Origin of the sequence: Mycobacterium sherrisii, from assembly GCF_002102355.1 — a bacterium.
Taxonomy (GTDB): domain Bacteria; phylum Actinomycetota; class Actinomycetes; order Mycobacteriales; family Mycobacteriaceae; genus Mycobacterium; species Mycobacterium sherrisii.
Map to the genome: position 1 here is coordinate 172153 of NZ_LQPT01000081.1, position 57671 is coordinate 229823.

General features: G+C 65.7%; 51 protein-coding genes, 1 tRNA gene, 3 rRNA genes and 2 pseudogenes (2 of these 57 only partly in view). 17 read left to right on the forward strand and 40 right to left on the reverse strand.

Annotated elements, in window-relative coordinates; all coding sequences use genetic code 11:
- Positions 1-2106 carry the 3' portion of a 1,4-alpha-glucan branching protein GlgB gene (glgB, locus tag AWC25_RS15495; RefSeq protein ID WP_069398735.1) on the forward strand. The gene continues 90 nt to the left of window position 1, outside the view, so only the last 2106 of its 2196 coding nucleotides appear in the window; its start codon lies beyond the left edge, outside the window; it ends in the stop codon at positions 2104-2106.
- Positions 2107-2128: 22 nt separating this feature from the next.
- Here the strand turns inward: glgB and AWC25_RS15500 are convergent, their stop codons facing one another.
- Together AWC25_RS15500 and AWC25_RS15505 are read right to left on the reverse strand one after the other, a co-directional pair.
- The gene (locus tag AWC25_RS15500; RefSeq protein ID WP_069398734.1) at positions 2129-3034 is read right to left on the reverse strand and encodes a thioredoxin family protein; all 906 of its coding nucleotides are present in this window, start codon (positions 3032-3034) and stop codon (positions 2129-2131) included.
- 175 nt (positions 3035-3209) lie between these two features.
- Positions 3210-4403 carry an acetyl-CoA C-acetyltransferase gene (locus AWC25_RS15505; protein ID WP_069398733.1) on the reverse strand — a complete coding sequence of 398 codons (1194 nt, stop codon included), beginning with the start codon at positions 4401-4403 and terminating at the stop codon, positions 3210-3212.
- Positions 4404-4481: 78 nt separating this feature from the next.
- Between AWC25_RS15505 and mce the strand changes: the two genes are divergently transcribed.
- Positions 4482-4949 carry a methylmalonyl-CoA epimerase gene (gene mce, locus AWC25_RS15510; RefSeq protein WP_142278862.1) on the forward strand — a complete coding sequence of 156 codons (468 nt, stop codon included), beginning with the start codon at positions 4482-4484 and terminating at the stop codon, positions 4947-4949.
- A 9-nt stretch (positions 4950-4958) separates the two neighbouring features.
- Here the strand turns inward: mce and AWC25_RS15515 are convergent, their stop codons facing one another.
- A complete protein-coding gene (locus AWC25_RS15515) occupies positions 4959-5267 on the reverse strand; it encodes a hypothetical protein (RefSeq protein ID WP_069398731.1) in 309 nt (102 codons plus the stop codon).
- 22 nt (positions 5268-5289) lie between these two features.
- Positions 5290-5961 carry an endonuclease NucS gene (nucS, locus tag AWC25_RS15520; protein WP_069398730.1) on the reverse strand — a complete coding sequence of 224 codons (672 nt, stop codon included), beginning with the start codon at positions 5959-5961 and terminating at the stop codon, positions 5290-5292.
- A gap of 45 nt (positions 5962-6006) precedes the next feature.
- On the opposite strand from nucS, the gene AWC25_RS15525 reads away from it, so the two are divergent.
- Positions 6007-7665 (forward strand): adenylate/guanylate cyclase domain-containing protein, encoded by a 1659-nt coding sequence (locus AWC25_RS15525; RefSeq protein ID WP_069398729.1) that lies wholly within the window; start codon positions 6007-6009, stop codon positions 7663-7665.
- A 34-nt stretch (positions 7666-7699) separates the two neighbouring features.
- On the opposite strand, the gene AWC25_RS15530 is transcribed toward AWC25_RS15525, so the two are convergent.
- On the reverse strand, positions 7700-8938 hold the full coding sequence (locus AWC25_RS15530) for an MFS transporter (RefSeq protein WP_412033693.1): 1239 nt from the start codon (positions 8936-8938) through the stop codon (positions 7700-7702).
- Positions 8939-9019: 81 nt separating this feature from the next.
- On the opposite strand from AWC25_RS15530, the gene AWC25_RS15535 reads away from it, so the two are divergent.
- From AWC25_RS15535 to AWC25_RS15550, 4 genes are all read left to right on the forward strand, one after another.
- Positions 9020-9937 carry a LysR family transcriptional regulator gene (locus AWC25_RS15535; RefSeq protein ID WP_069398871.1) on the forward strand — a complete coding sequence of 306 codons (918 nt, stop codon included), beginning with the start codon at positions 9020-9022 and terminating at the stop codon, positions 9935-9937.
- A gap of 356 nt (positions 9938-10293) precedes the next feature.
- A complete protein-coding gene (locus AWC25_RS15540) occupies positions 10294-10581 on the forward strand; it encodes a hypothetical protein (RefSeq protein ID WP_069398727.1) in 288 nt (95 codons plus the stop codon).
- A 10-nt stretch (positions 10582-10591) separates the two neighbouring features.
- Entirely contained in the window at positions 10592-12079 is a 1488-nt protein-coding gene (locus AWC25_RS15545; protein ID WP_069398726.1) for a DNA-3-methyladenine glycosylase 2 family protein, read from the forward strand.
- Positions 12076-12567, forward strand: coding sequence for a methylated-DNA--[protein]-cysteine S-methyltransferase (locus tag AWC25_RS15550; RefSeq protein WP_069398725.1), 492 nt, complete (start codon positions 12076-12078; stop codon positions 12565-12567). The genes AWC25_RS15545 and AWC25_RS15550 overlap by 4 nt, the downstream gene beginning before the upstream one ends.
- A 48-nt stretch (positions 12568-12615) precedes the next feature.
- Here the strand turns inward: AWC25_RS15550 and rrf are convergent.
- The 4 genes from rrf to murA form a co-directional block, all read right to left on the reverse strand.
- Positions 12616-12727: ribosomal RNA gene (rrf, locus tag AWC25_RS15555) — 5S ribosomal RNA — on the reverse strand.
- A 94-nt stretch (positions 12728-12821) separates the two neighbouring features.
- Positions 12822-15908 (reverse strand): 23S ribosomal RNA (locus AWC25_RS15560).
- Positions 15909-16192: 284 nt separating this feature from the next.
- Positions 16193-17711: ribosomal RNA gene (locus AWC25_RS15565) — 16S ribosomal RNA — on the reverse strand.
- Together the 16S, 23S and 5S rRNA genes form the textbook arrangement of a ribosomal RNA operon.
- A 376-nt stretch (positions 17712-18087) precedes the next feature.
- Positions 18088-19341, reverse strand: coding sequence for a UDP-N-acetylglucosamine 1-carboxyvinyltransferase (gene murA / locus AWC25_RS15570; protein ID WP_085167050.1), 1254 nt, complete (start codon positions 19339-19341; stop codon positions 18088-18090).
- Positions 19342-19410: 69 nt separating this feature from the next.
- Here murA and AWC25_RS15575 point away from each other — a divergent pair, with 69 nt between their 5' ends.
- Complete coding sequence (locus tag AWC25_RS15575; protein ID WP_069398870.1) at positions 19411-20001, forward strand: cob(I)yrinic acid a,c-diamide adenosyltransferase; 591 nt, start codon at positions 19411-19413, stop codon at positions 19999-20001.
- Positions 20002-20031: 30 nt separating this feature from the next.
- Here the strand turns inward: AWC25_RS15575 and AWC25_RS15580 are convergent, their stop codons facing one another.
- From AWC25_RS15580 to argS, 21 genes are all read right to left on the reverse strand, one after another.
- Complete coding sequence (locus tag AWC25_RS15580) at positions 20032-20475, reverse strand: DUF2550 domain-containing protein (RefSeq protein WP_044512161.1); 444 nt, start codon at positions 20473-20475, stop codon at positions 20032-20034.
- A gap of 17 nt (positions 20476-20492) precedes the next feature.
- Complete coding sequence (locus tag AWC25_RS15585) at positions 20493-20858, reverse strand: F0F1 ATP synthase subunit epsilon (RefSeq protein ID WP_069399300.1); 366 nt, start codon at positions 20856-20858, stop codon at positions 20493-20495.
- A gap of 50 nt (positions 20859-20908) precedes the next feature.
- Positions 20909-22360 carry a F0F1 ATP synthase subunit beta gene (gene atpD, locus AWC25_RS15590; RefSeq protein WP_069399299.1) on the reverse strand — a complete coding sequence of 484 codons (1452 nt, stop codon included), beginning with the start codon at positions 22358-22360 and terminating at the stop codon, positions 20909-20911.
- A 22-nt stretch (positions 22361-22382) separates the two neighbouring features.
- Positions 22383-23300, reverse strand: a complete 918-nt coding sequence (locus AWC25_RS15595; RefSeq protein ID WP_085167051.1) for a F0F1 ATP synthase subunit gamma — start codon at positions 23298-23300, stop codon at positions 22383-22385.
- A 6-nt stretch (positions 23301-23306) separates the two neighbouring features.
- The gene (gene atpA / locus AWC25_RS15600) at positions 23307-24971 is read right to left on the reverse strand and encodes a F0F1 ATP synthase subunit alpha (RefSeq protein ID WP_069399297.1); all 1665 of its coding nucleotides are present in this window, start codon (positions 24969-24971) and stop codon (positions 23307-23309) included.
- A 52-nt stretch (positions 24972-25023) separates the two neighbouring features.
- Positions 25024-26364, reverse strand: a complete 1341-nt coding sequence (locus AWC25_RS15605) for a F0F1 ATP synthase subunit B/delta (protein WP_069399296.1) — start codon at positions 26362-26364, stop codon at positions 25024-25026.
- Between the two features lie 6 nt (positions 26365-26370).
- Positions 26371-26880 (reverse strand): F0F1 ATP synthase subunit B, encoded by a 510-nt coding sequence (locus AWC25_RS15610; protein ID WP_069399295.1) that lies wholly within the window; start codon positions 26878-26880, stop codon positions 26371-26373.
- A gap of 9 nt (positions 26881-26889) precedes the next feature.
- Positions 26890-27135, reverse strand: a complete 246-nt coding sequence (locus AWC25_RS15615; protein ID WP_090609504.1) for a F0F1 ATP synthase subunit C — start codon at positions 27133-27135, stop codon at positions 26890-26892.
- A 95-nt stretch (positions 27136-27230) separates the two neighbouring features.
- Positions 27231-27989 carry a F0F1 ATP synthase subunit A gene (atpB, locus tag AWC25_RS15620; RefSeq protein ID WP_069399294.1) on the reverse strand — a complete coding sequence of 253 codons (759 nt, stop codon included), beginning with the start codon at positions 27987-27989 and terminating at the stop codon, positions 27231-27233.
- The gene (locus AWC25_RS15625) at positions 27982-28458 is read right to left on the reverse strand and encodes an ATP synthase subunit I (protein WP_069399293.1); all 477 of its coding nucleotides are present in this window, start codon (positions 28456-28458) and stop codon (positions 27982-27984) included. Before AWC25_RS15625 ends, atpB begins: the two co-directional genes overlap by 8 nt.
- 223 nt (positions 28459-28681) lie before the next feature.
- Complete coding sequence (locus AWC25_RS15630; protein ID WP_069399292.1) at positions 28682-29899, reverse strand: glycosyltransferase family 4 protein; 1218 nt, start codon at positions 29897-29899, stop codon at positions 28682-28684.
- 34 nt (positions 29900-29933) lie between these two features.
- Positions 29934-30587, reverse strand: a complete 654-nt coding sequence (locus AWC25_RS15635) for an L-threonylcarbamoyladenylate synthase (RefSeq protein ID WP_069399328.1) — start codon at positions 30585-30587, stop codon at positions 29934-29936.
- A complete protein-coding gene (gene prmC / locus AWC25_RS15640; RefSeq protein ID WP_069399291.1) occupies positions 30580-31428 on the reverse strand; it encodes a peptide chain release factor N(5)-glutamine methyltransferase in 849 nt (282 codons plus the stop codon). The genes AWC25_RS15635 and prmC overlap by 8 nt, the downstream gene beginning before the upstream one ends.
- Positions 31425-32498, reverse strand: a complete 1074-nt coding sequence (prfA, locus tag AWC25_RS15645) for a peptide chain release factor 1 (RefSeq protein WP_069399290.1) — start codon at positions 32496-32498, stop codon at positions 31425-31427. Before prfA ends, prmC begins: the two co-directional genes overlap by 4 nt.
- Positions 32499-32608: 110 nt before the next feature.
- The gene (gene rpmE, locus AWC25_RS15650; protein WP_069399289.1) at positions 32609-32851 is read right to left on the reverse strand and encodes a 50S ribosomal protein L31; all 243 of its coding nucleotides are present in this window, start codon (positions 32849-32851) and stop codon (positions 32609-32611) included.
- A gap of 176 nt (positions 32852-33027) precedes the next feature.
- A complete protein-coding gene (gene rho, locus AWC25_RS15655; RefSeq protein WP_069399288.1) occupies positions 33028-34875 on the reverse strand; it encodes a transcription termination factor Rho in 1848 nt (615 codons plus the stop codon).
- Between the two features lie 261 nt (positions 34876-35136).
- Positions 35137-36081 (reverse strand): homoserine kinase, encoded by a 945-nt coding sequence (thrB, locus tag AWC25_RS15665; protein ID WP_142278865.1) that lies wholly within the window; start codon positions 36079-36081, stop codon positions 35137-35139.
- A 37-nt stretch (positions 36082-36118) separates the two neighbouring features.
- Positions 36119-37201 (reverse strand): threonine synthase, encoded by a 1083-nt coding sequence (gene thrC / locus AWC25_RS15670; RefSeq protein ID WP_069399287.1) that lies wholly within the window; start codon positions 37199-37201, stop codon positions 36119-36121.
- Positions 37198-38523: a homoserine dehydrogenase gene (locus tag AWC25_RS15675; RefSeq protein WP_085167052.1), complete on the reverse strand. Its 1326-nt coding sequence runs from the start codon at positions 38521-38523 to the stop codon at positions 37198-37200. Before AWC25_RS15675 ends, thrC begins: the two co-directional genes overlap by 4 nt.
- A gap of 3 nt (positions 38524-38526) precedes the next feature.
- Positions 38527-39945 carry a diaminopimelate decarboxylase gene (lysA, locus tag AWC25_RS15680; RefSeq protein ID WP_069399285.1) on the reverse strand — a complete coding sequence of 473 codons (1419 nt, stop codon included), beginning with the start codon at positions 39943-39945 and terminating at the stop codon, positions 38527-38529.
- Positions 39942-41594 (reverse strand): arginine--tRNA ligase, encoded by a 1653-nt coding sequence (argS, locus tag AWC25_RS15685; protein WP_069399284.1) that lies wholly within the window; start codon positions 41592-41594, stop codon positions 39942-39944. The genes lysA and argS overlap by 4 nt, the downstream gene beginning before the upstream one ends.
- A 124-nt stretch (positions 41595-41718) precedes the next feature.
- On the opposite strand from argS, the gene AWC25_RS15690 reads away from it, so the two are divergent.
- The 3 genes from AWC25_RS15690 (at position 41719) to AWC25_RS15700 (ending at position 44020) form a co-directional block, all read left to right on the forward strand.
- A tRNA-Arg gene (locus tag AWC25_RS15690) sits at positions 41719-41794 on the forward strand.
- A gap of 363 nt (positions 41795-42157) precedes the next feature.
- Positions 42158-43348, forward strand: a complete 1191-nt coding sequence (locus AWC25_RS15695) for an alpha/beta fold hydrolase (RefSeq protein WP_085167053.1) — start codon at positions 42158-42160, stop codon at positions 43346-43348.
- Between the two features lie 237 nt (positions 43349-43585).
- The gene (locus tag AWC25_RS15700; RefSeq protein ID WP_085167054.1) at positions 43586-44020 is read left to right on the forward strand and encodes a hypothetical protein; all 435 of its coding nucleotides are present in this window, start codon (positions 43586-43588) and stop codon (positions 44018-44020) included.
- 6 nt (positions 44021-44026) lie between these two features.
- Here AWC25_RS15700 and AWC25_RS15705 read toward each other — a convergent pair whose 3' ends face one another.
- Positions 44027-44677, reverse strand: coding sequence for a DUF1345 domain-containing protein (locus tag AWC25_RS15705; RefSeq protein WP_372513489.1), 651 nt, complete (start codon positions 44675-44677; stop codon positions 44027-44029).
- Between the two features lie 270 nt (positions 44678-44947).
- On the opposite strand from AWC25_RS15705, the gene AWC25_RS15710 reads away from it, so the two are divergent.
- Positions 44948-45247 (forward strand): DUF732 domain-containing protein, encoded by a 300-nt coding sequence (locus tag AWC25_RS15710; RefSeq protein WP_232326913.1) that lies wholly within the window; start codon positions 44948-44950, stop codon positions 45245-45247.
- 28 nt (positions 45248-45275) lie between these two features.
- Here AWC25_RS15710 and AWC25_RS15715 read toward each other — a convergent pair whose 3' ends face one another.
- Complete coding sequence (locus tag AWC25_RS15715; protein ID WP_085167079.1) at positions 45276-45812, reverse strand: NUDIX domain-containing protein; 537 nt, start codon at positions 45810-45812, stop codon at positions 45276-45278.
- 59 nt (positions 45813-45871) lie between these two features.
- On the opposite strand from AWC25_RS15715, the gene AWC25_RS15720 reads away from it, so the two are divergent.
- Both AWC25_RS15720 and AWC25_RS15725 read left to right on the forward strand, forming a co-directional pair.
- Complete coding sequence (locus tag AWC25_RS15720; RefSeq protein WP_085167055.1) at positions 45872-46243, forward strand: nuclear transport factor 2 family protein; 372 nt, start codon at positions 45872-45874, stop codon at positions 46241-46243.
- 103 nt (positions 46244-46346) lie between these two features.
- Positions 46347-48082: pseudogene (locus AWC25_RS15725) on the forward strand (NAD-binding protein).
- A gap of 2 nt (positions 48083-48084) precedes the next feature.
- On the opposite strand, the gene AWC25_RS15730 reads toward AWC25_RS15725, so the two are convergent.
- Positions 48085-48963 (reverse strand): LLM class flavin-dependent oxidoreductase, encoded by an 879-nt coding sequence (locus AWC25_RS15730; RefSeq protein WP_085167056.1) that lies wholly within the window; start codon positions 48961-48963, stop codon positions 48085-48087.
- A 68-nt stretch (positions 48964-49031) separates the two neighbouring features.
- Between AWC25_RS15730 and AWC25_RS15735 the strand changes: the two genes are divergently transcribed.
- Both AWC25_RS15735 and AWC25_RS15740 read left to right on the forward strand, forming a co-directional pair.
- Positions 49032-49445, forward strand: a complete 414-nt coding sequence (locus tag AWC25_RS15735; protein WP_069399279.1) for a VOC family protein — start codon at positions 49032-49034, stop codon at positions 49443-49445.
- A 49-nt stretch (positions 49446-49494) separates the two neighbouring features.
- Positions 49495-49884 (forward strand): VOC family protein, encoded by a 390-nt coding sequence (locus tag AWC25_RS15740; RefSeq protein ID WP_069399278.1) that lies wholly within the window; start codon positions 49495-49497, stop codon positions 49882-49884.
- Here AWC25_RS15740 and AWC25_RS15745 read toward each other — a convergent pair.
- From AWC25_RS15745 to cysD, 3 genes and pseudogenes are all read right to left on the reverse strand, one after another.
- Complete coding sequence (locus AWC25_RS15745) at positions 49881-50363, reverse strand: Rrf2 family transcriptional regulator (RefSeq protein WP_085167057.1); 483 nt, start codon at positions 50361-50363, stop codon at positions 49881-49883. The genes AWC25_RS15740 and AWC25_RS15745 overlap by 4 nt on opposite strands.
- A 54-nt stretch (positions 50364-50417) precedes the next feature.
- A complete protein-coding gene (gene cysC / locus AWC25_RS15750; protein WP_085167058.1) occupies positions 50418-52271 on the reverse strand; it encodes an adenylyl-sulfate kinase in 1854 nt (617 codons plus the stop codon).
- Positions 52271-53252, reverse strand: a pseudogene (cysD, locus tag AWC25_RS15755) (sulfate adenylyltransferase subunit CysD). Before cysD ends, cysC begins: the two are co-directional and overlap by 1 nt.
- 130 nt (positions 53253-53382) lie before the next feature.
- On the opposite strand from cysD, the gene AWC25_RS15760 reads away from it, so the two are divergent.
- Entirely contained in the window at positions 53383-53808 is a 426-nt protein-coding gene (locus AWC25_RS15760; RefSeq protein ID WP_069399274.1) for a PaaI family thioesterase, read from the forward strand.
- Here the strand turns inward: AWC25_RS15760 and AWC25_RS15765 are convergent.
- The 4 genes in view from AWC25_RS15765 to AWC25_RS15780 are tightly spaced (at most 10 nt apart) and all read right to left on the reverse strand, a layout consistent with a single transcriptional unit that may run on beyond the window.
- Entirely contained in the window at positions 53805-55283 is a 1479-nt protein-coding gene (locus tag AWC25_RS15765) for a hydrogenase large subunit (RefSeq protein WP_085167059.1), read from the reverse strand. The two genes, AWC25_RS15760 and AWC25_RS15765, sit on opposite strands and share 4 nt — an antisense overlap.
- The gene (locus AWC25_RS15770; RefSeq protein WP_085167060.1) at positions 55280-56749 is read right to left on the reverse strand and encodes a proton-conducting transporter transmembrane domain-containing protein; all 1470 of its coding nucleotides are present in this window, start codon (positions 56747-56749) and stop codon (positions 55280-55282) included. Before AWC25_RS15770 ends, AWC25_RS15765 begins: the two co-directional genes overlap by 4 nt.
- The gene (locus AWC25_RS15775; protein ID WP_069399272.1) at positions 56749-57411 is read right to left on the reverse strand and encodes a hypothetical protein; all 663 of its coding nucleotides are present in this window, start codon (positions 57409-57411) and stop codon (positions 56749-56751) included. Before AWC25_RS15775 ends, AWC25_RS15770 begins: the two co-directional genes overlap by 1 nt.
- Positions 57412-57421: 10 nt before the next feature.
- Positions 57422-57671, reverse strand: the end of a protein-coding gene (locus tag AWC25_RS15780; RefSeq protein ID WP_069399322.1) for a respiratory chain complex I subunit 1 family protein. It continues 701 nt past the right edge of the window; 250 of the gene's 951 nt are visible here — the last part of the coding sequence; its start codon lies beyond the right edge, outside the window; it ends in the stop codon at positions 57422-57424.

The following is a 57671-nucleotide window of genomic DNA, read 5'->3' on the forward strand; positions in this document are numbered from 1 at the left end:
CCACACAGCATGCTGGGCGCGCACGAGTATGACGACCACACGGTCATCCGCGTCTACCGCCCGCACGCGCGAGAGGTGGTCGCCGTCGTCGGCGACGACGAATTCCCGTTGCAGCATGTCGAGTCGGGGTTGTTCGCCGTCGCGCTGCCGTTCACGAATCTGATCGACTACCGACTCCGACTGGACTACGGCTCCGGCGCCCACGTCACCGCGGACCCGTACCGCTTCCTGCCCACGCTGGGCGAGATCGACCTGCATCTGTTCTCCGAGGGCCGCCACGAACGCCTCTGGGAAGTTCTTGGCGCTCATCATCGTTCGTTCACCACGGCCGACGGCGTGGTCAACGGCGTGTCGTTCGCGGTCTGGGCACCCAACGCCAAAGGCGTCAGCCTGATCGGCGAGTTCAACGGCTGGACCGGCAACGAGGCGCCGATGCGGGTGTTGGGGTCGACCGGGGTGTGGGAGCTGTTTTGGCCCGGATTCCCCGAGGACGGCCTCTATAAGTTCCGCGTGCACGGCGCCGACGACGTCGTCACCGAACGCGCCGACCCGATGGCCTTCGCCACCGAGGTGCCGCCCCACACCGCATCACGCGTGACGAAAAGTTCCTATAGCTGGACCGACGACGAGTGGATGAGTCGGCGCGCCCAGACCAACCCGGTGTTCGAGCCGATGAGCACCTACGAGGTCCATCTCGGTTCGTGGCGCCCCGGCCTCAACTATCGCCAGCTCGCCGAGGAACTGACGAATTACGTTGTCGAGCAGGGCTTCACCCACGTGGAACTACTGCCGGTCGCCGAGCATCCCTTCGCCGGCTCGTGGGGTTACCAGGTCACGTCGTACTACGCGCCGACGTCGCGGTTCGGCACCCCCGACGAATTCCGGGCCTTCGTCGACGCGCTGCACCAGGCGGGCATCGGCGTCATCGTCGACTGGGTGCCCGCACATTTCCCCAAGGACGCGTGGGCGCTGGGCCGATTCGACGGCACCCCGCTGTACGAACACTCCGACCCCAAGCGCGGCGAGCAACTCGACTGGGGCACCTATGTTTTCGACTTCGGCCGACGGGAGGTCCGCAACTTCTTGGTGGCCAACGCGTTGTTCTGGCTCGAGGAGTTCCACGTCGACGGTCTACGGGTGGACGCGGTGGCGTCGATGCTGTACCTGGACTATTCGCGCCCCGAGGGCGGCTGGACGCCGAACATCTACGGCAGCCGCGAAAACCTCGAGGCGGTGCAGTTCCTGCAGGAGTTGAACGCCACTGCGCACAAGGCCGCGCCGGGCATCGTCACCATCGCCGAAGAGTCGACCTCATGGCCCGGCGTGACGCGGCCGACAAACCTTGGCGGCCTAGGTTTTTCGATGAAATGGAACATGGGCTGGATGCACGACACACTCGACTACATCAGTCGCGATCCGATCTACCGCAGCTACCACCACCACGAGATGACGTTCTCCATGCTCTATGCGTTCAGCGAGAACTACGTGCTGCCGATCAGCCACGACGAAGTGGTGCACGGCAAGGGCACGCTTTGGGGCCGGATGCCGGGCAACAATCACGTGAAGGCGGCCGGACTACGCAGCCTGCTCGCCTACCAGTGGGCTCATCCCGGCAAGCAATTGCTGTTCATGGGACAGGAATTCGGGCAGCGCGCCGAGTGGTCGGAGGAACGCGGCCTGGATTGGTGGCAGCTCGACGAGCAAGGCTTTTCCAACGGGGTGCTGCGCTTCGTGCGCGACATCAACGCCATCTATCGCAGCCGCCCGGCGCTGTGGAGCCAGGACACCACGCCCGACGGCTACTCCTGGATCGACGCGAACGACTCGGGCAACAACGTGCTGAGCTTCCTGCGGTACGGCAAGGACGGCTCGGTGCTGGCCTGCGTGTTCAACTTCGCGGGAGCCGAACACAGCGGATACCGACTCGGCCTGCCCAGTGCGGGCCGCTGGCGCGAGGTGCTCAACACCGACGCGACCGATTACAACGGTTCTGGGATCGGCAATCTCGGCGGGGTGGATGCCACCGAGGACCCGTGGCACGGGCGTCCCGCGTCGGCGCTGCTGGTCTTGCCGCCCAACTCGGCCCTGTGGCTGGAGCCCGAGTAAGCCAGCCGGGCCCGGCGCGACTTCAGTAGAGCGCGTTGGCGAGATTGCGCCGACCCGCGACGACCTCGGGATCGCTGGGATCGAACAACTCGAACAACTCGATCAAACGGGTCCGCACCCGGGTGCGCTCATCCCCGGATGTGCTGCGCACCAAGGCGATCAGCCGGTCGAACGCCGCGCTGACATCCTGGTTGAGGATCTGCACGTCGGCGGCCGCGAAGGCCGCGTCGATGTCGCCGGGAGCCGCATCCGCGACGGCGATGGCGTCACGGGGATGAGTGGTGGCGCGGGTCAAAAAGTCGATCTGCCGGATGGCGGCCTTGGCCTCGACGCTGTCCGGATTGGTGGTCAGCCACGCCTGGTAGGACTGCTTGGCCGCGTCGAAGTCTCCGGCCTCGAGCTGCTGACGTGCTTGCGCCAACTCGGGCGCCACCTCCGCGTCGTCCTCGGAACCCGTTGTGCCTTTGAGCTTTCCGGCCGTCGCCGACAACAGTTGGTCCAGCCAGCGACGCAGCTGGTCGGCTGGCTGCACGCCCTGGAAGCTGGCCAGCGGCTGACCGGCGGCCAACGCCACCACGGTGGGCACCGCCTCGACCCCGAAAATCTGTGCCACCCTGGGCGCGACGTCGACGTTGACCGTCGCCAACGACCACTTGCCACCGTCCTGGGCGGCGAGGGTGGACAGCGTGTCGACCAGCTGCACGCAGGCCTCGCTGCGCGGCGACCACAAGGCAACCACCACGGGCACCTCGTCGGAGCGAATCAGCACTTCGGCTTCGAAGTTGGCCTCGTTGACCTCTGTGGTGCCCGGCCTCGGCGCGCCCGAGGCGGCGCCGGCCGAGGGGCTCTGCTGGGCACGCTGCTTAAGACCGGACAGGTCGACCGCTCCGGCCAGCGCAGGACCAATCGAAGATCTCGGACGCGTCACAGCGACAAGTCTGTCATGCGCGGCAACCGGGCAGCCACCCCGCTCCGGCATTTCCGGAAGCGGAAATCAGCCCCCGAAGAGGCATCGCAAGGCCCACGAGAGGGCTCATGAGAGCAAAATCACAACCCGCCCCGCAGGCACCGCTCCAGCAACGCTGACCGGTGGTCAGAATCGGTTAGCCGGCCCGCAGTATCAGGGCGTCGCCTTGGCCGCCGGCGCCGCACAGCGCCGCGACCCCGTAACCCGTGCCGCGGCGCGCCAGTTCCAGGGCCACGTGCAGCGCGATCCGGGCACCCGACATGCCGATCGGGTGGCCGACCGCGATCGCACCGCCGTTGACGTTGACGATTCCCGGGTCGACGCCGAGTTCGCGCGTCGAGGCCAAGGCCACCGCCGCGAACGCCTCGTTGATCTCCACCACATCGAGCTGGTCGACCGAGATGCCCTCACGCCCGAGGGCCTTCTTGATCGCGTTGGCCGGCTGCGACTGCAGGGTTGAATCCGGCCCGGCGACGACGCCGTGCGCACCGATTTCGGCGAGCCAGGACAGCCCCAGCTCCTGGGCCTTGGCCTTGTTCATCACCACGACCGCGGCGGCCCCGTCGGAGATCTGCGACGCGGAGCCCGCGGTAATGGTGCCGTCCTTGCGGAACGCCGGTTTCAGGCCCGCCAACGACTCGGCGGTGGTGTTTGCCCGGATGCCCTCGTCCTCGGTGAACTGCAACGGATCGCCTTTGCGCTGCGGGATGTTCACCGGCACCACCTCGTCGGCGAAGACGCCGTCCTTCCACGCCGCGGCCGCCTTCTGATGCGATTGGGCGGCGTACTCGTCCTGCTCGGCGCGGCTGAACTGATCGACGTCGTTGCGCTGCTCGGTCAGGGCGCCCATCGGCTGGTCGGTAAACACGTCGTGCAGACCGTCGTAGGCCATGTGGTCCAGTACCGTCACATCCCCGTACTTGTAGCCGGCCCGGCTGTCCATCAGCAAATGGGGCGCCTTGGTCATGGACTCCTGGCCTCCGGCCACCACGACGTCGAATTCCCCCGCCCGGATCAGCTGGTCAGCAAGCGCGATCGAGTCGATGCCGGACAAACACATCTTGTTGATGGTCAACGCCGGAACGTCCCAGCCGATGCCGGCCGCGACCGCTGCCTGGCGAGCGGGCATCTGGCCCGCCCCGGCGGTCAGCACCTGACCCATGATCACGTACTCCACCAGCGACGCCGGCGACTCCATGTTCGGGAAGGCCTTTTCCAGGGCGCCCTTGATGGCGATGGCACCCAGATCGGTGGCGCTGAAATCCTTCAGCGAACCCATGAGCTTGCCTATCGGCGTCCGGGCTCCAGCAACGATCACCGATGTCGTCATAACAACCTCCTAGCGACGGATGGACGGCCGTTGCGGCCTCCCGGGGAAGCGCGATCTTTGCCGTCAGGTTACCGTTATGTGATGACGACCGATCAAGTTGACGCCCGTCAGATCCTGGCCACCTCGCTCGTGACTGCGGTCGATCACGTCGGCATCGCGGTCGCCGACCTCGATGCGGCCATCGCCTGGTATCACGACACTCTGGGGATGGTGCTGGTGCACGAAGAGGTCAACGAGGACCAGGGAATCCGCGAAGCCATGATTGCCGTGCAGGACGGCGAGCCGGGCACCGCGCAGATCCAATTGATGGCGCCGATCGACGAGTCCTCCGCGATCGCGAAGTTCCTGGACAAGCGGGGCCCGGGCATCCAGCAGATGGCGGTTCGGGTCAGCGACCTCGACGCCCTGTGCGAGCAGCTACGCGACAAGGGCGTTCGGCTCGTCTACCCGGCACCGCGGCGCGGCACAGCGAACTCCCGGATCAACTTCATCCACCCCAAGGACGCTGGCGGCGTGCTGATGGAGCTGGTGGAGCCGGCCCGCTAGCGCACCCTGTCACGACCATTTTCTGGTCGGGCTCCGGTTTGCCCGATTCGTCCAGCACGGCGTGTGCCAGTGCCGACGGTCGGCTTCCCGGGTCTGCGCCGCACCCCCGGCCGAATCCGCCGGCCACACCACCAAATGTGCAGTGCCGGAACGAATTTCGTGGTCACACCCGGGACAACGGTAGGTTTTGACGGCCCGCGCCGCGGCGACCGGGCGCACTTCGTACTCGTGGCCGTCGGGCCCCATCTCGATCCGATGAAACAGCGGCGACAGCGCGGACGGTTGCTGCCGACGGGGCGGTGTGCGGCGCCGGGCCATGCCACGAGTCTAATCGGGCCGGTCAGAACAACCGGTATTCGTCGTTGTCCATTCCCCGCATCTTGTCGTAATCCAATGTCAGACAACGAATTCCACGGTCGGTGGCCAAAGTTCGGGCCTGCGGTTTGATCTGCTGGGCCGCAAACACCCCCTTGACCGGGGCCAGCACGCTGTCGCGGTTCAGCAGTTCGAGGTAGCGGGTGAGCTGCTCCACGCCGTCGATCTCGCCGCGCCGCTTGATCTCGACCGCGACGGAATTGCCCCGTTCGTCGCGGCACAACAGGTCGACGGGACCGATGGCGGTCATGTACTCGCGCCGCACCAGCGTGTACCCCTCCCCCAACAACTGGACGTGTTCGGCGAGCAACGCCTGCAGGTGCGCCTCGACGCCGTCCTTGACCAGCCCGGGGTCGACGCCCAGTTCGTGGCTGGAGTCGTGCTCGATCTCCTCGACCGCGATGCGCAGCTGTTCGCCCGCCTTGTTCTCCACCACCCACACCGGCGTCTCGCCGCTGAGCTCCTCGCTGAGCCAGCACGGTGGGCTCATCCAGTTCAGAGGCTTGTAGGCACGGTCGTCGGCATGGACGCTGACCGACCCGTCGGCCTTGAAAAGCAGCAATCTGCGGGCCGACGGCAGATGCGCGGTGAGGCGGCCGACGTAGTCGACGGTGCACTGAGCGATCACTAAACGCACCCGACTCACCTTAGAGCGTGGCCGACAAATTAGGCTGACGCCACCATGTCGGCGAAAACGACGGCGTCGGCCACCACGAGGACGTCGGCCAACAAGACTCTGGCGCAGCGCTTGGGCCGGGTGCTCGAGACGGTGACTCGTCAAAGTGGCCGGCTGCCGGAGACGCCCGCGTACGGTTCGTTTTTGCTGGGCCGGGTCACCGAGAGCCAGGCCCGCCGCCGCGTGCGCATCCAAATCATCCTCACCGTCTTCATCCTCGGCGCGAACCTGATCGGCATCGGGGTGGCGGTGCTGCTGCTGGCGGTCGCGCTGCCTTCGCCCAGTGTCTTCAGCGACGCCCCGGGGTGGATCACGTTCGCCGTGTCGCCGGCCTACATCGCGATCGCGTTGGCGCTCGGTACCTACTGGATCACGCACCGGACCATCAAGGCGTTGCGGTGGGCGATCGAAGAGCGCGAGCCCACCCTGGACGACGAACGCAACACCTTCCTGGTGCCGTTCTGGCTCGCCATCGGCGTGCTGGTGCTGTGGGGGGTGGGGACGGCGTTACTGACCACCCTCTACGGCCTGGTCAACACGCTGTTCATCCCGATCGTGGGGTTCTCGGTGAGCATCTGCGGCATCCTGGTCGCCACCGCGTGCTACCTGTTCACCGAGTTCGCCTTGCGACCGGTGGCGGCCCAGGCCCTCGAGGCCGGACGAGCCCCGCGGCGGCTGGCGCCGGGCATCATGGGCCGCACCCTGACGGTCTGGCTACTGGGTTCGGGCGTGCCGGTGTTCGGCATCGCGATGATCGCCTTCTTCGCCCTGGTGCTGGGCAATCTGACCGAGACCCAACTCAGCGTGGCGGTGCTGATCGTGTCCTGCGTGACGCTGATCTTCGGCTTCGTGCTGATGTGGATCCTGTCCTGGCTGACGGCCACCCCGGTGCGCGTGGTGCGGGCGGCGCTCAAACGCGTCGAGCAGGGCGATTTACGCGGCGACCTGGTGGTGTTCGACGGCACCGAGCTGGGCGAGCTGCAACGCGGCTTCAACGCGATGGTCGACGGCCTGCGCGAGCGCGAACGCGTGCGCGATCTCTTCGGCCGGCACGTCGGGCGCGAAGTGGCCCTGGCTGCCGAACGCGAACGCCCGAAGCTGGGTGGAGAAGAACGCCACGTCGCCGTCGTCTTCATCGACATCGTCGGTTCCACGCAACTGGTCACCAGCCAGCGCCCGACCGAGGTGGTGCAGGTGCTCAATCGGTTCTTCGCGATCGTCGTCGAAGAAGTCGACCGACACCACGGGCTGGTCAACAAGTTCGAGGGGGATGCCTCGCTGGCCATCTTCGGCGCCCCGAATCACCTCGACACCCCCGAGGACGAGGCGCTGGCCGCGGGGCGCTCTATCTGTAAACGGTTGGCCGGCGAAATGCCGGACCTCGACGCCGGAATCGGCGTCGCGGCCGGGCAGGTCGTCGCCGGCAATGTCGGTGCCAAGGAACGGTTCGAGTACACCGTGATCGGCGGCCCGGTCAACGAGGCGGCGCGGCTGTGTGAGCTGGCGAAGTCGCACCCGGGCCGGTTGCTGACGACTGCCGACACCATTCGGGGTGCCAGCGAAAGCGAGCGCGCCCGTTGGTCTTTGGGCGAGACCGCGACGCTGCGCGGGCACGAGCATCCGACCCGGCTGGCCGCGCCGGTCGGCGACACCGAGCGGCAGTGAGCGCGTCTGGGAGCGACGCGGCGAGGAGCACGCCCTAGGACGGGACGCTGCGAACCCTAATGCGCACAGGCATTTTCATCATTGACACCACGATCAGCACGGCCAGGATCAGCAGTACGGCCACGAACCATACCGTGTCCGACCAGCCGCCCACGCCGTAGGCCAGCCCACCGAACGCGCCGGCCGACGAGCCGCCGAGGTAATAGCTGAACAGATACAGTGCGGAGGCCTCGGCGCGGTCGCGGTCGGCCACCGCCCCCACCCAGCCGCTGGCCACGGTGTAGGCGGCGAAGAACCCGCCGGCGAAAACCCCGGCGCCCAGGACGATCAGGGGCAACTGTGCGGGCAGCGTCATCAGCAGCCCCGCCGCGGTGATCGGCAACGACGCGCCCAACACCAGCATGCGTCCGCGCCGGTCGGCCAGCCGTCCGGCCATCACCGAGGTCCAGGTGCCCACCAGGTACAGCAGGAACAACAACCCCACGGCCGACGGCGCCAACCCGAAGGGCGCGGCGGCCAACCGGTAACCGAGATAGTTGTAGACAGTGACGAATCCGCCCATCAGCATGAACCCGAGCGCGAACAGCTTGAGCAGCAACGGGGTTCGCAAATGCGCAAGCAGACTTCGCACGGTCGCGCGCATGCTCACCGACTTCGGCGTGAAAAACTGGGACCGGGGCACCAGCAGCGCGAACACGACGGTGGCCACCAGCGTCGCAGCCGAGCACACCAACAACGCGATCCGCCAATTGCTCACTCCCAGGACCGAGGCCGGCACGATCCGGCCCAAGCAACCGCCGACCGTGGCCCCGGCGATGTAGCGCCCCATCGCCGACCCCAGCGCGGAGGCGTGCACCTCTTCGGACAGGAAAGCCATTGCGACGGCGGGGATTCCGGCGAGCGCAACTCCTTGCAACGCTCGTCCGACCAGCAGCACACCGAGCGTGGGACTGAACGGCAGCAGCAACCCGATCACGCTCGACGCGATGCCGGAAATCAGCATCACCCGAACCCGCCCGTAGCGCTCGGAGAGCACGCTGGCCGGAACGATCGACACCGCCAACATGCCGGTGGTGAGCGAGATCGTCAGGGCCGCGGCGGCGGGGCTGATGCGGTAATACGACGACAGCGAGGGAAGAAGTGCCTGCGTGCAATACATCGCGGCGAAACTCGCCACGCCGGCGCAACACAACGCGGCGGTCACTCGCCGGTATCCCCTGCTGCCGACCTGATAAGCGGTAGGAGGCGCGGCGAGCACTGACACAGCGACAATCGTCCGCGCGCCCCGGCTGATTCGGAAATGAATTATTGCCGACTGTACGATGCAAGAAGTACATAAGCAGAGGTGGCGACGGTGGCTGACGGGGATTACGAGTGGTTCCTCACACTCGCCGAGCTGCAACACGTCACCGCGGCCGCCCAGCAGCTGCACATCGCCCAGCCCACGCTGACTCGAATGCTGGCGCGCCTGGAACGCCGGCTGGGGGTGACGTTGTTCGATCGGCATGGCCGGCGACTGTCGCTGAGTACCTACGGCCGCATCTTCTACGAACATGCGCGGCGCGCCCAGCTGGAACTCGACTCGGCACGCCGCGAAATCGAGGACCTGGACAACCCCGCCGCTGGGGAGATTCGGCTGGGTTTTCTGGGGTCGTTCGGGTCGGTCGTCGTGCCGCGCTTGATCGCGGGATTCGCGCAGAGCTCGCCGCGGGTGACCTTCACGCTCGAGGAAGGGGCCGCGGAACTGATGAGCGAACGCGTCCTGGACGGCGCGCTTGATGTGGCGGTGGTCTCACCCCGTCCGCACCAACCAAACCTGGCCTGGCGCAGCCTGTTTCGTCAACGTCTCGGCATCGCGGTGCCACGCGGACACCGGCTCGCGGACGTCTCGGCGGTGTCGATGACGGAGCTTGCCGACGAGCCGTTCGTCAGCATGCATCCGGGATTCGGCATGCGACAGCTGCTCGACGAGCTTTGTGCGGCAGCACAATTCCAGCCGCGCATCGCTTTGGAATCGCCGAACCTGACCACCACCGCCGGGCTGGTCGCCGCGGGACTGGGCATCAGCCTGACACCGATCGACGGCAGCGAGTATGCGCCCGGGGTCGCCGTGGTGCGCCTGGCCGACTCCGACGCCTACCGCGATATCGGGTTGATCTGGGATTCGGGACGACCGCTGTCGCGGGCCGCACGCGACTTCGTCGCGTCGGCCATGTCCGTGCGAGACCGCGGCGAGTGGGCGCCAACCCTCGCGCAACAGCGGGCGCCCTGATACTGGTCGAGGCGGCGGGAACGCAATGCAGCCAAAACCCACCCCGAGCTCGCCTGACAGTGCGCCCCCATCGGCGCAAGAGCTCGTCATGGTGTACCTACCGCTGACACCCGGCAGCCAGCTCAGCTACGGGTTGCCGTACTTGCCAGTGCCATTCAACCTGTGGGGAACCACGTCCGATCCCGGATGCAAATGGCTGTGGTGGCAATACGGGCCAGCCGATACGCGCTACCGCAGCGACGACAATTTCTTCGGTCTGGGTTCGGCGCCGTCCTCGCCGGATCATGCTGTTTGTGGTGTGGACCCGGATGCTGCGCCGCAACCAGTCCGACGAGTCATGAATTCGCAGTCTGTGGTTGAGCTTCTTCGGCATCGCCGTGCTGATCACCGGCACGACCGCGTACTACGTCGCCGAGGTGCGCGCGGGGTTCCATGACATCGGACAGGGAGCATTCGGCGTCGGGTTCAAATTCATCGGGGCGTACCTGATCCTGCCCTACTTCGTGCTCTACGCCACCTCCTGCCCGGTGAATCATCGACGTGCGAAGCGGGCGCTCAGCGGTGCAGCGGCACCAGCGGGTTGCCGCCTCCGCCCGCCACCATCATGTCGGTTTTCCGCCAGTCTTGTCGGCGCTCAGGTGTAACTGTGGAGGGGTGCACGACGATTTCGAACGCTGCTACCGGGCGGTCCAATCCAAGGACGCCCGGTTCGACGGCTGGTTCGTCACCGCCGTGCTCACCACCCGGATCTACTGCCGGCCCAGCTGTCCGGTGCACCCGCCGTTCGCCCGGAACGTGCGGTTCTACCCGACCGCGGCCGCCGCGCAGCGGGCCGGCTTCCGGGCCTGCAAACGGTGCCGGCCCGACGCGTCGCCGGGTTCACCCGAGTGGAACGTCCGCGGCGACGTCGTCGCGCGGGCCATGCGGCTCATCGCCGACGGCACTGTGGACCGCGAGGGTGTCGGCGGCTTGGCCGGCCACCTCGGCTATACCACCCGACAGCTAGAGCGGCTGCTGCAGGCCGAGGTCGGCGCCGGGCCGCTCGCACTGGCCCGGGCCCAACGAAGCCAGACCGCCCGGCTGCTGATCGAGACGACCGACCTGCCGTTCGGTGACGTCGCCTTCGCCGCAGGCTTTTCCAGCATTCGCCAATTCAACGACACCGTGCGCCTGGTGTTCGAAAGCACGCCGACCGAATTACGCCGGCGCGCCGCCTCGCGATCCGGATCGGACGCGGCTTCGCCTGGGACCGTGTGTCTTCGGCTGCCCGTGCGCACTCCGTTCGCCTACGAGGGTGTCTTCGGCCACCTGGCGGCCGGCGCGGCACCCGGATGCGAAGAGGTCCGCGACGGCGCCTATCGGCGCAGCCTGCGGCTGCCGGCCGGCAAGGCCGTTGTCGCGCTGACCCCGGCGGTCGACCACGTTCGCTGCCTGCTGACACTCGACGACTTCCGCGATCTGACCACCGCGATCGCGCGTTGCCGGCGCCTGCTCGACCTCGACGCCGATCCCGAGGCGATCGTCGACGCGCTGAGCCGCGACCCGTTGCTCGCGCCGGTCGTGGCCAAGGCCCCCGGGCAACGCATTCCCCGCACGGTCGACGAGGCCGAGCTGGCCGTGCGCGCCGTCGTGGGCCAGCAGGTGTCGACGAAGGCCGCGCGAACGCACGTCGGCCGATTGGTGATGGCCTACGGAGAGCCGGTCACGGATCCGGGCGGGGCACTGACGCATACGTTTCCGTCGGTCGAGCAGTTGGCCGAGATCGATCCCGTCCATCTGGCCGTGCCCAAGGCGCGGCGGCGGACGATGAGCGCGCTGATCGAGGGCCTCCTCGACGGCAGCGTGGTGCTGGACGCCGGAAGCGAATGGGGCAGGGCGCGTTGCCAATTGCTGGCCCTGCCGGGCATCGGTCCCTGGACTGCCGAGGTCATCGCAATGCGTGGGCTCGGCGACCCGGACGCCTTCCCCGCCAGTGATTTGGGCCTGCAACTCGCCGCCCAGGGGCTGGGCCTGCCGACGACTCAGCGGATACTGATGGAGTACAGCGCACATTGGCGGCCCTGGCGCTCGTATGCCACCCAGCACTTGTGGACCACCCTCGAGCATCCGGTAAACCATTGGCCGCCACAGGAGGTCGCATGATCCAGTACCGCACCGTCGACAGCCCGATCGGGCCGCTCACCCTGGCCGGGTACGGCGAGGTGTTGACCAATCTTCGAATGGTCGATCAGACGTACGAACCCAGCCGGGCCGATTGGTCGCCCGACCCGAAAGCGTTCGGCGCGGCCGTCGATCAACTCACGGCGTATTTCGCCGGCGAATTGACCCGTTTCGACGTCGAACTCGATCTGCGCGGCACCGAATTTCAGCGCCGCGTATGGCAGGCGCTGCGCACCATTCCGTACGGGGAAACCCGCTCCTACGGTGAGATCGCCGCGCAGATCGGCGCCCCCGGCGCCGCCCGTGCGGTGGGATTGGCCAACGGACACAACCCGATCGCCATCGTCGTGCCGTGCCATCGGGTCATCGGCGCCAATGGAAGTCTCACCGGGTTCGGCGGCGGCCTCGGCCGCAAGCGGACACTGCTCGAATTGGAAAAAGAGCGCCAGAGTTTGACGCTTTTCGATTAGCAGGTAAATGCAAAAACACCCCCTTTTGCAGGGGGTGTTTTTGTGTATGTTCGGCGGTGTCCTACTTTTCCACCCGAAGGGCAGTATCATTGGCGCTGACAGGCTTAGCTTCCGGGTTCGGAATGGGACCGGGCGTTTCCCTGTCGCTTTGGCCGCCGTAACTCTATTACGGAACACTATTTTATTAGTTGTTCTGGTGGGGGGTGTGGCATTCGGCGCGGCAATAAGCCGCGAAGATAGTGGTTGCGATTTGTGTTGGTAAGTTTTCGGCCGGTTAGTGCCAGTTCCCTGCACTCATTGCTGAGCTTCCAGGTCTGGCCTATCAATCCCGTGGTCTGCGGGGGGCCTTATCCCTCTAAAAGGGTGAGAAACCTGATCTTGGAGAAGGTTTCCCGCTTAGATGCTTTCAGCGGTTATCCTGTCCGAACGTAGCTATCCAGCGGTGCCCCTGGTGGGACAACTGGTGCACTAGAGGTTCGTCCGTCCCGGTCCTCTCGTACTAGGGACAGGTTTCCTCAAGTTTCTGACGCGCGCGGCGGATAGAGACCGAACTGTCTCACGACGTTCTAAACCCAGCTCGCGTGCCGCTTTAATGGGCGAACAGCCCAACCCTTGGGACCTGCTCCAGCCCCAGGATGCGACGAGCCGACATCGAGGTGCCAAACCATCCCGTCGATATGGACTCTTGGGGAAGATCAGCCTGTTATCCCCGGGGTACCTTTTATCCGTTGAGCGACACCCCTTCCACTCGGGGGTGCCGGATCACTAATCCCGACTTTCGTCCCTGCTTGACTTGTAGGTCTCGCAGTCAAGCTCCCTTGTGCATTTACACTCAACACCTGATTGCCGTCCAGGTTGAGGGAACCTTTGGGCGCCTCCGTTACATTTTAGGAGGCAACCGCCCCAGTTAAACTACCCGCCAGGCACTGTCCCTGAACCCGATAAGGGTTCGAAGTTAGGTGTCCAATACGGTCAGAGTGGTATTTCAACAACGACTCCACTCGAACTGGCGTCCGAGTTTCACAGTCTCCCACCTATCCTACACAAACAGTACCGAACACCAATACCAAGTTGTAGTGAAGGTCCCGGGGTCTTTTCGTCCTGCCGCGCGTAACGAGCATCTTTACTCGTAGTGCAATTTCGCCGAGTCTATGGTTGAGACAGTTGGGAAGTCGTTACGCCATTCGTGCAGGTCGGAACTTACCCGACAAGGAATTTCGCTACCTTAGGATGGTTATAGTTACCACCGCCGTTTACTGGGGCTTAAATTCTCCGCTTCACCCTTACGAGTTAACGGGTCCTCTTAACCTTCCAGCACCGGGCAGGCGTCAGTCCGTATACATCGTCTTGCGACTTCGCACGGACCTGTGTTTTTAGTAAACAGTCGCTTCCCACTGGTTTCTGCGGCCGGTTCCCGCTCCCAGCGCAAGGCTGTTCACGGTAAGCCGGCCCCCCTTCTCCCGAAGTTACGGGGGCATTTTGCCGAGTTCCTTAACCATAGTTATCTCGTACGCCTTGGTATTCTCTACCTGACCACCTGTGTTGGTTTGGGGTACGGGCCATGTATGCGCTCGCTAGAGGCTTTTCTTGGCAGCTGAGGATCACCGAATTCGCCTCAATCGGCTATGCATCACCTCTCGGGAACGTGAGCGACGGATTTGCCTATCGCTCTCCCTACCGGCTTGCCCCAGTATTACCACTGACTGGTACGGCTACCTTCCTGCGTCACCCCATTGCTTGACTACTACCCACCCGGGTCCCACGCAGCCGGCGATCTTCGCACCCCGAAGGGATTGATAGACCGTCATTTGGGTGGTTAGCAGAATGGATTCGTCAGGGACGCTCATACACGGGTACGGGAATATCAACCCGTTGTCCATCGACTACGCCTGTCGGCCTCGCCTTAGGTCCCGACTCACCCTGGGCGGACTGGCCTGGCCCAGGAACCCTTGGTCTTTCGGCGGGCAAGGTTCTCACTTGCCTTATCGCTACTCATGCCTGCATTCTCACTCCCCCAAACTCCACCATCGGTTACCCGACAGCTTCGCTGCATGGGGGACGCTCCCCTACCCAACCTTACGGTTGCCGCGACTTCGGCGGTGTGCTTGAGCCCCGCTACATTATCGGCGCACAATCACTTGACCAGTGAGCTATTACGCACTCTTTCAAGGGTGGCTGCTTCTAAGCCAACCTCCTGGTTGTCTCTGCGACTGCACATCCTTTTCCACTTAGCACACGCTTAGGGGCCTTAGTCGGCGATCTGGGCTGTTTCCCTCTCGACGCACGGAGCTTATCCCCCGCCGTCTCACTGCCACGCTATACACCACGGCATTCGGAGTTTGGCTGACGTCAGTAACCTAGTAGGGCCCATCGGCCATCCAGTAGCTCTACCTCCGTGGTGAAACACGTAACGCTGCACCTAAATGCATTTCGGGGAGAACCAGCTATCACGGAGTTTGATTGGCCTTTCACCCCTACCCACAGCTCATCCCCTCAGTCTTCAACCTAAGTGGGTTCGGGCCTCCACGCGGTCTTACCCGCGCTTCACCCTGGCCATGGGTAGATCACTCCGCTTCGGGTCCAGAACATGCCACTCAAACGCCCTATTCAGACTCGCTTTCGCTGCGGCTACCCCACGCGGGTTAACCTTGCGACATGTCCCTGACTCGCAGGCTCATTCTTCAAAAGGCACGCCATCACCCCACAAGGAGGCTCTGACGGATTGTAGGCACACGGTTTCAGGTACTATTTCACTCCCCTCCCGGGGTACTTTTCACCATTCCCTCACGGTACTAATCCGCTATCGGTCATCGAGAAGTATTTAGGCTTACCGGGTGGTCCCGGCAGATTCACAGCAGATTCCACGAGCCCGCTGCTACTCGGGAGTTGATACAAGACAGGTGCCGGATTTTCGCGTACCGGGCTCTCACCGTCTGCGGCAGACCATCCCAGGCCACTTCCGCTAATCACGACACTTTTTGACTGTCCCTCAGCCAGGTAGAACTGAGACGTATCATTCCCACAACCCCGCACACACAACCCCTACCCGGTATCACATGCGTGCGGTTTAGCCATGTTCCACGTTCGCTCGCCACTACTAGCGGAATCACTTTTGTTTTCTCTTCCTACGGGTACTGAGATGTTTCACTTCCCCGCGTTCCCTCCCGCACCCTATATATTCAGATACGGGTAACACGACATAACTCGTGCTGGGTTTCCCCATTCGGAAATCCTCGGATCAACGCTCGGTTGACAGCTCCCCGAGGCATATCGCAGCCTCCCACGTCCTTCATCGGCTCTCGATGCCAAGGCATCCACCATGTGCCCTTAAACACTTACGAACACAAAAACCAAAAGAAAAAATTACACAAAACGAACACGTAACCGTTGCCGGCAACGCGTTCATTTAGATGCTCGCAACCACTATCCAATACTCAAACACCACACCCCACCACCAAGATGGAGGGACACCACTTCGACCTCAGTCGGCCGAGTGTTGTCTCAGGGCCCAATAGTGTGTCTGGCGATTGTCTGCTGATGTGCACCCGGCCCTCATCCACTACAGACGAGGACCCCTCACGGCTCACATCCCACCAATTGGGATGTTTCTCGTGGTGCTCCTTAGAAAGGAGGTGATCCAGCCGCACCTTCCGGTACGGCTACCTTGTTACGACTTCGTCCCAATCGCCGATCCCACCTTCGACAGCTCCCTCCAAAAGGTTAGGCCACTGGCTTCGGGTGTTACCGACTTTCATGACGTGACGGGCGGTGTGTACAAGGCCCGGGAACGTATTCACCGCAGCGTTGCTGATCTGCGATTACTAGCGACTCCGACTTCACGGGGTCGAGTTGCAGACCCCGATCCGAACTGAGACCGGCTTTAAAAGGATTCGCTTAACCTTGCGGCATCGCAGCCCTTTGTACCGGCCATTGTAGCATGTGTGAAGCCCTGGACATAAGGGGCATGATGACTTGACGTCATCCCCACCTTCCTCCGAGTTGACCCCGGCAGTCTCTCACGAGTCCCCGGCATTACCCGCTGGCAACATGAGACAAGGGTTGCGCTCGTTGCGGGACTTAACCCAACATCTCACGACACGAGCTGACGACAGCCATGCACCACCTGCACACAGGCCACAAGGGAACCGACATCTCTGCCGGCGTCCTGTGCATGTCAAACCCAGGTAAGGTTCTTCGCGTTGCATCGAATTAATCCACATGCTCCGCCGCTTGTGCGGGCCCCCGTCAATTCCTTTGAGTTTTAGCCTTGCGGCCGTACTCCCCAGGCGGGGTACTTAATGCGTTAGCTACGGCACGGATTCCAAGGAAGGAAACCCACACCTAGTACCCACCGTTTACGGCGTGGACTACCAGGGTATCTAATCCTGTTCGCTCCCCACGCTTTCGCTCCTCAGCGTCAGTTACTGCCCAGAGACCCGCCTTCGCCACCGGTGTTCCTCCTGATATCTGCGCATTCCACCGCTACACCAGGAATTCCAGTCTCCCCTGCAGTACTCCAGTCTGCCCGTATCGCCCGCACGCCGAGGGTTAAGCCCCCGGTTTTCACGAACAACGCGACAAACCACCTACGAGCTCTTTACGCCCAGTAATTCCGGACAACGCTCGCACCCTACGTATTACCGCGGCTGCTGGCACGTAGTTGGCCGGTGCTTCTTCTGCAGGTACCGTCACTTGCGCTTCGTCCCTGCTGAAAGAGGTTTACAACCCGAAGGCCGTCATCCCCCACGCGGCGTCGCTGCATCAGGCTTGCGCCCATTGTGCAATATTCCCCACTGCTGCCTCCCGTAGGAGTCTGGGCCGTATCTCAGTCCCAGTGTGGCCGGACACCCTCTCAGGCCGGCTACCCGTCGTCGCCTTGGTAGGCCGTCACCCCACCAACAAGCTGATAGGCCGCGGGTCCATCCCACACCGCAAAAGCTTTCCACCACAAGGCATGCGCCTCGTGGTCATATCCGGTATTAGACCCAGTTTCCCAGGCTTATCCCGAAGTGCAGGGCAGATTACCCACGTGTTACTCACCCGTTCGCCACTCGAGTACCCCCGAAGGGGCCTTTCCGTTCGACTTGCATGTGTTAAGCACGCCGCCAGCGTTCGTCCTGAGCCAGGATCAAACTCTCCAAACAAAATCTCCTCGACAACCGAGGTTGATTCAAATCAGAGATAATCTGACCTAACAAAAAGACACCAAATACTGGCATCAAAAACGACCATACCTACACACGGGGAGTGTTAAAAGTATGGTCAAAAAAACAACAACAAACAAAAACACCAAACACACTATTGAGTTCTCAAACAACACTCTTGCTTGTTTTCACCCTCTTTGGGGCAACCCTGCCAGCTTAATACCGATCTGGCCAGTTCGTCAACCCCAATTTTTGGCGATCTAGGTGATCGCTGCGAGGGCAGCCGTGCCAGGTTAGTACCAATCCGGCGAGGGAGTCAAGCCTCGGTCTCGGTCTCCTTCGGGAGGCGACCGCGCCTGTGGGGCACTGACTTTGGTTACTGTACCCGCTCGATCTCCGCTCCCAAAATCGCCAGGTTTTCGACGAACAACGGGTAGCCGCGATCGATGTGGAAGACGTCGTGCACCTCGGTGTCACCGTCGGCGACTAGGCCCGCCAACACCAGGCCCGCGCCGGCACGGATATCCGAACACCACACCGGCGCACTGGACAGTTGTGGCAGCCCACGCACCACGGCGTGGTGCCCGTCGGTGCGGGCGTCGGCCCCGAGTCGGATCATTTCTTCCACGAAACGAAAGCGCGCCTCGAACACGTTCTCGGTGATCATCGAGGTGCCGTCGGAGATCGATGCCAGCGCGATCGCCATTGGTTGCAAATCGGTCGGGAAGCCGGGAAACGGCAGCGTCGCAACGTTCATCGCCTTCGGACGCTCGTACTGGGTGACCCGAAAGCTGTTGTCCGTCTGGGTGACGGTGGCACCCGCGTCGTGCAGCTTGTGCAGCACCACCTGCAGATGAGCCGGGTCGATGTCGGTCACGGAAATGTCGCCGCGAGTGATCGCGGCGGCGATTCCCCAGGTGGCGGCCACGATGCGATCGCCGATCACCCGGTGCTCGGTGGGGTAGAGCCGGTCGACCCCCGTGATGGTCATCGTCGGCGAGCCGGCGCCTTCGATCTGCGCGCCCATCTGGTTGAGCATCGTGCACAAGTCGACGACGTCCGGTTCGCGCGCCGCGTTGTGGATCGTGGTGACGCCCTCGGCCACGACGGCGGCCATCAAGATGTTCTCGGTGGCCCCCACCGAGGGAAATTCCAACTGAATCTCCGCGCCGCGCAACGTATCCGCGTGGGCGACCACGCAGCCGTGCTCGATATTGCAGGTGGCGCCAAGTTGCCGCAGCCCCGCCTGGTGCATGTCCAGCGGACGGGATCCGATCGCGTCGCCGCCCGGCAGCGCCACCCTGGCTTGCTTGCATCTGCCGACCAGCGGGCCGAGCACGCAGACCGATGCCCGGAATTGCCGCACGGCGGCGAAGTCGGCGTCGTACTTGGGTTCGTCCGGCGAGGTGATGCGGGCGACGTCGCCGTCAAGTTCGACCGTGGCACCCAGGCCGCGCAGCACCTCGGCCATCAACGGCACGTCGAGGATGTCGGGACAGTTGGTGATGGTGCTGGTGCCTTCGGCCAGCAGCGTGGCGGCCATCAGCTTGAGCACGCTGTTCTTGGCGCCCCCCACCGCGACTTCGCCGGACAACCGGTTGCCTCCGGTCACCACGAATCGCTCAGCCACCCGCGTCAGTCTAGTGAAGCGCTATCGGCTTGTCAGTCAGCTAAGCGGTTGGCCGAGTACGGTTTGGGCATGGCAGTGCATCTGACCCGCATCTATACGCGGACCGGCGATGACGGAACCACGGGGCTGAGCGACTTCTCGCGGGTCTCCAAGAACGATCCCCGTCTGATCGCCTACGCCGACTGCGACGAGGCCAACGCCGCGATCGGCGTCGCCATCGCCGTGGGTCGCCCCGACGCCGAGATCGCGGCGGTGCTACGCCAGATTCAGAACGATTTGTTCGATGCCGGGGCGGACCTGTCCACCCCGGTCGTGCCGAACCCGAAGTACCCGCCGCTGCGCGTGGCCCAGTCCTACATCGACCGGCTCGAAGGTTGGTGTGACAAATATAACGAGCCGTTGGCTCCCCTGAATTCCTTTGTGCTGCCCGGTGGTTCGCCGCTTTCGGCGCTGCTGCACGTGGCGCGCACGGTGGTACGCCGGGCCGAGCGGTCGGCTTGGGCGGCCGTGGACTCGGCGCCGGATACCGTCAACAGCTTGCCGGCGAAGTACCTCAACCGGCTGTCCGATCTGCTGTTCATCCTGTCGCGGGCGGCCAATCCCGACGGCGATGTGCTGTGGCAGCCCGCCGGCACGCCGGACGCCGAAGCCGTCGACTGAACGACGTGATCGGTTGCGCGGGGGCGCTTTTCAGACGCTCCGGCGACGCGACCGCGGCGACGGACGCGATTCCAGCCAGGACAAGAAGGCCGTCAACGCACCCTGGTCAAGGGCGATCTCGTAGCCTGACCTGCGTTCCTGCGTGGTATCGCGCAGCTCGAGCACCACGATTTCGTCGGTCATGATGTCGAACTCGTCGCCCCGCGGTGCGCGCCGGGCCACGATCTCGACACCGCGCCGGCTCAACCGGCGGTCGGGCCACAGCCGCAGGCTGGACAGGCGGTAGAAGGCCGCCTCCCCGCCGCGATACCGGATCACGCCATGTCGCCAGCCGTGACCACCGATCGCGGGGATGTCGCGCATGATTCCGGCGGTCCCGCCCTGGCGCAGTTTCCACAGCCGATAACTCAATCCGAGGACGGCCGCGCCCAGGACGACGACGAGCACGACCATGCCGATCATGGGCGCGCTCATGGCCTGGTCCGAGGCGGCTAATCGATCGCGCCGACGGCGCGCAATCTCGCGCGACCGCGAGCGGCAATACGCGGGTCGTCCGAACCGGCGTCCTGCCGCGCCGCGGCCTCGTTGATCTCCGATTCGAACTCGGCGGATTCGGCAAGGATGGTCACACCGTCCTCGGTCACCGACAAGAACCCGCCGTCGACCGCGACCCGGAGGTCGTTGTCGCCTTCCCGCTCGACCCGCACCATGGCGTCGTCGACGAGCTGTGCCACCAACGGGATGTGCCGCGGCAAAATACCGATCTCGCCCACGGTGGTGCGGGTGAACACGAACGTTGCCTCGCCGGACCAGATCTTGCGATCGACGGCGACGATCTCGACGTTCAATTCAGCCATGCCACAAACCCTTTCGACGCCTTGCCGGCCCTGTCCGCTGCCACCGCAAGCTACAGCTTGGCGCCAAGACTCTCGGCCTTCTTGGCCAGGTCGTCAAGGCCACCGATCAAGAAGAACGCCTGCTCGGGCACGTGGTCGAACTCACCCTTGGTCAGGCGATCGAAGGCCTCGATGGTCTCCTTCAGCGGGACCGTCGAACCCGGCTGCCCGGTGAACTGCTCGGCGGCCATCATGTTCTGCGACAGGAAACGCTCGATGCGCCGGGCCCGGTTGACCAGCTGCTTGTCCTCTTCGGACAGCTCGTCGATACCGAGGATCGCGATGATGTCCTGAAGGTCCTTGTACCGCTGCAGGATTCGGATGACCTCTTGGGCCACGCGGTAGTGCTCGTCGCCGACGACGCTGGGGTCGAGGATGGTCGAGCTCGAGGCCAGCGGGTCCACCGCGGGGAAGATGCCCTTGGAGAACACCGAACGCGACAGCTCGGTGGTGGCATCCAAGTGCGCGAACGTGGTCGCCGGCGCCGGGTCGGTGTAGTCGTCGGCGGGCACGTAGACGGCCTGCATGGAGGTAATCGACTTGCCTCGCGTCGAGGTGATGCGCTCCTGCAGCTCGCCCATCTCGTCGGCCAGCGTGGGCTGGTAACCCACCGCCGACGGCATCCGGCCGAGCAGTGTCGAGACCTCGGAACCGGCCTGGGTGAACCGGAAGATGTTGTCGATGAACAACAACACGTCCTGGCCGGCCTCGTCGCGGAACCATTCGGCCATGGTCAGCGCGGACAACGCCACCCGCATACGGGTGCCGGGCGGCTCGTCCATCTGACCGAACACCAGCGCGGTGTCCTTGAGCACGTTGGCTTCCTGCAGCTCGACCCATAGGTCGTTGCCCTCACGGGTGCGCTCCCCCACGCCGGCGAACACCGAGGTACCACCGAAGTTGCGGGCAATACGGTTGATCATCTCCTGGATGAGCACGGTTTTGCCCACGCCGGCACCGCCGAACAGCGCGATCTTGCCGCCGCGCACGTACGGGGTGAGCAGGTCGACGACCTTCAGGCCGGTCTCGAGCATCTCGGTGCGCGGTTCCAGCTCTTCGAACGGCGGCGGCTTACGGTGAATCGACCAGTGCTCGAAGTCGTCGCCGTAGCCCGGCTCGTCCAGGCAGTGTCCGAGCGCGTTGAAGACGTGCCCCTTGACTTCCTGCCCGACCGGCACCGAGATCGGGGCACCGGTGTCGGTCACCTCGACACCGCGCACCAGGCCGTCGGTGGGTTGCAGCGAGATGGTCCGCACCAGGTTGTCGCCGAGGTGCTGGGCGACCTCGAGCGTGAGCGTCTTCTTGAGCTCTTCGAACGTGATCTCGGCGTGCAGCGCGTTGAACAACTCCGGGACGGAGCCGCGCGGGAACTCGACGTCGACGACCGGCCCGGTGATCCGTACCACGCGGCCGCTGGTGTCGGCGCTTGTCGACTTGGTGCTCTTTTCGGCAGTCGCAGTCATATTTCTTCGCTTCCTCGTGGTGCTATCTGGCTCCGGCGTCCGCGAGCGCGTTTGCGCCGCCGACGATTTCACTGATCTCTTGGGTGATCTGGGCCTGCCGCTCGCGGTTCGCCATCAGCGTCAAGGCCTTGATCAGGTCGTCGGCGTTGTCGGTGGCCGACTTCATCGCCCGCTGGCGCGACGCCAACTCCGATGCCGCGGACTCGAGCAGCGCCGTGTACACGCGGGTGGTCACATACCGCGGCAACAGTGCGTCGAACAGCGTCGTCGCGTCCGGCTCGAACGAGTACAGGGTGTGCAGAGTTTCCGGTTCGTCGGAGTACTCGACGACCATCGGTGCCATCCGGTGGGCCGTCGTGGACTGGGACAGCATCGATTTGAACTCGGTGTAGACGATGTGCAATTCGTCGACACCCGCGTCGTCCGATCCCTCCTCAACACCGTCGCTGCCGGGGATGAAGGCGTTCACCAGCGTGGACGCCACCTCGGCGGCTTTCTCGACCGTGGGTTGTTCGGAGAAGCCGGTCCAGGACCCGGTGATCTCCCAGTTGCGGAAACTGTAGTAGCCCAACGCTTTACGGCCGACGACGTACAGTACCGGCGTCTTGCCTTCCTCCCGGAGCAAGGAGAACAGCTCCTCGGCGCGACGAAAGACGCTGGAGTTGTAGGCACCACACAGACCGCGGTCCGAGGACACCACCAGCACGGCCGCCCGCTTCGGTTCCGGCCGCTCGACGAGCAGCGGATGATCCAGCGCCGCCTCGCTGGACAGCGTGGTCAGCATGTTGGTGATCTCTTCGGTGTACGGGCGGGCAGCCTGCAGCCGGGCCTGCGCCCTACCGATGCGCGAGGTCGCAATCAGCTCTTGGGCTTTGGTGATCTTCTTGATCGCACCGGCGGAGCGGATCCGTCCACGCAACTCACGAAGTGTGGCAGCCATCGAGTATTACTTCTTCTCTTGCTTCTTCTTGTCTTCGGGCGCAGGCTTGTTGACCTTGACCGACTCCTTGCCCAATTCCTCTTCGTCGAGGGCCTCGACGTGCTCATCCGGAACCACCGACCCACCGTCGCTGGCCGCAAAGCCCTTCTTGAACTTGCCGATGATGTCTTCGAGCTGCGCCTGGGCTTCTTCGGAAAGCTTGCCGCTGTCCCGGATTCCGGCCAGCAGGCTCTCCTCCGAGGCCCGCATGTGGTCCAGCAGCTCCGTCTCGAAGCGGCTGACATCCTCGACCGGCACCGAGTCCAGGTGGCCGCCGGTGCCCAGGAAGATCGAAACCACTTGTTCCTCAACGGGAAGCGGCTGGTACTGCGGCTGCTTGAGCAGCTCGACCAGCCGCGCGCCGCGGTCCAGCTGCGCCTTGGACGTGGCGTCCAGGTCGGACGCGAACGCGGCGAACGCTTCCAGCTCGCGGTACTGGGACAGGTCGAGCCGCAGCGAGCCGGCGACCTCCTTCATGGCCTTGATCTGCGCGGCGCCACCGACTCGGGACACCGAGACACCGACGTTGATGGCCGGCCGCACACCCTGGTTGAACAGGTCGGACTCCAGGAAGCACTGCCCGTCGGTGATCGAGATGACGTTGGTGGGGATGTAGGCCGAGATGTCGTTGGCCTTGGTCTCGATGATGGGCAGGCCGGTCATCGAACCACCGCCGAGCTCGTCGGAGAGCTTCGCGCAGCGCTCCAGCAGCCGCGAGTGCAGGTAGAACACGTCGCCCGGGTACGCCTCGCGACCCGGCGGGCGGCGCAGCAGCAGCGAGATCGCGCGGTACGCCTCCGCCTGCTTGCTCAGGTCGTCGAAGACGATCAGCACGTGCTTGCCGTCGTACATCCAGTGCTGCGCGATCGCCGAACCAGTGTACGGCGCAAGCCATTTGAACCCGGCGGAGTCGGACGCCGGTGCGGCCACGATGGTGGTGTAGTCCATCGCCCCACCCTCTTCGAGGGCGCGGCGCACCGAGGCAATGGTGGTGCCCTTCTGGCCGATGGCCACATAGACGCAGCGCACCTGCTTCTTCTCGTCACCGGTCTCCCAGTTCTTACGCTGGTTGAGGATGGTGTCGACGCAGACGGCGGTCTTGCCGGTCTTGCGGTCGCCGATGATCAGCTGCCGCTGGCCGCGCCCGATCGGGGTCATGGCGTCGATGGCCTTGATGCCGGTCTGCAGTGGCTCGCTGACGCTTTGGCGCTGCACCACCGAGGGGGCCTGGATCTCAAGTGCCCGACGGGTGTCGGTCTCGATGTCGCCCTGGCCGTCGATGGGCTCGCCGAGCGGGTTGACCACGCGACCCAAAAACGCGTCGCCGACGGGCACCGACAGGACCTCGCCGGTCCGCTTGACCTGTTGGCCTTCTTCGATCTTCTCGAAGTCACCCAGGATGACCGCGCCGACGCTGTGCTCGTCGAGGTTGAGCGCGACGCCCAACACACCGCCGGTGAACTCGAGCAGCTCCTGGGTCATGACCGACGGCAAACCGTCGACGTGCGCGATGCCGTCTCCGGCGTCCACCACGGTGCCGACCTCTTCGCGGGAGGTGTCGGAAGTAAAGGAGTCTACGTACTCCTCGATTGCGCTCTGGATGTCATCAGCGGAGATTGTCAACTCGGCCATGGCTTTTCGTCTTCCTACTTGGTTCTGTCGTTCGCGGGGATCGGGTTGGTGGTCAGTCGGGCACTTGGGCCTCGGCCGCGGCAAGGCGAGACGAGAGCGTCCCGTCGATCACCTCGTCGGCCACCGAGATCAGCAGCCCACCGAGCAGTTCCGGTTCGACCTGCAGGTGCACCGTCACCGGATGCCCGTAGATGCGACCGAGCACCTCGGTGAGGCGAGTGCGTTGGACGTCGCTGAGCTCGGCCGCCGCGCTGACCTGGGCGATGACCTCGCCACGGCGCGCCACCGCGACTTCAGCCAAGAACTGGATGGCTTCCTCGGCCGACTGACCGCGCTGCAATTCGATGGTCTGACTCAGCAGCGAGAGCACGATCGGATTGACCCGGCCACTCGCACTCTCGAGTACCTTGCGCAGCAGAGCCACCCGTTGCTCGGCCGGGACGACGTAGTCGCCCAACAGGATGGCGAGGCGGGGCTGGGCGTCGAGTACGCGGGAGAATCGGAACAGCTGATCTTCGACCTCGTCGACCTTGCCGTCGCGTTCGGCGACCTCCAGCAGCGCCTGTCGCGACACGTGCTCGATCGCATCGATCAGATCGTCGTTGGCCGACCAGCGCTCGGAGACGGCCGCGCGCAGCACCCCGAGGGTGTTCTCTCCGACTTTGTCCGATACCAGTCGCTCGATCAGCCGGACGCGCGGGGACGCGTCTTCGGCCGGCACGGTGAGGTACCGGGTCACGACCGCTTCGTGACTGAGCAGCCGTCCGACCGATACGAGTTCGGCCGATAGGGTGGAAAGAGCTTTGCTGTCAAGGTCTTTGGCTGTGGCACGGAATTGTTCGGTAAGACTGGCCAGCGCGACCCGGCTCGACGAGCGGAACTTGGAATGCAGCGGGTACTGGACGTCGGCCGAGGCCGGCGCCATCTCGTCGAGTTCGTCCAGGAAACGGTCGACGGTCGACGCCTGCTGGGCGGGATCGGCGACGTAGTTGCGCACCAATTCCGTTGCCTGGCGTACGGATTCGTGACCCAGTTCCAGGCGCAGCTGACGCGCCAGTTGCGTACGCAGCAGTTCGACCTGCCGCGATCCCTGGCCGATGATGCGGGCCGACTCAACCTCGGCCTGGGCGGACAGCTGTTCGGTGATGCGCTCGGCGTCGGCCTTGGCCTCTTCCACCACCTGCTTGGCTTCGGATTCGGCCGCCTGGACGGCCTTACTGTGCGCCGCAGTCGATTCGGTCAACCGGTCCGCGGCCTTGGCCGCGTCCTCCAACTGCTGGCGCACGGTGTTTTGCCGGGCGGTCATCAAATTGCGTACCGGCGGCACAACATAACGCACCACCAGGAACACGATGGCGGCGAATCCGATCAGCTGCCCGATAAACGTCGACATTGATAGTTACCTTGTTGCGGCAGTGGTTGTGACGTCGACACCGAGGACGCGACTGGCCAGAGTCGCTGACATGGAAGCCACGTTGGCACGCAGATCCAGCTCCACGGCGTCCCTTTCCCGCTTCAATTGCTCGGCGGCCTTCTGCACCGTCGCTGCGACCTGCTGCTCGGCACGGGCGCGCGCGTCCTCGACGACCTTGCGACCTTCCGCCCGGGCGTTGTCCCGCAGGGACGACGCCTGAACACGGGCTTCCCGCATGGCGTTTTCGTAGTCCGCTGCGGCGGCTTCGAATTGCTCGTTCGCCTTCTTCGTGTCGGCGGCGGTCTTGGCGACCATCGCGTCGCGCTCGCGGAGCACCTTCATGACCGGTGGCACGACGAACGTGCCGATCACGATCAGCACGATCAGAAAGATCGCCAGCACGAAGAAGAACGTGCCGTTGGGGACAAGGAAGTTGTTGCCCCCCTCTGCTGCTAACTGGCTGGATGCCAGAACGCCGCGGCTCGCATCTCCCATCACAGCGAACTAGCCGACGGGGGTTGCGAATACGAACAGCGCCATGAAGGCCAGGTTGATGAAGTAGGCCGCCTCAACCAGACCGACAGTGATGAAGAACGGCGTGAACAGCCGGCCTTGCGCCTCCGGCTGCCGGGCGATGCCCGCGACCAGCGCGTTACCGGCGATACCGTCACCGATACCGGCACCGATCGCACCGCCGCCCATGATGATTCCACCGCCGATGAGAGCAGCGGCAGCTACTTGGGGGTCCAGGGCCATTCTTATCCTCCTTATATCTGGTAGGGGTCTACCAGGTTCCTGTAATGGTGTGTCGCTCAGGCCAATTGGTGGGCCGAATCGGGCGGGCTTCAGTCATGGTGATCCTCGATCTCCATGGCTTGGCTGAAGTACAAGATGGTCAAGATCGAGAAGATGAACGCCTGGATGGCGCCGACGAACAGGTCGAAGGACTTCCAGATCGCGTTGGGCGCCCACATGATGTAGGGCGGGAACAGCGCAATGAGTGCGACCAGGATGCCGCCGGCGAAGATGTTGCCGAAAAGTCGGAGCGACAACGAAATCGGCTTGGCGAGTTCTTCGACCAGGTTGATCGGCGCCAGGAACGCCACATGCCCCTTCAGCACCGCCACCGGATGCCCGATGATGCCGCGACGCCAGATGCCGGCCACGTGATAGCAAACGAACACGAACAGGGCCAGTGCCAGCACGTAATTGATGTCCGCGGCAGCCGATTTCAGCAGCTCGGTGGTGTGCCCGGACGCGTCGGTGTACTGCAGCGGCAGCACCGACAGCCAGTTGGAGATCAGGATGAAGACGAAGATCGTGACCGCCAGCGGCAGCACGAACGGCGCGATCCGCATCCCCACGGCGCTCTCGATCTGATCGCGCATCTGGACGGTGATCGCCTCCCAGAACAGCTGAACGCCGCTGGGCACGCCGGTGGACGTGATCTTTGCGCGCAGGAAGAAAGCCAGGGCGATCACGATGACCGCGGCGATCGCGGTCGACAGGATCGTGTCGGTGTTGACCGTCAGCCCGAACCAGGTCGCGTGGCTGTGCTCGCCGACCTCGATCGCACCTTCGGCCAAAAACGACGTGTCAGGCATCGTTGCTGTTCCCTCTTTCCGTGCCGTCCGGGGTGTGGTCGCCTGCCGACTCCGCCGCGTCGCCGGCGCGCAGCTTCTGCCAGACCGGCAGTGCGGTCGACAGCACCAGCACCAGCTGGAACAGGGCCAGGCCGAACACCACACCCAGTCCCGCGGGCCGGAAGATGTAGGCGACGACCAGCCCGATGACGGTGATGACGGCGAGTCGGGTAGCCGAGTTGATCGCCATCGAACTCTTCAGCGGGTGTTCCTTCGCGGTGATCGATGCCACCGAGCGACGCACCAACAACGCGTTGAGCAAACCCAGCAGCAGTCCGACACCGAAGAAGACTCCGACCATCAGGTGGCCGGCGAAACCGGCGGCAGCGACGGCCGCTGCAGTGAGCACGGCGCTGATCACCAGGAGCCGGATCGGGCGGAAGGCAACAGAGGGAAACACCAACGGCGCGTCCTGCGCTGGTGTCGTCACTGCAGCACCTCAATCCGGATTGATGGAGCGGGAACCTTCCGACCGACTGATCGGTGGCCCGCCGAGCGTATCGCACGTCACAGCCGAATCACTCAAGGGGTAGCTCCCTCGGTCGGTCGACAATCGACACTGCCGAAAAACGATCTGGCAACCCGATTGGCCGGCAACCCACAAGTTTCAATTTGGGGTTCTACCAGCACCGTACCACAAGGTCACGGCACTACTACTCCTCGTCGTAGTAGTCGCGGCGGCGCAACAGCGGGATGGCCGTCGCAACCCCCGCAACGACGATGGCGCCGAGCATCACCGCGCCGGTGTCGCGCGGATTGAAAAAGATCGTGCTGGCGGCGCCGAACGCGACGATGCCGACCCACAAATAGATGAGCAGCACCACCCGACGATGCGAATGACCAATCTGCAGCAGCCGGTGGTGCAAATGCATCTTGTCGGGGCTGAATGCGCTGCGGCCGGCCCGGGTGCGGCGCACGATCGCCAGCAGCAGGTCGAGCATCGGGACGAACATCACCGCCACCACCAGCAAAAACGGGGACAGCAGGGCAAAGACATCGCGGGCGCCGTAGGCGTTCTGCGAGATCGGACCGGCGGCGGTGGTGGAGGCGGCGGCCAGCATCAGTCCGATCAGCATCGAGCCGGAGTCGCCCATGAAGATCTTGGCCTTGTGAAAGTTGTGCGGCAGAAACCCCAGACACGCCCCGGCAAGCACCACCGAGATCACGGCCGGCGGATAGAACAGGACGTCACCGCCGTGGTCGCGCAGCAGTCCGACCGAGAAAACGCAGATTGCCATCGCGGTGATCAGACCCAGCCCGGCGGCCAGCCCGTCGAGCCCGTCGACGAAGTTCATCGCGTTGACGATCGAGACCGTCAGGGCCAGGGTGAGCAGGATCGACGACGCCTGGTCCAGCACGATGGTGCCCACCCCGCCGAACGGGATGTACAGGACGCTCCAGGCCACGCCCATGGTCACCAGCACGCTGGCGGCGGTGATCTGACCGGCGAATTTGGTCAGCGCGTCCAGGCCCCAGCGATCGTCGATCAGCCCGATCCCCATGATCACCGCGCCCGCCACCATGACCGCGGGCATGCCGGTGGAGTAGACGAACCCGCGGGTGAGCGCGGGCAGCTCCGAGGCCAGGAACACCGCGGAGGCAACGCCGACGAACATCGCCAACCCGCCCATCCGGGGGGTCGGCGTCACGTGCACATCCCGTTCCCGCGGGTAGGCGACCGCGCCCAACCGGGTGGCCAGCACCCGCACCGGCCCGGTTGCGAAGTAGGTGATGATCGCGGCGGTCAGTCCGACCAACGCCAGCTCACGCAGCGGTACGCCGGCGCCACGGTCGGCCAGGGCGTGCAGACCTGTGGCAAGAAGGGCTAGATCACTGCCCGGCTCGCTAGACACCACGCGACCGTACGCCACCTTCCATCAGAGCTGAATTCTTGCTGCGGCGCGGCTAGGCGATCAGTCGCCCCGGATCGATGCCGAGCACTTCCGCGATCCGCTCCGCACTCACCGGGCCCGCGCGCAGCAGCCGCGGCGTCTCCCCGGTGAGGTCGACGATCGTGGAGGCCGCCTGCTGTTGGGAGGGCCCGGCGTCGAGATAGACCTCGACGCGCTCGCCGAGTTGGGCGCGCGCGTCGGCGGCGTCCACCGCCGCCGGGCGCCCGGAGACGTTGGCGCTGGACACCGCCATCGGGCCGACCTCGCGCAACAGCTCGATGGCCACTGGGTGCAGCGGCATCCGCAGCATCACGGTGCCGCGGGCATCGCCGAGATCCCATTGCAACGACGGTGCTTGTGCCACAACAAGACTCAGTGCGCCGGGCCAGAATGCGCGGATCAGCTCCCGCGCCCCGTCCGGCACGGTGTAGACCAGGCCTTCGATGGTGTGCCAGGACCCGACCAGTACGCCGACGGGCATGTCGCGGCCCCGCCCCTTCGCGGCGAGCAGGGCGCTCACCGCGGAGTTGTCAAAGGCGTCGGCGCCGATGCCGTACACGGTGTCGGTGGGCATCACCACCAGCCGCCCGCTTTTGAGCGCCCCGACCGCCGCGGCGATCCCGGCCGAACGCCGTTCGGGCACAGCACAATCGAACACCTCAGCCACGGGCACCCCGTCGGCGAGCAGTGACAAACCTAGGCCGCCCGGTGAGGTCTTGGCGCGCCTGGATGTCGTCGAAAAGCCCGGTGGTCGCGACGGCGTCGACGGTTTGCGACGACGTGGCGTCATCGTGCTCGACGGCGAACAGGCCGCCGGGGCCCAGCCAGCGCCCGGCCAGACCGGCCAGGGCCGGGATCACGGCCATGCCGTCGGCGCCGCCGAATACCGCGTGTGGCGGATCGTGCCAGGCCACCTCGGGTTCCAGCACGACGTCGTCGGGCACGTAGGGCGGATTGGCCACGATCAGGTCAACCCGTGCGTCCAGCTCGGGGAGCAGTCCCTGGTTGGTGACGTCGGCGCGCACCAGCTCCACAGCGGTTCCCGCGACGTTGCGGCGCGCGTAGTCCAGGGCCGCATCGGAGTCGTCGACGGCGATGACGCGGCCCGCCGGCCAGTTCCGGGCCAGCGTGACCGCCAACGCGCCGGAGCCCGTGCACAAATCGACGATCACCGGTGACTCAGGCAGGCGTTGCGCGACGGCCCATTCCAAGATGGCCTCGGTCTCCGGGCGGGGAATGAACACCCCGGGTCCCACCTGCAGCACGACCGGGCCGAACGCGGCCGTCCCGGTGAGATGCTGCAACGGCACCCGCCGCGACCGCGCGGTGACCACGTCGTGATAGCGCACCAGGAAGTCGTCGTCGATCGATTCGATCAGCGTCAACCGCCCGCGTTCGGCACCCGCGACGTAGGCGGCCAACTCCTCGGCATCGAAACGCGCCGAGTCGATTCCGGCCTCGGCGAGCAGGGCCGCGGCCGAGTCGATCGCGCGTCTCAGGGCGGTCATGCCTGTTGCAACCGGGCTTGTTTGTCGGCGGCGCTCAGCGCGTCGAAGAGCGCATCGAGGTCACCATCGAGGACCTGGTCGAGATTGTGTGACTTGAAACCGATCCGGTGATCGGTGATGCGGTTCTCCGGGAAGTTGTAGGTGCGGATCCGTTCGCTGCGGTCCACCGTGCGGATCTGGCTGGCTCGGTCCGCCGACGCGTCGGCCTGCGCCTGTTCTTCGGCCAGTGCCTGCAGCCGGGCGGCGAGCACCTGCATGGCCCGAATCTTGTTCTGCAGCTGCGATCTTTCGTTCTGGCAGGTGACGACGATTCCGGTGGGCAGGTGGGTGATTCGCACCGCCGAGTCGGTGGTGTTGACGCCCTGCCCGCCCTTGCCGGACGAGCGATAGACGTCGATGCGCAGATCCGACTCGTCGATCTGCACTTCGCCAACCTCTTCGGGTTCGGGATAGACCAGCACACCCGCGGCCGAAGTGTGTACCCGCCCTTGGGATTCCGTCACCGGTACGCGTTGCACCCGGTGTACGCCGCCCTCGAACTTCAACCGCGACCACACCCCGTCGACCGAGTCGCCCTTGCTAGCGATGGTCAACGTCGCATCCTTGTAGCCGCCCAGGTCGGAAGTGGTCTCGTCCAGCACCGTCACCGTCCAGCCATGCCGCTCGGCGTAGCGGATGTACATCCGGGCCAGATCCGCGGCAAATAGTGCCGATTCCTCGCCGCCCTCACCGGATTTCACCTCCAGCACGACGTCGTCGGCATCGTGCGGGTCGCGCGGGGCCAGCATGTCGGTGAGCTGCGTGTCCAGTTCGGCAACGCGCGTCTCGAGTTCGACGACCTCGTCGGCGAACGAGTCGTCGTCGGCGGCCAGTTCGCGTGCGGCCGCCAGGTCGCCGCGAGCGGCCTCAAGCTTGCGATGCGTGGCGACAATCGGGGCCAGGCGGGCGAATCGTCGACCCGCCTTGCGTGCCTCGTCAGGGTTGCTGTGCAGCTCGGGGTCCGACAATCGTTGCTCCAGCTCGGCGTGCTCGGCGAGCAGCACGTCAATCGTCTGTACCGGCTGCGTCATCACACACCTCCTCCCCCGGTCTCCCCCGGTCGTCTGGACTGATCGGCCGCAAACGCGAACCGACGCCCGGCCTGCGCACTGGTTGCACAGTTCGGGCGTCGGTCAGGCAGCTATTTATCGGCTGATTCAGCCTTGTCAGCTCCGGCCTTGCGCTTTCCGTAGCGCTTCTCGAAGCGCGCGACCCGGCCGCCGCTGTCCAGAATCTTCTGCTTGCCGGTGTAGAACGGGTGGCACTGCGAGCAGACCTCGACGACGATCCGGCCGCCCTCCTTGGTGCTGCGGGTCTGGAACGTGTGACCGCAGCCGCAGACCACCGTGGTCTCCGCGTAGGCGGGATGAATGTCAGTTTTCATGATGTCCTCTTCGATCTTGTCGAGCGTCGATTATGCCAGGTCAGCCGCTTCCCCCCAAAACAATGGGGCATCCCCCGGGATTCCCGACGCGTGGGTGACGCCGAAACTTAAACCATGGCGACGTCAATCGGCGTGTCGTGTCAGCGGTTTAAGTGTCGCGGTGCGTCGGGCGTACGTCAGTCGTTGTCCATGGCTCCCGGCGTCGTCTTGGACACCTGCACCAGGAACTCGTAGTTGGTCTTCGTCTTGCGCAGCTGCGACATCAGCAGGTCGATGGCCTGATGCGAATCCAAACCGGACAGCACGCGGCGCAGCTTGTGCACGATGCCGAACTCGTCGGGCGAGAGCAGCAGTTCGTCCTTGCGGGTGCCGGACGGGTTGACGTCGACCGCGGGGAAGACCCGACGCTCGGAAATCTTGCGGTCCAGCTTGAGCTCGGCGTTACCGGTGCCCTTGAACTCTTCGAAGATCACCGTGTCACCGGTGGAGCCGGTCTCGACCATCGCGGTGGCGATGATGGTCAGCGAGCCGCCTTCCTCGATGTTGCGAGCCGCGCCCAGGAACCGCTTGGGCGGGTAGAGCGCGGTGGAGTCGACACCGCCGGACAGGATCCGGCCCGACGCCGGCGACGCGTTGTTGTACGCGCGCCCCAGCCGGGTGATCGAGTCGAGCAGCACCACGACGTCCTTGCCCTGCTCGACCAGGCGCTTGGCCCGCTCGATCGCCAGCTCGGCGACGGAGGTGTGGTCGGACGGCGGGCGGTCGAAGGTCGAGGCGATGACCTCACCCTTGACCGAGCGCTGCATGTCGGTGACCTCTTCGGGGCGCTCGTCGACGAGCACGACCATGAGGTGGCATTCCGGGTTGTTCTTGGTGATCGCGTTGGCGATGTCCTGCAGGATCGTGGTCTTACCGGCCTTGGGCGGTGACACGATCAGCGCGCGCTGCCCCTTGCCGATCGGCATGATCAGGTCGATGACGCGAGTAGTGAGCCGGTCGGGGGTGGTTTCCAGGCGCAGCCGCTGGTTGGGGTAGAGCGGTGTGAGCTTGCTGAACTCGGGCCGCTTCTTGGCGTCTTCGACCGGGCCGCCGTTGACGCTGTCCAGCCGGACCAGCGGGTTGAACTTCTGCCGCTGGTTGGGCTGCTCACCCTCGCGGGGCACCCGCACCGCGCCGGTCACCGCGTCGCCCCGGCGCAGTCCGTTCTTGCGGACCATGTTCATCGAGACGTAGACGTCGTGCGGGCCGGCCAGGTATCCCGACGTGCGCACGAAGGCGTAGTTGTCCAGGACGTCAAGGATGCCGGCCACTGGCTGGACGACGTCATCCTCGCGCAACTCGGTGTCGCCGCCTTCGGCGCTGCGCTCGCCGCGCCGCCGGCGGTCACGGAACCGGCGTCCGCGCCGGCCCTGACGGCCCTCGCCGTCGTCGTCCTGTTGGTTCGAGCCGCGACCCTGCTGGCCGCCGGAGCCCTGTTGGTCCCCGCCCTGGTCGCCGGAATCGGATCCGCGGTCCTCGCTCTTGTTTTCCTTCGGTCCGCGATCGCGGTTGTCGGTCTCCTCGGCGGCGGTGCCATTGCGGTTCTGCGCGTTGGCACGGTCCGACTCCTCGCCACCGCGGCCGGACGAGCCCGCCCCGCGGGTCGCGGCGCGGCGTTCCCGGCGCGGCGCGGCTTCGGGCGCCGAATCCTGCTGTTCCCCTTGGGCGGCCGGGGCTTCGGCCTTGGCTTGGTCGGTGTTGCCGGCATCGCTGTCGGTGCCGGCGGTCGGGGCGGCCGCGGCGGCAGCGCCGTTCGCCTGGCCCCGAATCTCCTTGATCGCGGCGATGAGTTCGTTCTTGCGCATGCCCGACGTCCCCTTGACGCCGGCTTGGCTCGCCAGCGCACGTAACTCGGGCAGCACCATGGTCGACAGGGAGCCCGTCGAAGCCTTGGATTTGACGTCGGGAGTGTCTGTGGTCACGGCGGTCGACAGCTGGTTGCCGTCGGTGCTTTCGTCAGCCGTGAACAGGTCCGTATCGGTCACGGATTTCCTTTCTTCCCCCGCTGATCGCGTCATAGGGGGGTTCGTTGCAGTCAGCCAAATTGCCGAGTGCGCCCAATCGACTTGCAACGGTGATCGCCTGGAGGGGCGGATAAAAAGGCGACCTCGTCCACGAGAAGAATTGGTATTGTCCCAGCGGCAAGGCAGTATTTATGCAGATGCAGATCCTGCGATTGCTGGACGATGCCGAGGATAGCCCGCATCGGTGATGGAAGCAAGCAAACCCTCCGGTGAGCCTGTGGACTATCCGGTGATCGTGGCACCCGGGCCCCAGCGAACTCCTTCGCCGGGTGTCAGCTGCATGACCTTGAATCCGTTGGCGGCACCGTAGTCCAGCGCCTCAAGGGGCAACTCCGGGTCGGTGCTCAATGCAATCACCGATGGACCCGCCCCCGAAAGCGTTGCCGACACGTTAAGACGCCGCAGCAGCCGCAGATATTCCGCCGACGCGGGCATCGCGGGGGCACGTTGCGGCTGGTGCAGCACGTCCTCGGTGGCCGCCATCAGCAGATCGGGGCGGGTGGTGAGGGCAACGACCAGCAATGCGGCCCGGCTGAGGTTGAACCTGGCATCCTCGTGGCTGACCTGGCCGGGAAGCAGCACGCGGGTCTCCGCGGTGGACGAGCGGTCCTCGGGGATCGCGCAGAACAGCCGGATGTCGGGATGCAGCGCCAGCGGCACCGCCGAATACCGAGCCCGGGCACCGGTGCCGCCGGTCCACGACACCACCGCGCCCCCCAGCACCGCCGCGGCGGCATTGTCGGGATGGCCTTCGAATTCCGACGCCAGCTGGATCAGCTGCGTTTCGCTCAAGGGCGGCGAATCCGTCTGTGCGACAATGCCATTCACCGCGGCCAGGCCGCTGACCACCGCCGCGGCGGACGAGCCGAGCCCGCGCGAGTGTGGGATGGCGTTGCGGCAACGCACCACCAGGCCGGGCGCCCGCACCCCGGCCGCGGCCAGGCCGCGTTCGACGGCGCGGACCACCAGATGCTCCGGACCCAGCGGTACCTGGTCGGCGCCCTCGCCCTCCACCTGGACGACCAGTCCGGAATCGGTTGTCTCCAAGACGATCTCGTCGCACAGCCGCAACGCCAGGCCGATACTGTCAAAACCCGGACCGAGGTTGGCGCTGGACGCCGACACCACGGCGCTGGCGACCAGCCCGGCGGGCAGCAGTCGAGTCACCGGCCGACTCTCGGAGTCGATGCGTGCCGAGCCGCCACTAGGCGAGCCCCAATTTTTCGACAACCAGGACGGGGTCCACCGGCACCGGGGACACGCTGGGCATGTCCCGCAGCGCCGTGTCGGGATCCTTGAGACCGTTGCCGGTCACCGTGCACACCACGGTCGATCCGCGGGCCACCCATCCGTCCTCGACGGACTTGAGCAGGCCGGCGATGCTGGCCGCGGACGCGGGCTCGACGAACACGCCTTCGGATTGCGCGACCAGATGGTAGGCGGCCAGGATCTCGTCATCGGTTGCGGCCAAAAACCGTCCGTTGGACTGCTGCTGCGCGGCGACGGCCGCGGTCCACGAGGCCGGCGACCCGATGCGGATGGCCGTCGCGATGGTCTCCGGATGACTGACCGGCTTGCCGTGCACCAGCGGCGCCGCGCCGGCGGCCTGGGTGCCCAGCATCCGCGGCAGCTTGTCGGCGATGCCCTCGTGGTGGTACTCGGTGTAGCCCTTCCAGTAGGCGGTGATGTTCCCCGCGTTGCCGACCGGCAGCGAGTGCACGTCCGGCGCGGTGCCGAGCGCGTCCACGATCTCGAACGCCGCCGTCTTCTGCCCCTCGATGCGCACCGGGTTGACGGAGTTGACCAGCGAGATCGTCGGGAAGTCGGCGGCCATCTTGCGGGCCAATTCCAGGCAGTCGTCGAAATTTCCGTCGATCTGAATGATTTTGGCTCCGTGCATAACGGCCTGCGCGAGCTTGCCCATGGCGATCTTGCCCTGCGGGATGAGCACGGCGCAGGTGATGCCGGCGCGCGCGGCGTAGGCCGCCGCCGAGGCCGAGGTGTTGCCGGTGGACGCGCACAGCACGGCCTGCTGGCCGCGGGCCACCGCGTCGGTGACCGCCAGGGTCATCCCCCGGTCCTTGAAGGAGCCGGTGGGGTTGAGGCCCTCGACCTTGAGATGGACCGTGCAGCCGGTCTGTTCCGAGAGCCGGGTGGCGTGAATCAGCGGCGTACCGCCCTCCAGCAAGGTGATCGGCGTCCAGTCGTCGCCGACCGGCAATCGGTCGCGGTAGGCGGCGATCAGGCCCGGCCACGGGGTGTGCGTGGCGGTGCGCGGCGTGCTCATAGGCTGGTTCCTTCTAGTCGGAGCACGCTCGTCACGCTCTGTACGACGTCCAAATCGGCCAGCGCGGCAACGGTTTCGGAGAGCGCAGCATCGGTGGCACGGTGGGTGACCACCACGATGCGGGCACCCACCCGGCGACCGCCTTCGTCCGCGACGCCCTCCTGGCGGACCTCGGCGATGCTGACCTCGCGCTTGGCGAATTCGGCCGCCACCGAGGACAAGACGCCCGGTTTGTCGGCGACGTTCATGCTCACGTAGTAGCGGGTGGAGATGAAACCCATTGGGGCGATGGGCAGTTGGGCGTACTTGGATTCCTTCGGCCCCCGGCTGCCCAGCACCCGGTTGCGGGCCGCCATCACCAGGTCGCCCGTCACCGCCGACGCGGTCGGTGCACCGCCGGCCCCCTGGCCGTAAAACATCAGCCGGCCCGCGGCCTCGGCCTCCACCACCACCGCGTTGAACGCCCCGTTGACGGTGGCCAGCGGATGCGACAGCGGCACCAGCGCGGGGTAGACGCGTGCCGAAACGCGTTGCTGGCCTTCGTCGGTGGTGATGCGTTCGCAGATCGACAGCAACTTGATGGTGCAGCCCAGCGCATGCGCGGACGCGAAGTCCGCCGGGGTGATCTTGGTGATGCCCTCGCGGTAGACGTCATCGGACTGCACCCGGGTGTGGAACGCGATGGAGGCCAGGATCGCCGCCTTCGCCGCGGCGTCATACCCCTCGACATCGGCGGTGGGGTCGGCCTCGGCGTAACCGAGTGCACTCGCGTCGGCCAGCGCGCTGTCGTAGTCGGCTCCGGTGCTGTCCATCGCGGACAGGATGTAGTTGGTGGTGCCGTTGACAATGCCGGCCACTCGCACCACCGTATCGCCGGCCAGCGACTGCGTGAGCGGGCGGATCACCGGAATCGCGCCGGCCACCGCCGCCTCGAAATACAGGTCGACATGCGCGTTTTCGGCGGCCTGGGCCAATTCTCCGGTGGACTGCGCCAGCAACGCCTTGTTCGCCGTCACCACCGACTTGCCGTGCTCGAGGGCCGTGAGGATGGCCTTGCGGGCCGGCTCGACCGGCCCCATCAGTTCGACGACGATGTCGACGTCTTCGCGGGAGACGAGCTCGTCGACGTTGTCGGTGAGCAGTTCGACCGGGACGCCGCGATCGGCCGCGACGCGTCGGACTCCGATGCCGCGCAACGCCAGCGGCGCCCCGACCCGGGCCGCGAGATCGTCGGCGCTGCCCTTGATGATGCGGACCACTTCGCTGCCGACGTTGCCGAAGCCCAGTACCGCCACGCCGACTGGCTTTCCATTACCGGACACAGTTCACCTCACTTCCAGACTCAGCAGATCGTCGACCGTTTCCCGGCGCAGAATCAGCCGTGCCCGCCCGTCGCGCGCCGCCACGACGGCGGGCCGGCAGATCATGTTGTAGCGGCTCGACAGCGAATAGCAGTAGGCCCCCGTCGCGGCCACCCCGAGCAGGTCACCGGGCCGCAGATCGCCCGGCACCCAGGTATCGCGCACGACGATATCGCCGCTCTCGCAATGCTTTCCGACGATGCGGGCCAGCACTGCCGGCGCGTCGCTGATCCGGGAGACCAGCCGGGCGTCGTACTGCGCGTCGTAGAGCGCGGTGCGGATGTTGTCGCTCATGCCGCCGTCGACGCTGACATAACGCCGGATCGCGGTCGAACTGACCTCGATGTCCTTGACGGTGCCGACCTCGTACAACGTGATGGTTCCCGGCCCGGCGATGGCGCGGCCGGGCTCGACCACCAACCGTGGGGTCGGCAGCCCCACCGCCGCCGCCTCATTGCGGATGATCGCGCTCAGCTTGGCGGCCAGTTCGGTCATTGGGGGCGGGTCGTCGGAGGCCAGATACGAGATGCCCAGACCGCCACCGAGATCGACGGTGGAGATCTGCGCGGTCTTCTCCACACCGAACTTCGCGACCACCTCTTGCAGCAGACCGAGCACGCGGCGCGCGGCCAGCTCGAAGCCGGCCACGTCGAAGATCTGCGAGCCGATGTGGCTGTGCAACCCGACCAGCCGCAGGTGATCGGCGGCAAAGACCCGTTCCACCGCCGCCATGGCCGCGCCGCCGGCCACCGACAGGCCGAACTTCTGATCTTCATGGGCGGTAGAGATGAACTCGTGCGTGTGCGCCTCGACGCCAACGGTGAGTCGTACCAACACGTCCTGGACGACGCCGGCCTCGGACGCGATGGTCTCGAGACGCTCGATTTCGGTCATCGAGTCCACAACCACATGGCCCACACCGGCTTTGACGGCGGTGGTCAACTCGACTACCGACTTGTTGTTGCCGTGGAAGGTGATTCGTTCCGGCGGGAAGTTGGCGTGCAGCGCGACCGCCAGTTCGCCGCCGGTGCATACGTCGAGCGACAGGCCCTCCTCCGCGATCCAACGGGCTATCTCGGTGCACAGGAACGCTTTTGCCGCGTAGTGAACGTAGGAGCCGCCCCCGAACGCAGATGCGATGTCGCGGCAGCGCGAGCGGAAGTCGTCTTCGTCGATGACGAACAACGGTGTGCCGTACTCCTGGGCAAGCTCGGTCACCGGGATGCCGGCGATCTGTGCGACGCCGGATTCGTTGCGAATCATGTTGCGCGGCCAGACATTCGGCGCGAGAAGCAATAGCTCCTCGGGCGACTGCGGTCGAGGAGGGTTCTCCGCAGGGCGGAGGTCTTCGGCGTGCCGCGGGCCGGCGGGATGAACGTTCACATTCTCTCCGGAGCGCTGACGCCGAGTATCGAAAGTCCGTTGGCGATGACCTGACGGGTGGCCTGGCACAGCGCCAAGCGAGCGGTGTGCAGGTCGGTGGGCTGTTCATCACCCTGGGGCAACACCCGGCACGAGTCGTAGAACCGGTGGTAGTCACCGGCGAGGTCTTCCAGGTACCGGCAGATCCGGTGCGGTTCGCGCAGCGCCGCGGCGGTCTGCAGCACCCGCGGGAATTCACCGATGGTGCGCAGCAGCGCACCCTCCTTGTCGTGGTTGAGCAATTCCAGGTGGCCGGTGTCGGCGATCAGGCCGAGTTCTGCGGCGTTGCGGGCCAGCGCCGAGAGCCTGGCGTGTGCGTATTGCACGTAGTAGACCGGGTTTTCGTTCGACGCCGACGACCACAGCGCCAGGTCGATGTCGATTGCGGTGTCCACCGACGAGCGGATCAGGCTATAGCGCGCCGCGTCGACACCGAGAGCGTCCACGAGATCGTCGAGGGTGATCACGGTGCCCGCGCGCTTGCTCATCCGCACCGGCTGACCGTCGCGCACCAGGTTGACCAGCTGCCCGATCAGCACCTCGACCGTCGCCGGGTCGTCACCGAAGGCGGCAGCGGCGGCCTTGAGCCGGGCGATGTAGCCGTGATGGTCGGCGCCGAGCATGTAGATGCACAGATCGAAGCCGCGTTCCCGCTTGTCCAGGTAGTAGGCGAGATCGCCGGCGATGTAGGCGGGTTTGCCGTCGCTCTTGATCACGACGCGGTCCTTGTCATCACCAAATGCACTGGTGCGCAACCAACTTGCGCCGTCTTTCTCGTAGATGTTGCCGCTTTCGCGCAGCCTGGCGATGGCCTGGTCGACCCGACCGCTGGTGTGCATCGACTCTTCGTGGGTGTAGACGTCGAAGTCGGTGCCGAATTCGTGCAGCGATTCCTTGATGTGGCTGAACATCAGGTCGACGCCGATTTCGCGGAATGTCTCGTGCATCTCGGCCGCGGGCAGGTCCAGCGCGTCGGGCGACTTCTGCAGCACCTGTGCCGCGATGTCGTTGATGTAGGTGCCGGCGTAGCCGTCCTCGGGAGTGGGCTCGCCTTTAGCCGCGGCGATCAGCGAGTTGGCGAATCGGTCGATCTGCGCGCCGTGATCGTTGAAATAGTATTCGCGGACCACGTCGGCGCCCTGCGTCGTGAGCAGCCGGCCCAGCGCGTCGCCGACGGCGGCCCAGCGGGTACCGCCGATGTGGATCGGTCCGGTCGGGTTGGCCGAGACGAATTCCAGGTTGATCTTGTGGCCGGCCAGCGCCGTGCCGTGGCCGAAACGGTCACCGGCATCGATGACGTCGTTGACCACCTTGGCTTGCGCCGAGGCCTCGAGGCGCAGGTTGATGAAGCCCGGGCCGGCCACCTCCGCCGAGGCGATGCCGTCGGCGGCCGCTAGCGCCTCGGCCAGCCATCCGGCCAGCTCGCGCGGATTCGTGCCGACCTTCTTACCGAGCTGCATCGCCAGGTTGCTGGCGTAATCGCCGTGGTCGGGATTACGCGGGCGTTCCACCGTGGCCGTGGCCGGCAAGGCGGACACGTCGAGGCCACGCTCGGCCAGCACCGCGGATGCGGTGGTCTTGAGCAGCTCAGCCAGGTCAGCGGGTGTCACGAGCGTCCATCCTATTGGTTGGCGTGGCCACGCCCCGAATCCATTGCGGTGACGAAGCGGCCCCCGGGATGCGTTAGTCTGTCCCGGACAGTTTCACGCCCCACGGCGCAGCGTCGATGCGTGCGCCCCCGTAGCTCAGGGGATAGAGCGTCTGCCTCCGGAGCAGAAGGCCGCAGGTTCGAATCCTGCCGGGGGCACCAGGTTACCGCGGGTCAGGCCCGCTTATGGTTTTGCTGGTTCGTTGCCACTCGTTGCGTGGCAGCAGGCGCGACGTCCCCACACCAATCCACCGTCGGCTTTGCTATTGACCAACAAATTGTCCGGCCCCGGTTTCAAAGGTCGGGCGATATTAATCCGGCGACCCCACGGCGTCTAATACGCGATATTTATTGTCGCGCGCAAGCTGGTAGTCGTATGGTGTGAGCCATCGCACTGCCGAAATGCGGCCGGGCGTGGAACTCAGCGGGTTCCGCCCGGGCATGAGGCGGGCAACATCCGTACGCCTATTCTCCGTGCAGTCGCGCGGTGATTGCATTTCGGCCGAAAGAGGGAGCATCCGTTTCATGGGAATCGAATCCGGCGCGTTCCGTGCTGACCCACCTTCCGCGAAATGCAAGATTCGACGTAAATTACCCGCTTTATTCGCCGTCACCCTCTGCCTTTCCGCGCTGAGCTGTTCGAGTTCCCGGCAGGCCGGCGCCGCGCACTCGCAGCCGCCCGCGCCGTCCACGCAAGCCGCTCAACCCGCCGTCATCAATCCGCGCCCGGGCGATGCGACGTTCGCCAACTACACGTTCCGGGATGGTGAGATGCTGCCTGAACTGCGCATTCACTATCTGACGCTGGGTCAGCCACATAGGGACGCGCGCGGCGCGGTGGACAACGCCGTGCTGCTGCTGCACTGGACGGCGGCCAGCAGCCAGGCCCTGGTGACTCAGGAATACAAGGATTCCCTCTTTGCGCCGGGCGCCCCGTACGACATCACGCGCTTCTTCGTGATCATTCCCGACGCGATCGGCCACGGAAATTCCAGCAGACCCAGCGAAAAGCTCGCGGCGAAGTTCCCGCATTACACGTATTCCGATATGGTGGACTTGCAACACAAATTGGTCACCGAAACTCTCGGCATTACTCATCTGCGGGCAGTGTCGGGAATGTCGATGGGCTGCATGAATACCTGGCAATGGGCGGAAAATTATCCGGACATGATGGATGCGGCCATGCCGGTCGCATGCTTTCCGGCGCCCATCAGTGGACGCAACCTGTTCTGGCGACGAATTATCGTGGATAGCATCAAATCCGATCCGGCCTGGGCGGGTGGAAATTATCAGCAACAACCGCCGTCGTTGATCCCGGGCATGTTATTGGCGCGGACGCTGGTGGACGGGGTGCCCGACCTCCAGGACGAGGCCCCCACCATCGACAAGGCCGATGCGCTGGTGAAGACCACCAAACAGCAGTCGGCGACCCAGGACGCGAACGACTACCTCTACACCCTCGAAGCGTCGCGCGATTACAACGCCGAACCGGACCTGGGCAAAATCAAAGCGAAGGTCTTCGCGCTCAACTTCGCCGATGACGAGTACTACCGCGACAGCCTGCAGATCGCCGAACGTGACGTGCCGAAGGTCCAGAACGGACGCCTGACGGTCCGTCCGATCTCGGCCGGTTCGACCGGCCACTCGTCGATCGCCCACCCGGCGCTGTGGAAGGCGCAGGCCGCGGATTTCATCGGCTGGTTGAATCAGGCCTGACCGCAACCACGGCCCGCGACGGTGATCGACTCGCACCCGCCGAATCCCGTTGGCCCGTCCGCGTTAGCCGGGCGACCGGGCGCATGTCGATCTCATAGATGTCGTGGGCCCGACCGATCGATCAGTCTTTCAGTTTCGTGTGCGTTCGAGTGGGACCGAGCTCCTGACCGCAGTTAGCTGATAGTTTCCATACGTATTCCTCGCGAGGCCGGAAAACCATGGGAAGAAGGCTCAATCATGAGGATCAGCGCTGTCCTTGCCGGGTTCTCCGCGTTTGCTGCAATCGCCACTCTGCCCGCCCCGTCGGCCGCGGCCGAACCGTTGACAGCGGTCGAGGAACTGAAGATGAACGGCACTTACCGCTACGCGGACGAGGACGGTGATACCGGGACCTGGACCATCGACACGACCTGCAGGCAGGTGTGCGTCGCCCACGTGTGGACCGGGCCGGGCCAGGGATTCAACGCTCCGCTACTCGACGGTCGCTACATCGTGACGCGCACCATCCCGGAGGCCGCGATCTGCAGCAACGATCTCAGCCAGCACCCGGTGACAGTTCAACAGTCCTGGGATCCGTTGACGCTCAACGGGGTTGCGATTTTCTTGGACAGCTCGGCGCCATGTGGCCTCAACGAGGCGCACGACACCTTTACCCTCACCAAACTCAGCTAGGGCCGCTCACAGCTTGGAGCTCAGCCCGGCGATCAGATTGATGGTGACCGCGAGCACGACAGCGCCCAGTAGGTACGAAATCAGCGCGTGCCGCAACACCGTGCCGCGGATGGACGTCAGGTTGATCTCGGTGTCGGATACCTGGTACGTCATGCCGACCGTGAAGGCGACGTAGGCGAAGTCGCGGAATCGCGGCGGCTCCGGGTCATGAAAATCAATCCCGCCCGGGTCGTCGGAGTAGTACAGCCGCGCGTAATGCCCGGTGAACAAGGTGTGGACGGCGAACCAGGACGCGGCCACGGTCAAGATGCCGACGACGGCGGCCTGACCGGACTCCGCGCCGGCGCGCGACGTGGCGGCCACCACGTAGCCCACCCCGCCCAGGCTCGCGATGCTCGCCGAGAGGATGACGGCGTCGGCAACCCATCGGGTCGGGTCCTCTCGTGTCGCCCAGATGCGGGTCTGGTCGGCGTTCATGCCGAAGAAGATGACCTGCGTCCACACCACATACACCCCGGCGGCGGCAATCCATCCCGCCAGGGCGAAGCGCCACCCGGCGGCATTACCCACGACGATCGCGACGACGACTCCGAGCAGCACGGCAACTGTTATCCGGACAGCGACCGTATCGCGGACCAACTTCGCCAGGGACGCCACGATCCGACCTAACCATCCGCGCGCGGCACCACATAGCAATGCGTGCCGTCGCCGCGCGGCGGTGCCCGCTCGCCGAGTTTGCCGATCGGCACACAAGCCCGGCGCGCCCCGAGCTGGATACCCGATCAGCCCGGGAAGATCCTGCGCGGGTGGACGCCAGCTCACCACGAGGCGAATTTGCTCGATTTGCCAATTCGCCTCGCGTGTCGCGTTACCCGACCGCATACTGATGCCGTCGTCTGCCCACCCCCCTCAGACAAGGAGCCGACCGTGATATCTGCTCGCAAACTGTCTTTGCTCAGTGCCCCGGCCATGGTGGCCGCGGCCTTGACATTCGGCACCGGCATCGCCATCGCCGACGACGACGCCTACCTCGCCCAGATCCAGAAGATCGGTCTAACCGGCGACAAGGACGGCCTGATCCAGCTCGGGCACCTGATTTGCGCCGACCGCAGTGCCGGCGAAACCCCCGACCAGCTGGCCCAGGTCGTGCAGAGTAAGAACCCGGGCATCAGCCTGAGCGACGCCACCGGCGTGGTGAGCGCCGCCGAATCGAACTACTGCCCTTAGAATCCGATCGGGTTGCGTCCTCCGCGCTTCATAGCCCGTGCAGCAAGAACAGGCCGTAGGCCGCGACGGACTGCGAGTCGGCGATCACGCCGGTGCGGATCATCTCCTCGACATCCGCGCGGGAGAACCACGCGCTGCGCATGTCCTGCTCCTCGGGCTCGCGCTCCGGAGGGCCCTCGGTGATCCCGGTCGCCACGAAAACCCAGCCCCGCTGGCTGGTCATTCCGGGAGCAACATCGAGGAAACCGAGCGCCTCGAACGACGTTGCGGTAAGCCCGGTTTCCTCGCGCAACTCGCGCGCGGCAAGCTCGGCAGGCGCGGACTCGGCCAAGTCGGGCGCGGTGCCCTGTGGGAACTCCCACCGACGCGCACCGACGGGATAGCGGAACTGTTCGACCAGCCGGAACCGGCTGCCGTCGTACGGCACCACCAGCGCGTAGACCGGTTTGTCGACCACGGCGTAGATGCCGGGACTGCCGTCCGCTCGGCGGATGTCGTCCTCCCGGAAGATCAACCACGGATTCCGATAGAGCTCGCGCGACGCGACCCGTTCGATGAAAGCCACGTTGCTCAGTATCGCCAACCCCCGGGGACGGCCAGATCCACGAGGTAGCGTCCGAAGCCATGCCGTCCGCAGCAGCCATCACGCAGACCGTCAACAGCTATCTCCGACATCTCGCCGAGGGCGCCACCGATCAGATCGTGAGCCTCTACACCGCCGACGCCACCATCGAGGATCCGATCGGGGCGGACGTGTTGCGGGGGCACGACGCGATCCGCGCGTTCTACGCCGCCATCCAGGATGCCAAGAAGGACACCGAACTGGCCGAAATCCGGGTCGGCCGCGACGAGGCGGCGTTCCTGTGGCATCTCACCCTCGACGCCGGCGACAGCCGCACCCGCATCTCCCCCATCTCGGTGATGACGTTCGACGACGACGCCAAGGTTGCCTCGATGCGCGCCTTTTGGTCGCCATCCGACGTCCGCGTTCTGTAGCGCCACGCGGGCGTTCGGTAGCACAAATCGGCGTCGTGGTTGATAGTCATGGCATGGCTGACCGGCCCCGACCTCGGCTCCCACCACACGGGATGTGCTGAGCATGCGACCTCACATCATCGTCAGCGGTGACGACGCGCTGGCCACGACGATCGGCGAAGAGCTGGCCAACTCGGGCGCAACCGTCGTCAAGCTGACCGATGACACCGTCGCCGACACCAAGGACGATCTCGTCGAGGCCGGAATCACGCACGCGGCGGCGGTGATCTGCGCGGATAACGACGACGCGATGAATCTCGAAATCGCCTTGCTGGCAAGGAAAGCCAATCCGACTGTGCGAGTAGCGGCCCGGCTGAGCAACGATGTGCTGCGCGAGGCGGTAGCCGTGGACAACGGACCCGGGGCCGTTCTCGACGTCGCCGAGCTCGCCGCTCCGTCGGTGGTCGAGGCGTGCCTGGCCCACACCGCGCACCCGTTCGAAGCGGCGGGCATCGAGTTCCTGGTCTCGGTCTCCGAGGCGCCCTACGATGCAACGCTGCGCGAGATCTACGCCGATCTGGCGCCGGTCGCGGTGATTCACGGCAACAACTCGCCGGTGCCGGGGTTGGTCCAGACGTGCCCGGGCCGAGACCTGAAGGTGCATGCCGGTGACTGGACGGCAATGATCGGCACCGCCGAAGAGCTTGCGGCGCGCGGCATCCGGGCGCCACGGGCCAACCCGAGGCGCACCCGCCAGCGCCGGCTGCGGCGCGCCGTCGACGCCGCCCGCGCCCTGCGCAGCGACGTCAACCCGATGTTCCTGCGGGGGTGGTCGCGGTGCTGGCCGTCTTGATCGGCTCCACGGTGTTGTTGCGCTTTTGCTATCAGCCCCAGTCGAGGATGACCTGGGTGGATGCCCTGTACTTCAGCACCGAGACGATCGCGACGGTCGGTTACGGCGACTTCAGCTTCCTGTCCCAGCCGACCTGGCTGCGTCTGTTCAGCATCACGTTGATGTTCGGCGGTTTGATCACCACCGCCGTGCTCGTCGCGTTCATCGCCGATCTGCTGATCTCGCGCCGCTTCGCCTATACGGCGGGTCGCCGTCGGGCCCGGCACCTACGCGATCACATCGTGGTCGTCGGGCTGGGCTCGTTCGGCAGCCGGGTCACCGCCGACCTGACCGCCGCCGGATACGACGTCGTGGTGATCGAGTTCGACGAGAACAACCGCTACCTTCAGACCGCGGCCGAACTCGGGGTGCCGGTGATTTTCGGGGATGCGACGCTGCGTCAGACCCTCGCCGCGGCCCGGGTAGACACCGCCCGCGCGGTGGCGGTCCTGACCCACGACGACATGACCAACATCGAGACCGGGATCGTATTGCGCGAGATGCTGGGCCCGCGGGTGATGCCGAAGGTCATTCGGTCCGCCATGCCGATCGTGCTGCGCATCTACGACCACGCACTGGGCAGCGCCATAGCCCAACGGTTCGGATTTCACGCCGTGCGCTCGACCGTCGAGCTGGCCGCGCCCTGGTTCATCGGCGCCGCGATGGGCCTGCAGGTTCTGGGAACGTTCTCGGTCGGGCAGCGCTACTTCATGGTCGGCGGCATGCGTGTCGCCTCGGGTAGCGAGCTCGACGGCCTGCGGATGTTCGAACTGTCCACGCAGACCCGCGTCATTGCGATCACGCGCGACGACTCCCCGGTCCGGCTGCACCCGCGCCGCGATGCCCGACTGCGGGCGGGCGACACCGTCTACCTCGTCGGCCCGTACCGCGAGCTGATGACGACGCTGCGCAAGGGCCAGCCGCCGCGGCGGCCGGACGTCGCCGGCGAAGCGCGCCGCCCGGCGTAGCCCTACAGGCGGGCGGCGACGTCGGCGGCGCGCCGCACCTGATCGAGGTCAGAGTTGGTCGGGATCAGCTGGACTTCGTCGGTGCCGATCTGCTCGAACTTCCGCAGCACCGCCAGCAGCTCGTCCTCGCTGCCGGCCCAGCCGGTCATCGGGGCCATCGCGTCGACGAATTCGGCCGGAATCCAATTCATGTAGCGGCGCAGGTGGCGGTGCACCTGGGCGCGCGCCTCCTCGGGAGCACCGAACGCGAACCAAAACGACGTCGCCAGATGCGGTTTGGGCTTGCCCGCTTCCGCCCATGCCTGGCGCGCCACGTCATACAACTCGTTCTGCTTGTCGACATCGAGGTCCAGGGTGGTGCCGGCCAGCCCGTCGGCCCACGCGGCGGCGCTGCGGATGGTCTTGGGACCGATGCTGCCGACCAACAGTGGCGGACCGCCGGGCTGCACCGGCGGCGGGCCGACCGGCAACACCGACTCGGTGATCTTTTCCCCGGCCCACACCCGCTTCATCACGGCGACCCGCTCGGCCATGTCGCGCATGGTCTGGGTCGCCGGGTCGGCGCCCACCGCGAGGTAGTCCTCCTGCCGGCCACCGACGCCGACGCCGACGGTCAACCGTCCGCCACACAACAAGTCGCCGGTCGCCAGACCCTTCGCCAACAGCACCGGATCGTGCAGCTGCGGGACGATCACCGTCGTCACCAACCGCACCCGGGTGGTCCAGCCGGCCAGCGCACCGAGCAGCGTGAGACTGTCGGGATTGCCGAACGCGATGCGCTCCCCCCACGCCAGCGCCGAAAAGGGTCCCTCGTCGACGGTGCGTGCCCACGTCTCGAGAAGCTGGGCGTCCAGGTCCGGCTCCATCACCGGCATCGTCATTGCTATCTGCACGCTCGCGATTCTGGCACGCCCGCAAGACGCGCTCGTTGAAGTGGGAGCATGGTCCGGTGGCCTTAACGAGTACGTCCATCGCACATGTCCGCCTCACCGTCACCGACATCGAACGATCCCGCCGGTTCTACGAGAGCGTGTTCGATTGGCCGGTGCTGCTGGAGGTTCCCGAGACCGCGGACGAGGCGACCCGCGAGCAGTTGAGCTTCCTGTACGGCGGTGTCATCTACGACCTGGGTGGCACGCTGCTCGGACTGCGCCCCGTCGCCACCGACCGCTTCCACGAGGATCGCGCCGGGCTTGACCACATCGCGTTCCGGTTGGCCAGCAGGGACGAATTAGACGCTGCTGCAGCGCATTTGGATGACATCGGCGTCCCACACGAACCCGTCAAAGACATTGGACCGTCGTACATTCTGGAGTTCCGCGACCCGGACAACATCGCGCTGGAGTTGACCGCGCCCAAGTAGCGCCGGCTCATTGTCGCGCGACCGCGGCGGTGGTTGACTGGGAAGGACTATGAGCATCAGTTTCAATCACACCATCGTGGCGGCCCGCGACAAGCGCGAATCCGCGGAGTTCCTCACCGAGCTTTTCGGCTTGCCCGGCCCGAAGCCGTTCGGCCACTTCATGGTTGTGCAACTCGACAACGGCGTGAGCCTGGACTTCGCGGACGCGCCCGAGGGTGACGACATCCGGCGCCAGCACTACGCGTTTCTGGTCTCCGAGCCCGAGTTCGACGCGATCTACGGCAAGATCCGCTCACGCGGCCTAGCGCACTGGGCCGATCCGCGGCAAAGTCGGCCGGGCGAGGTCAACCACAACGACGGTGGGCGCGGGGTGTATTTCCTGGACCCCGCCGGGCACGCCCTGGAAATCCTGACTAGGCCCTACGGCTCGGCGGGTTAATCGACCCGCGGCGCGCCGTGCCGGACGCTCTCCTGCCCCCGATAGTCGTCGGCGAGTTTCGCCACGTGCTTGGGCAGGGATCCCGACGCCACGTCGGCCAGGGTCGTCTCTTCCAGTACCGAGCGCATGCTGGCGCGCAGTGCCCGCCAGACGTCGGCCAGGGGCGCCGTGGGCCCCGAGTACGGCAGGTCGCCGAGTCCGATGTCGCGAACGCTGGCCAGCGGTCCGTCGATGCAGCGCAGCACGTCGGCAATGCTGATTTCGCTGCCCGGGCGGGCCAGCTCGTAGCCGCCGTCGCGGCCGCGGTGGCTGCGCACCAGGCGGTCGGTGCGCAGGTTGGTCAGAATGTCGACGAGGAACTGTGCGGGTATGCCCTGCGCCTGAGCCAGGTCGTCGGTCTTGACCAGCGTGCCCTTGTCCGCGGTGGCGAGCTGGATCATCGCCCGCACCGCATACTCGGCTTTCGCTGACATCCGCACCCTGAGGATTGTGCCACCCGGCCCGGATCGGGGCTGATGCTCGGGTGCGCGCGGCTAGTCCCGCAACCCAAGCAGATCGATGACGCTTTGCGCCAGTTCCTCGAGCGGGCGGTCCGGGACGAGTCGCAGATCGGGGTTTTTCGGACGCTGGTAGGGGCTGTCGACACCGGTGAAATGCGTGATTTCACCGGCGCGAGCTTTGGCGTACAAACCCTTGGGATCACGCGCCTCGCACTCGGCCAGGGGGGTATCGCAGAAGACTTCGAAAAACTCAAATCCGGCGTCGGCGTGGACTTTACGAGCCATCTCGCGGTGGTCGGCCAGCGGGCTGATGGCGGGCACCAGCACGGTCTGACCGGAATCCGCCAGCAAGGTCGCGACATGGGCCAGCCGGCGCAGGTTCTCGGCCCGGTCGGCCATGGAAAAGCCGAGGTCCGCGTTCAAGCCGTGCCGCAGGTTGTCGCCGTCGAGAACGTAAGCGGGAACCCCCTTTTCGAGCAACTTCTGTTCGACCAGCATGGCCACCGACGACTTGCCAGCTCCCGACAGTCCGGTCAGCCACACCGTCCGTCCGCGAGACGCCCGGTCTTTGGCGGTGACCAGCGACTGGTGCCGCACGGTGTTCGGGCTCGCCTTCTGTGCCGTCACATCGCGCAACACCATGCCGGCCGCGACGGTGCCGTTGGTGTGCGGGTCGATCAGGATGAACGAGCCGGTGCTGGCATTACGGGTGTACTCGTCGAGCAGCAACGGCACCTGGGTGCGCAGCGAGATGCGGCCAAGTTCGTTGAGCTTCAACGCCGTAGCGGTCTTGTCCCGGTGCAGGGTGTTGACGTCGAGCCGGTAATCCAGCGCGGTGACCCGGGCGCGGGTGGTTCGGGTGGTGTGTTTGATGACGTAGTCGCGCCCCGGCTCCAACGACGCCGCGTCGGCCATCCAACACACCGTCGCGTCGAATTCTTGGGTGACCCGGGGCTGGTTGTTGGTGCGGGCGATCATGTCGCCGCGGGAGATGTCGATGTCGTCGGCCAGGCTGATCGAGACGGCCATCGGTGGAAATGCCTCATCCACAGGGCCATTCGGGCCCTCGATCGCGGTGATCCTGCTGGTCTTGCCGACCGGCAGCACCACCACCTCGTCGCCCGGACGCATCACGCCGCTGGCCACCGTTCCGGCGTAGCTGCGGTGGTCGTGATGTTGGTGAGTCTGCGGCCGGATGACGTACTGCACCGGGAAGCGCACATCGACGAGGTTGCGGTCACCGGCGATGTACACCTCTTCGAGATGCGACAGCAAAGCCGGGCCTTCGTACCAGGGTGCCCGCCCCGATTTGGTCACCACGTTGTCGCCGTGCAGTGCGGAAAGCGGGATGGTCGCCACGTCCTGCACGTCCAAACGTGCTGCGAAGGCGTGGAATTCGTCCTTGATCGCCTCGAATTTCGCCCGATCCCAGTCGATCAAATCCATCTTGTTGACGGCCAGCACGATGTGCTGGATGCCCAGCAACGAGGCCAAGAACGCGTGCCGACGGGACTGCTCGAGCAGGCCCTGCCGGGCGTCGACGAGCACGATCACCAGTTGCGCGGTCGAGGCCCCCGTCACCATGTTCCGGGTGTACTGAATGTGCCCCGGGGTGTCGGCGATGATGAACTTCCGCCTGGGCGTGGCGAAGTAGCGGTAGGCCACGTCGATGGTGATGCCCTGCTCACGCTCGGCGCGCAGGCCGTCGGTGACCAGTGCCAGGTCGGTGTAGTCGTGGCCGCGTTCTTTGGACGTCTTCTCCACCGCGGCCCACTGGTCTTCCATCACGGCCTTGGAGTCGTAGAGCAGCCGGCCGATCAGTGTGGACTTGCCGTCGTCGACCGAGCCGGCGGTCGCGATGCGTAGCAGTGTCGTCGGTGCAGCCATCAGAAGTAACCCTGCCGTTTCCGGTCTTCCATGCCAGCTTCGGAGATGCGGTCGTCGGCCCGGGTGGCGCCGCGTTCGGTCAGCCGGGACACCGCGGTTTCGGCGATCACCTCCGAGACCGTGGCGGCCTTGGATTCGACACACCCGGTGCAGGTGACGTCGCCGACCGTGCGGAACCGCACCGTCTTTTCCAGCACCCGCTCGTCCGCCCGCGGCTGCATGTGCCGATGCACGGCCAGCAGCATCCCGTCGCGCTCGAACACCTTGCGCCGGTGGGCGTAGTAGATCGACGGCAACTTGATCTTCTCGGCGCCGATGTAGGACCAGATGTCGAATTCGGTCCAGTTCGACAGCGGGAAGACGCGGATGTGCTCACCCTTGTGGTGGCGGCCGTTGTAGAGGTTCCATAGCTCGGGCCGCTGGGCCTTGGGGTCCCACTGCCCGAACTCGTCGCGGAAGCTGAACACTCGCTCCTTGGCGCGTGCCTTCTCCTCGTCGCGGCGCGCGCCACCGAACGCGGCGTCGAACTTGTTCTCCCGAATGGCGCGCAGCAGCGTCACCGTCTGGATCGGGTTGCGCGACGGGATGGTTTCGACGACCCGGCCCGCATCGATGTCTTCCTGCACCGATGCCACCACCAGGCGCACCCCGAATTCCTCGACGAGTTCGTCGCGGGTCGCGATCACCTCGTCGAAGTTGTGACCGGTGTCGACGTGCATGACCGGAAATGGCAGCCGTCCGGGACGGAACGCCTTGAGCGCCAGATAGAGCATCACGATGGAGTCCTTGCCACCGGAAAACAGCAGCACCGGCCGCTCGAACTCCGCGGCGACCTCCCGAATGATGTGGATGGCCTCGGCCTCCAGCGAGCGCAGATGGCTCAACTCGTATTGGCCGGCCGAAGGACCCGCCGCTACCCCACTAGTCATGGCATCCTTTTATCCGGATAAACTTGGTAGAACTGACCATGTTTACGGTCATTGGCGTTTATAGAACCAGCCCGTCGCGGCGGTGTCAATGGGCAACCAGCGGCGGCCACGCACCGGACAAATCGCACCCGTGGCCGCGTGGGCGCTTCCCCAGCCGAGCATCGGTGCGCGAGCATGGGCGGATGGCCACCTCCTCGGCGCCCGCGAGCGGGCGTGACGTCATCGCGCAATTTCTCCCACAATCGCCGTTCGTCGCCAAGTTGGGCATCATCGCCGATCAGCTCGGCGACGACGAAGTCCGGCTCCGGCTGCCGTGGGATCCGTCCAACGTCACCGTCGGCGACATGGTGCACGGCGGTGCCATCGCCACGCTTGCCGACCTCACCGTCATGGCCGCCGCCTGGTGCGGCAGAGAAGCACCACCGGAATTCCGCGGCGTCACGGTGTCGATGGCGCTGGACTTCCTGGCCCCGGCTCGGGCCACCGATGCGATCGGGGTGGGCCGGGTGCTTCGACGGGGCCGCTCACTGACCAACTGTGAGGCCGAGATCGTCGACCCGGAGGGCAGGCTGATCGCCAAGGCCCTGGCGACCTACAAGGTCGGCTAGAGGTCGTTACCCGCGTACGACTGGTTGAAGCTTTTGTTGGCCAACGGGAAGTCGGGAACGATGGTGTCGGCCATGGCCACCGGCAGCGCCGGCCAGTTGAACCAGGATGGGTCGACAATCTTGGCACGGGTGATGTGAGTGGTTGCGTCTGTTTCGACGCGGTGCACGATGGTGCCGCGCCATCCTTCGACAATGCCGACGCCGCTGCTGGGTGCGGCGCCTTGTTGGTCCGCGCTCGGCTGGTATGCGATTGGGCCGCTCTGTGCTTCGACAAGGTGCTGCAGCAGCAGGGCGGATGCGGCGAATTCGTCGCGGCGCACGGTGTAGCGGGCCAGGACGTCACCGGCGGTGGCGACGACTTCGGTGATGGGCAGCTCGACGGTCGGGTGCTCGACCCGGGCGTCGGTGCGCAGGCCGCTGGCGCGGGCGACATACCCCAGACAGCCCAGCGCGGCGGCGTCTTCGGTGGGCAGCACGGCGGTGCCGGCGAACCGGTCGTAGGCGATGCCGTTGCCCAGCGTCAACGACGCCACCTCGGCCACGTCGACCGCGAGCCGTTGAATTTCCCCGGTGTCGGGAAGGCCTTGCAGCACAACGCCGCCCGGACGGATGGCGCCGCGTAGCAACCGGTGGCCGGTGACGGTGGCGTTGAGCCGCAGCAACCGTTCGCGGATGCGTTGGGCGTGTGCGTTGGCGATCCCATAGCCGATGTCGTTGGCCAGAGCACCGAGATCGGCAACGTGGTTGTAGAGCCGCTCGAGCTCGACGAGCATGGCGCGCAGCCGGTGCGCCTCGTCGGGCAGCTCGATACCCAGCGCGTCCTCGACGGCGAGGCTGTGGGCCAGGGCATGCGCGGCCGACGTATCGCCGCTGATCCGTTCGGCGAGATCGACCGCCCGCAGGGCGGAGCAGCCCTGGAACAGCTTCTCGATGCCGCGGTGGACGAACCACAACCGGGCCTTGAGCCGCACCACGGTCTCGCCCGCCACGGAAAACCGGAAATGGCCGGGTTCGATGAGGCCGGCGTGCACGGGGCCGACCGGGATCTCGTAGACACCGGGTCCTTCGACGTTGACGAACGGGAACGCGCCGGCGGTAGCGAAATCGGGTGCCGGCCCGGCGTCGGCGCGCATGGGATGCCAGTCGGGCCAGTGCGCGTGGCGGACCAGGCGACGCGGCTTGGGGTGACCGACGGGGCGGATCCCGTACAGGTCCGCCATCTCGCGCTCGAACCGGCTCGCCGGAAACGATACCGAGGCCAACGACCGGATGCTTGGATTATCAATCGGCACAATGCACTCCAGCTCGACGCGACGGTCGGGCCGGCCGGACAGAAAGAGATAGACCACGCGCAGACTGTCCATGTCGTCGTGCGCGGCGACCAGCGCCAGTCGAAACGAATCGTCCAGCAGTTGTTCGGCCATCCCCATGAGATCGTGCTGGGAAACCCTGTGCCGCAACCAGTTCCGGTTCACCGGGCGGCTCCGACGGTATCGGCGGCGACGGTGAACAGGTGGGTGAGCGGGCCGGCCGTCACGCCGAGGCCGGTACTGACGGCGATGCCGAGGATCAGCACCGTTGCCGCCGTCACCGGCACCGCAAGCGTGGGCGCACCCGCGGCGGGCGTGCCGAGCAGGACTCGCCCCGAGTTGCGGGCCAGCGCGGCGAAGGCGATCGCGATCAGCAGCATCGCCACGCCCAGCACCCAGGCCAGCCGGGCACCGGCCAGCGACCGCGCAATCGCCAGCTCGCTGGCGAACATCGCGAACGGCGGCAAGCCCAGCAGCACGATCAGTCCAGTGCCGAACGACAGGCCGACCAGCCGCGACCGGCGCATGACGCCGGTGATATCGGCGATCGCGGTGGAGTCGTGCGCGGCCTGCAACTGGCCGCCCGCCAGGAACAACACGGTCTTGGCGACCCCGTGGGCGAGCACATGCAGCAGCAGCGCGGAGATCGCCAACGTGGTCCCGGCGGCGGCAGCGATTGCGATCAGCCCCATGTTTTCCATCGACGAGTACGCCAGCATCCGCTTGATGTCGGCGGTGACGGTCAGCATCAGGGCAGCGACCAGCAGCGTGGCCAGCCCGACCACCAGCAGGCCGCCGCGCAGGAAGGCGGGTCCGGTGGCAGCGTCGATGATCGTCCGCAACCGGATGAGCACCGAGAACGCGACCGACAGCAGCACCCCGCTCATCAGTGCGGACACCGGCGCGGGGGCTTGGCTGTGCGCGTCGGCCAGCCAGGTGTGGAACGGGAAGAGCCCGGCCTTGGCGCCGTAGCCGATCAGCAACAGTCCCCCGGCCAGCCGCGCGACCGCGGGATTCAGGCCGCGGGCATGCGCGGCAAGGACGTCAAGGTTCAACGCGTGCGCGGCGGGCGCCCCCGCGTAGCGGGCGGCGAAGTAGAGCAGCACGGTGCCCAGGAATGCGACGGAGATACCGACCGAGCAGATCACGACGTACTTCCAGGTGGCTTCCAACGCGGTGCGGGTGCGGCGATGCCCCACCAGGAAGGCGGTGATCACGGTGGTGGCCTCGATCGCCACCCACACCACGCCAATGTTGTTGGCGCACACCGCCAGAACCATTGCCGCGAGGAACGCCGGCGTCAGGACCCCATACAGCCGGGCACCAGGTTGATCGACGTGGCCGCGGGCGAGCTCGTGGTCGATGTAGGAAATGCTGGCAAAGGTGGCCAAGGTGCCGACGGTCCCGATGACGATCAGCATCGTCACCGTCAGCGCGTCGACACGCAGCAGCCCGCCGAGGCTGAACCGGGCACCGGACCCGACGCCGAACCCCAGCGCCGCGCCGCACCCGAGCACGGTGACCGCGGACAGCACGGTCAGCGCCGCAGTCGCGTGGCGCCAGCCGCCGGCCAGGGCGGCGAGCGACGCGACGAGGGGCGCCAGGATGGCGGTGAGCAGCAACGCGGTCATCAGTCGCGCAGCTCCTGCAGCTTGTCCAGGTCTGCATCGCCGAAAGTGTGACGCAGCCGCCCGGTCAGCACGCCGATCACGATGACGGCGAAGAGCACATCGAGTGAGGCTCCGAGTTCGACAATCAACGGCACCCCCGCCGTGAGTAGGAACGCGGTCGCGGCAATCCCGTTGTCCAGCATCAAAAATCCGACCGCCTGCGAGACGGCATGCAGCCGCGTGGTCAACACGAAAAGCGCAATCAGCACCACCGCGAACGCGGCGGGCACGGCATTGGTGCTGGGACCCGGTTGCAGGTCCACCAACGGCGCGGTGATCGCGAACGCGGCGACGGTCAAGCCGCCGGTGAGCAGCAGCGAGCTCGTGGTGTTGATCAGCGGCGTGGCCTCGCGGCGCGCGGCGACTTCGGCACCGACCACGCGGCCGAGCAGCCACGGCAACACCCCCGCCCGCAGCACCAGCACGGCGACGGCCACTCCGATGAGTGCGAGATCGTGGTCGTGGATGCCGCGCAGCGCCGGGATGGCGGTCAGTGCCAGGCCCTGCCAGGCCAGCAGATGCACGATGGCGGACAGGTCGCGGCGCCAGACGATCAGAACAGCGGCCAGCACCAGCCCGCCCGCGGCAAAGTCGACCAGGGTGGAAAAGTTGGTGTCGGTCATCGCTGGGGCCTCACGTGCGGACGGTGAAGAAGTTGGCGGCGGTGACGGCGAGCAATGCCAGCAGGAATGAACCCGCCAACAGCTCGGGCACCCGGAACAGGCGAAGCTTGGCGACGAAGACCTCGAATGTCGCGAGCAGCGCGGCCAACACCGCCACCTTGATTACTATCGCCGCCACGCCCGTGACCACCTGCAGCGCCGTCGGCGTGGCGCCGGCAATCCCCCACGGCAGGAACAGGTTTGCCAATAACGCCAGCAAC

What these genes read in the sequence shown, in the direction of transcription:
- AWC25_RS15505 (WP_069398733.1), bottom strand. Translation starts at nt 4,403, where the DNA reads ATGACGACATCGGTGATCGTTGCTGGAGCCCGGACGCCGATAGGCAAG.
- AWC25_RS15515 (WP_069398731.1), bottom strand. Translation starts at nt 5,267, where the DNA reads ATGGCCCGGCGCCGCACACCGCCCCGTCGGCAGCAACCGTCCGCGCTG.
- AWC25_RS15525 (WP_069398729.1), top strand. Translation starts at nt 6,007, where the DNA reads ATGTCGGCGAAAACGACGGCGTCGGCCACCACGAGGACGTCGGCCAAC.
- AWC25_RS15550 (WP_069398725.1), top strand. Translation starts at nt 12,076, where the DNA reads ATGATCCAGTACCGCACCGTCGACAGCCCGATCGGGCCGCTCACCCTG.
- AWC25_RS15575 (WP_069398870.1), top strand. Translation starts at nt 19,411, where the DNA reads ATGGCAGTGCATCTGACCCGCATCTATACGCGGACCGGCGATGACGGA.
- AWC25_RS15580 (WP_044512161.1), bottom strand. Translation starts at nt 20,475, where the DNA reads ATGAGCGCGCCCATGATCGGCATGGTCGTGCTCGTCGTCGTCCTGGGC.
- AWC25_RS15585 (WP_069399300.1), bottom strand. Translation starts at nt 20,858, where the DNA reads ATGGCTGAATTGAACGTCGAGATCGTCGCCGTCGATCGCAAGATCTGG.
- atpD (WP_069399299.1), bottom strand. Translation starts at nt 22,360, where the DNA reads ATGACTGCGACTGCCGAAAAGAGCACCAAGTCGACAAGCGCCGACACC.
- AWC25_RS15595 (WP_085167051.1), bottom strand. Translation starts at nt 23,300, where the DNA reads ATGGCTGCCACACTTCGTGAGTTGCGTGGACGGATCCGCTCCGCCGGT.
- atpA (WP_069399297.1), bottom strand. Translation starts at nt 24,971, where the DNA reads ATGGCCGAGTTGACAATCTCCGCTGATGACATCCAGAGCGCAATCGAG.
- AWC25_RS15605 (WP_069399296.1), bottom strand. Translation starts at nt 26,364, where the DNA reads ATGTCGACGTTTATCGGGCAGCTGATCGGATTCGCCGCCATCGTGTTC.
- AWC25_RS15610 (WP_069399295.1), bottom strand. Translation starts at nt 26,880, where the DNA reads ATGGGAGATGCGAGCCGCGGCGTTCTGGCATCCAGCCAGTTAGCAGCA.
- atpB (WP_069399294.1), bottom strand. Translation starts at nt 27,989, where the DNA reads ATGCCTGACACGTCGTTTTTGGCCGAAGGTGCGATCGAGGTCGGCGAG.
- prmC (WP_069399291.1), bottom strand. Translation starts at nt 31,428, where the DNA reads ATGACCGCCCTGAGACGCGCGATCGACTCGGCCGCGGCCCTGCTCGCC.
- prfA (WP_069399290.1), bottom strand. Translation starts at nt 32,498, where the DNA reads ATGACGCAGCCGGTACAGACGATTGACGTGCTGCTCGCCGAGCACGCC.
- rpmE (WP_069399289.1), bottom strand. Translation starts at nt 32,851, where the DNA reads ATGAAAACTGACATTCATCCCGCCTACGCGGAGACCACGGTGGTCTGC.
- thrC (WP_069399287.1), bottom strand. Translation starts at nt 37,201, where the DNA reads ATGAGCACGCCGCGCACCGCCACGCACACCCCGTGGCCGGGCCTGATC.
- AWC25_RS15695 (WP_085167053.1), top strand. Translation starts at nt 42,158, where the DNA reads ATGGGAATCGAATCCGGCGCGTTCCGTGCTGACCCACCTTCCGCGAAA.
- AWC25_RS15700 (WP_085167054.1), top strand. Translation starts at nt 43,586, where the DNA reads ATGAGGATCAGCGCTGTCCTTGCCGGGTTCTCCGCGTTTGCTGCAATC.
- AWC25_RS15720 (WP_085167055.1), top strand. Translation starts at nt 45,872, where the DNA reads ATGCCGTCCGCAGCAGCCATCACGCAGACCGTCAACAGCTATCTCCGA.
- AWC25_RS15730 (WP_085167056.1), bottom strand. Translation starts at nt 48,963, where the DNA reads ATGACGATGCCGGTGATGGAGCCGGACCTGGACGCCCAGCTTCTCGAG.
- AWC25_RS15740 (WP_069399278.1), top strand. Translation starts at nt 49,495, where the DNA reads ATGAGCATCAGTTTCAATCACACCATCGTGGCGGCCCGCGACAAGCGC.
- cysC (WP_085167058.1), bottom strand. Translation starts at nt 52,271, where the DNA reads ATGGCTGCACCGACGACACTGCTACGCATCGCGACCGCCGGCTCGGTC.
- AWC25_RS15760 (WP_069399274.1), top strand. Translation starts at nt 53,383, where the DNA reads ATGGCCACCTCCTCGGCGCCCGCGAGCGGGCGTGACGTCATCGCGCAA.
- AWC25_RS15770 (WP_085167060.1), bottom strand. Translation starts at nt 56,749, where the DNA reads ATGACCGCGTTGCTGCTCACCGCCATCCTGGCGCCCCTCGTCGCGTCG.
- AWC25_RS15775 (WP_069399272.1), bottom strand. Translation starts at nt 57,411, where the DNA reads ATGACCGACACCAACTTTTCCACCCTGGTCGACTTTGCCGCGGGCGGG.